Origin of the sequence: Streptomyces sp. NPDC058872 (assembly GCF_042743065.1) — a bacterium.
In the GTDB taxonomy this organism is placed as follows: domain Bacteria; phylum Actinomycetota; class Actinomycetes; order Streptomycetales; family Streptomycetaceae; genus Streptomyces.
Genome location: NZ_JBHYMK010000025.1, coordinates 56033 through 96883 on the forward strand (window position 1 = coordinate 56033; position 40851 = coordinate 96883).

At 73.1% G+C, this 40851-nt stretch carries 37 protein-coding genes; 14 read left to right on the forward strand and 23 right to left on the reverse strand.

Annotation, left to right across the window (positions count from 1 at the left end; genetic code table 11):
* Window positions 1–74 precede the first annotated feature (74 nt).
* A complete protein-coding gene (locus ACFW22_RS18160; RefSeq protein WP_386405146.1) occupies window positions 75–626 on the forward strand; it encodes a GNAT family N-acetyltransferase in 552 nt (183 codons plus the stop codon).
* 92 nt (window positions 627–718) lie between these two features.
* Here the strand turns inward: ACFW22_RS18160 and ACFW22_RS18165 are convergent, their stop codons facing one another.
* The 3 genes from ACFW22_RS18165 to ACFW22_RS18175 all read right to left on the reverse strand — a co-directional run bounded on the left by ACFW22_RS18165 (window position 719) and on the right by ACFW22_RS18175 (window position 4203).
* Window positions 719–1942 carry an FG-GAP-like repeat-containing protein gene (locus ACFW22_RS18165; RefSeq protein WP_386405149.1) on the reverse strand — a complete coding sequence of 408 codons (1224 nt, stop codon included), beginning with the start codon at window positions 1940–1942 and terminating at the stop codon, window positions 719–721.
* A gap of 96 nt (window positions 1943–2038) precedes the next feature.
* Complete coding sequence (locus tag ACFW22_RS18170; protein ID WP_386405152.1) at window positions 2039–3001, reverse strand: alpha/beta fold hydrolase; 963 nt, start codon at window positions 2999–3001, stop codon at window positions 2039–2041.
* Between the two features lie 512 nt (window positions 3002–3513).
* Window positions 3514–4203 carry a metal-dependent transcriptional regulator gene (locus tag ACFW22_RS18175; protein WP_386405155.1) on the reverse strand — a complete coding sequence of 230 codons (690 nt, stop codon included), beginning with the start codon at window positions 4201–4203 and terminating at the stop codon, window positions 3514–3516.
* Between the two features lie 186 nt (window positions 4204–4389).
* On the opposite strand from ACFW22_RS18175, the gene ACFW22_RS18180 reads away from it, so the two are divergent.
* Window positions 4390–5145, forward strand: a complete 756-nt coding sequence (locus ACFW22_RS18180; protein WP_386405158.1) for an SIS domain-containing protein — start codon at window positions 4390–4392, stop codon at window positions 5143–5145.
* Window positions 5146–5177: 32 nt separating this feature from the next.
* Here the strand turns inward: ACFW22_RS18180 and ACFW22_RS18185 are convergent, their stop codons facing one another.
* Window positions 5178–6506, reverse strand: coding sequence for a PAS domain-containing protein (locus tag ACFW22_RS18185; RefSeq protein ID WP_386405161.1), 1329 nt, complete (start codon window positions 6504–6506; stop codon window positions 5178–5180).
* 459 nt (window positions 6507–6965) lie between these two features.
* Window positions 6966–7595, reverse strand: coding sequence for a pyridoxamine 5'-phosphate oxidase (gene pdxH / locus ACFW22_RS18190; RefSeq protein WP_386405266.1), 630 nt, complete (start codon window positions 7593–7595; stop codon window positions 6966–6968).
* A 222-nt stretch (window positions 7596–7817) separates the two neighbouring features.
* Here pdxH and ACFW22_RS18195 point away from each other — a divergent pair, with 222 nt between their 5' ends.
* Window positions 7818–8918 (forward strand): citrate synthase 2, encoded by a 1101-nt coding sequence (locus ACFW22_RS18195; RefSeq protein WP_386405164.1) that lies wholly within the window; start codon window positions 7818–7820, stop codon window positions 8916–8918.
* Between the two features lie 70 nt (window positions 8919–8988).
* Here the strand turns inward: ACFW22_RS18195 and ACFW22_RS18200 are convergent, their stop codons facing one another.
* Window positions 8989–10029: an isopenicillin N synthase family dioxygenase gene (locus tag ACFW22_RS18200; RefSeq protein WP_386405167.1), complete on the reverse strand. Its 1041-nt coding sequence runs from the start codon at window positions 10027–10029 to the stop codon at window positions 8989–8991.
* Between the two features lie 370 nt (window positions 10030–10399).
* On the opposite strand from ACFW22_RS18200, the gene ACFW22_RS18205 reads away from it, so the two are divergent.
* Window positions 10400–11440 (forward strand): M36 family metallopeptidase, encoded by a 1041-nt coding sequence (locus ACFW22_RS18205; protein WP_386405170.1) that lies wholly within the window; start codon window positions 10400–10402, stop codon window positions 11438–11440.
* A gap of 13 nt (window positions 11441–11453) precedes the next feature.
* Here the strand turns inward: ACFW22_RS18205 and ACFW22_RS18210 are convergent, their stop codons facing one another.
* The 4 genes from ACFW22_RS18210 to ACFW22_RS18225 all read right to left on the reverse strand — a co-directional run bounded on the left by ACFW22_RS18210 (window position 11454) and on the right by ACFW22_RS18225 (window position 14918).
* A complete protein-coding gene (locus tag ACFW22_RS18210) occupies window positions 11454–12086 on the reverse strand; it encodes a TetR/AcrR family transcriptional regulator (RefSeq protein WP_386405173.1) in 633 nt (210 codons plus the stop codon).
* Complete coding sequence (locus ACFW22_RS18215; protein WP_386405176.1) at window positions 12074–12802, reverse strand: enoyl-CoA hydratase family protein; 729 nt, start codon at window positions 12800–12802, stop codon at window positions 12074–12076. The genes ACFW22_RS18210 and ACFW22_RS18215 overlap by 13 nt, the downstream gene beginning before the upstream one ends.
* Window positions 12799–14373 carry an AMP-binding protein gene (locus ACFW22_RS18220; RefSeq protein WP_386405179.1) on the reverse strand — a complete coding sequence of 525 codons (1575 nt, stop codon included), beginning with the start codon at window positions 14371–14373 and terminating at the stop codon, window positions 12799–12801. The genes ACFW22_RS18215 and ACFW22_RS18220 overlap by 4 nt, the downstream gene beginning before the upstream one ends.
* 305 nt (window positions 14374–14678) lie before the next feature.
* Window positions 14679–14918 carry a hypothetical protein gene (locus ACFW22_RS18225; RefSeq protein ID WP_386405182.1) on the reverse strand — a complete coding sequence of 80 codons (240 nt, stop codon included), beginning with the start codon at window positions 14916–14918 and terminating at the stop codon, window positions 14679–14681.
* A 438-nt stretch (window positions 14919–15356) separates the two neighbouring features.
* On the opposite strand from ACFW22_RS18225, the gene ACFW22_RS18230 reads away from it, so the two are divergent.
* Window positions 15357–15938, forward strand: a complete 582-nt coding sequence (locus tag ACFW22_RS18230) for an XRE family transcriptional regulator (RefSeq protein WP_386405185.1) — start codon at window positions 15357–15359, stop codon at window positions 15936–15938.
* A 154-nt stretch (window positions 15939–16092) separates the two neighbouring features.
* On the opposite strand, the gene ACFW22_RS18235 is transcribed toward ACFW22_RS18230, so the two are convergent.
* Entirely contained in the window at window positions 16093–16692 is a 600-nt protein-coding gene (locus tag ACFW22_RS18235) for an SMI1/KNR4 family protein (protein WP_386405188.1), read from the reverse strand.
* Window positions 16693–17139: 447 nt separating this feature from the next.
* Between ACFW22_RS18235 and ACFW22_RS18240 the strand changes: the two genes are divergently transcribed.
* Window positions 17140–18327, forward strand: a complete 1188-nt coding sequence (locus tag ACFW22_RS18240; RefSeq protein WP_386405191.1) for a glycosyltransferase family 2 protein — start codon at window positions 17140–17142, stop codon at window positions 18325–18327.
* The gene (locus tag ACFW22_RS18245) at window positions 18318–18482 is read left to right on the forward strand and encodes a hypothetical protein (protein ID WP_386405194.1); all 165 of its coding nucleotides are present in this window, start codon (window positions 18318–18320) and stop codon (window positions 18480–18482) included. The genes ACFW22_RS18240 and ACFW22_RS18245 overlap by 10 nt, the downstream gene beginning before the upstream one ends.
* Before the next feature lie 236 nt (window positions 18483–18718).
* Here ACFW22_RS18245 and ACFW22_RS18250 read toward each other — a convergent pair whose 3' ends face one another.
* The 9 genes from ACFW22_RS18250 to ACFW22_RS18290 all read right to left on the reverse strand — a co-directional run bounded on the left by ACFW22_RS18250 (window position 18719) and on the right by ACFW22_RS18290 (window position 29831).
* On the reverse strand, window positions 18719–19852 hold the full coding sequence (locus tag ACFW22_RS18250) for an acyl-CoA dehydrogenase family protein (RefSeq protein ID WP_386405197.1): 1134 nt from the start codon (window positions 19850–19852) through the stop codon (window positions 18719–18721).
* Window positions 19849–21741, reverse strand: coding sequence for an acetyl/propionyl/methylcrotonyl-CoA carboxylase subunit alpha (locus ACFW22_RS18255; protein ID WP_386405200.1), 1893 nt, complete (start codon window positions 21739–21741; stop codon window positions 19849–19851). Before ACFW22_RS18255 ends, ACFW22_RS18250 begins: the two co-directional genes overlap by 4 nt.
* Window positions 21742–21749: 8 nt before the next feature.
* Entirely contained in the window at window positions 21750–23348 is a 1599-nt protein-coding gene (locus tag ACFW22_RS18260) for an acyl-CoA carboxylase subunit beta (protein WP_386405203.1), read from the reverse strand.
* Complete coding sequence (locus ACFW22_RS18265) at window positions 23345–25036, reverse strand: acyclic terpene utilization AtuA family protein (RefSeq protein ID WP_386405206.1); 1692 nt, start codon at window positions 25034–25036, stop codon at window positions 23345–23347. Before ACFW22_RS18265 ends, ACFW22_RS18260 begins: the two co-directional genes overlap by 4 nt.
* A complete protein-coding gene (locus ACFW22_RS18270; RefSeq protein WP_386405209.1) occupies window positions 25033–25827 on the reverse strand; it encodes a TIGR03084 family metal-binding protein in 795 nt (264 codons plus the stop codon). The genes ACFW22_RS18265 and ACFW22_RS18270 overlap by 4 nt, the downstream gene beginning before the upstream one ends.
* 177 nt (window positions 25828–26004) lie before the next feature.
* Complete coding sequence (locus tag ACFW22_RS18275) at window positions 26005–26427, reverse strand: hypothetical protein (RefSeq protein ID WP_386405212.1); 423 nt, start codon at window positions 26425–26427, stop codon at window positions 26005–26007.
* A 201-nt stretch (window positions 26428–26628) separates the two neighbouring features.
* Window positions 26629–28323, reverse strand: a complete 1695-nt coding sequence (locus tag ACFW22_RS18280) for an acetolactate synthase large subunit (protein ID WP_386405215.1) — start codon at window positions 28321–28323, stop codon at window positions 26629–26631.
* A gap of 200 nt (window positions 28324–28523) precedes the next feature.
* A complete protein-coding gene (locus tag ACFW22_RS18285; protein ID WP_386405218.1) occupies window positions 28524–28895 on the reverse strand; it encodes a VOC family protein in 372 nt (123 codons plus the stop codon).
* A 9-nt stretch (window positions 28896–28904) separates the two neighbouring features.
* Window positions 28905–29831 (reverse strand): DMT family transporter, encoded by a 927-nt coding sequence (locus ACFW22_RS18290; RefSeq protein WP_386405269.1) that lies wholly within the window; start codon window positions 29829–29831, stop codon window positions 28905–28907.
* A gap of 205 nt (window positions 29832–30036) precedes the next feature.
* Between ACFW22_RS18290 and ACFW22_RS18295 the strand changes: the two genes are divergently transcribed.
* Complete coding sequence (locus tag ACFW22_RS18295; protein ID WP_386405221.1) at window positions 30037–30897, forward strand: LysR family transcriptional regulator; 861 nt, start codon at window positions 30037–30039, stop codon at window positions 30895–30897.
* 154 nt (window positions 30898–31051) lie between these two features.
* On the opposite strand, the gene ACFW22_RS18300 is transcribed toward ACFW22_RS18295, so the two are convergent.
* On the reverse strand, window positions 31052–33889 hold the full coding sequence (locus tag ACFW22_RS18300; RefSeq protein WP_386405224.1) for an FAD-binding and (Fe-S)-binding domain-containing protein: 2838 nt from the start codon (window positions 33887–33889) through the stop codon (window positions 31052–31054).
* Window positions 33890–33940: 51 nt separating this feature from the next.
* On the opposite strand from ACFW22_RS18300, the gene serC reads away from it, so the two are divergent.
* The gene (serC, locus tag ACFW22_RS18305; RefSeq protein ID WP_386405227.1) at window positions 33941–35059 is read left to right on the forward strand and encodes a phosphoserine transaminase; all 1119 of its coding nucleotides are present in this window, start codon (window positions 33941–33943) and stop codon (window positions 35057–35059) included.
* Window positions 35060–35161: 102 nt separating this feature from the next.
* Here the strand turns inward: serC and ACFW22_RS18310 are convergent, their stop codons facing one another.
* Complete coding sequence (locus ACFW22_RS18310) at window positions 35162–36160, reverse strand: WD40 repeat domain-containing protein (RefSeq protein WP_386405230.1); 999 nt, start codon at window positions 36158–36160, stop codon at window positions 35162–35164.
* Window positions 36161–36219: 59 nt separating this feature from the next.
* Between ACFW22_RS18310 and ACFW22_RS18315 the strand changes: the two genes are divergently transcribed.
* From ACFW22_RS18315 to ACFW22_RS18330, 4 genes are all read left to right on the forward strand, one after another.
* A complete protein-coding gene (locus ACFW22_RS18315; protein ID WP_386405233.1) occupies window positions 36220–37071 on the forward strand; it encodes an alpha/beta fold hydrolase in 852 nt (283 codons plus the stop codon).
* Window positions 37072–37132: 61 nt separating this feature from the next.
* Window positions 37133–37828 (forward strand): GDSL-type esterase/lipase family protein, encoded by a 696-nt coding sequence (locus tag ACFW22_RS18320; protein WP_386405236.1) that lies wholly within the window; start codon window positions 37133–37135, stop codon window positions 37826–37828.
* A gap of 123 nt (window positions 37829–37951) precedes the next feature.
* Window positions 37952–38380, forward strand: a complete 429-nt coding sequence (locus ACFW22_RS18325) for an ester cyclase (RefSeq protein WP_386405239.1) — start codon at window positions 37952–37954, stop codon at window positions 38378–38380.
* Between the two features lie 67 nt (window positions 38381–38447).
* The gene (locus ACFW22_RS18330) at window positions 38448–39437 is read left to right on the forward strand and encodes an aldo/keto reductase (RefSeq protein ID WP_386405242.1); all 990 of its coding nucleotides are present in this window, start codon (window positions 38448–38450) and stop codon (window positions 39435–39437) included.
* Window positions 39438–39707: 270 nt separating this feature from the next.
* On the opposite strand, the gene thpR is transcribed toward ACFW22_RS18330, so the two are convergent.
* The gene (gene thpR, locus ACFW22_RS18335; RefSeq protein ID WP_386405245.1) at window positions 39708–40295 is read right to left on the reverse strand and encodes an RNA 2',3'-cyclic phosphodiesterase; all 588 of its coding nucleotides are present in this window, start codon (window positions 40293–40295) and stop codon (window positions 39708–39710) included.
* Window positions 40296–40328: 33 nt separating this feature from the next.
* Between thpR and ACFW22_RS18340 the strand changes: the two genes are divergently transcribed.
* The gene (locus tag ACFW22_RS18340; RefSeq protein ID WP_386405248.1) at window positions 40329–40829 is read left to right on the forward strand and encodes a GNAT family N-acetyltransferase; all 501 of its coding nucleotides are present in this window, start codon (window positions 40329–40331) and stop codon (window positions 40827–40829) included.
* Window positions 40830–40851 lie beyond the last annotated feature (22 nt).

The window sequence follows — 40851 nt, forward strand, 5'->3', positions numbered from 1 at the left end:
TCCGGTGTGCGACCCGCCCCCCCGGCCGCCGAAATCGCTTGCCCAGGAGGGTCGGAGCGTACGATCCTCGCCCCATGAACGCTCCCCGGCCACAGGAACTCATCGACCTCGGCGACGGCCTCGTCCTGCGCGCCTTCCGCGGCGAGGCCGACCTGCCGGAGCTCTTCCGGGTCATCGAGGAGTCGGCGGAGCACCTGCGCCCCTGGCTGGCGTGGATCACCGAGCACAGCCGGGAGAGGACCGCCGGTTTCCTGACCTCCCGGGCGGAGCTGTGGGCGAGCGGCGAGGAGTACAGCTACGCGATCCTGCTCGACGGGGCCATCGTCGGCTCCTGCGGTCTGCACCGGCACGACCGGGCCACCCCGGACGACGTGCTGGAGATCGGGTACTGGCTGCACCCGGGGGCGATCGGCCGCGGCCTCGCCACGCGTGCCGCCCGGGCCCTGGTCGAGCAGGCCTTCCGGCTGCCCGGGGTCACCGGCGTCGAGATCGTGCACGACGTCGCGCACCTGGCCAGCGCGGCCGTTCCCGCCCGGCTCGGCTTCACGGACCACCTCCGGCGCCCCCACGAGCCCACCGCCCCGGCCGAGACGGGCGAGGACCGGGTCTGGCGACTGACGCGCTGACCCCCTCCCCTGCCCGCGGGCGCCCCGTCACGGCGGGTGCACCCGTCGGGGCCTCCCCCGGTCGGAGGAAGGCCCCGGCGGGTTCCGGCGGGTCAGAAGGCCCCGTTCAGGCCCATCCAGTTGGCGTCCTCCGGCAGGCCCGCCTTGAGCCCGCCGGTTCCCTTGCCCGAGTACAGGACCAGACAGCCCACGCCGCGACAGCCCTCGCCGACGTAGCTGCTCTTGGTGAGCGTCGCGAGGTCGTTGAGGCCGTCGCCGTTGTAGTCGCCGACCGCGAGGAACGTCTCCATGACGTTCCAGCCGCCGGAGCCGATGAGCACGCGCGGGCCGAGGGTGCCGGTCGAGGTGCCGGGGTAGAGCCACAGCTTGCCGGTGGACGCCTCGCGGGCGATGAGGTCGGACCGGCCGTCGCCGTTCATGTCACCGGCGCCGACCAGGGCGTTCATGCTGTTCCAGCCGCCGGTGCCGATCAGCTTGCGGCCGCCGAGGGTGCCGGTGGTGGTGCCCGGGTAGAGCCACAGCTTGCCGGTGGAGGTCTCGACGGCGATGAGGTCGGACCGGCCGTCGCCGGTCAGGTCACCGAATGCGGTGATCTTGTTCATGGCGTTCCAGCCGCCGGTGCCGATCAGCGTGCGGCTGCCGAGGGTGCCTGTGCCGGTGCCGGGGTAGAGCCACAGCTTGCCGGTGGACTTCTCGCGGGCGATGACGTCCTCGCGCCCGTCCCGGCTGAAGTCGCCGTGCCGGGTGAGGGCGTTCATGGTGTTCCAGCCGCCGGTGCCGATCAGCCGGCCCGAGTCGTCACCGGGCAGGAACCACAGCCGGCCGGCCTTGTCCCGGACGATGACGTCCGCCTTCTTGTCGGCGTTCATGTCACCGAAGCCGGCCGAGGTGGGGCTGGGGTACGAGCCCCACTCGGGGTACGCGGGCAGGACGCACTCGCGCTCGGTCGGGACGAACTTCAGCGAGCTGGTCCTGTTTCCGGCGTAGCCCCACTCGGTGCCCGCCGGATCCGGGGCCCAGACGTAGGCGCCTCCGTTGACGTCGTGGTCAGGGGCGTCATAGAGGCAGGCGAACGTGTTCGTGTGGTTGACGACCGAGTTGAATGCGTTGTCCCACGTCCCGAGCGTCGCCCGGTCGACGTTGGTCTTGTACATCGTGCCGGTGCCGTTGTCCGTCTTCCAGGCGCAGAAGTAACCGGACGGGCAGTCGCTGATGGCGGCCTGCGCCGGCGCCGCACCCGCGCCGAAGAGGCCGAGCGAGGTGAGCCCCAGCGTCGTGGCCACCGTGGCCACGCGCCGCAGCATGGAATTGCGCATTGACATCCCCTCCCGCCGACGCGGAGACCTGAACACTCGACGCGTCGTGTTTCAGGGACCGTACACGCACCGGAGGGACGCACTGCCCCCGGGGCGTCACAGGGTGAGGACACCGTTCAGGAAGGGCTCCACCACTTCGGCCCAGGCCTCGGGGTGGGTGTAGTGGAGCAGGTGGCCGGCATCGGGGACCTCCGCGTACGCCCCGTGGGGCAGCACCCGGACCATCTCCTGGGCCTCGGCGCGGCCCAACTCCCCGTCGAGGCCGCGCACGACGAGCGTGGGACAGCGGACTTGGGCGAGGGAGTCCCAGTGGGCGTCGTGGACCCAGGTCGCCCGGGAGGCCAACATCTGCGCCGGGTCGAAGACCGGCCGCCAGCCGTCGGGGCGCTCGGTCATCACCTCGGCGAAGAACGCGCCCCTCGCCGGATGGGGGACCTCGACCCAGGGGTCTTCGTCGCCGAACCAGCGGTGCACGGCCTCCAGGGACGGGAAGGGCACCGGCCAGTTGCGGAACCAGTCCTGCCAGGCGCGCTGCGAGGCCGCCCCGAGGGCCGAGGCCCGCATGTCGCAGATGACGAGGGCGCGCACCAGGTCCGGTCGCTCCGCGGCCAACTGCCAGGCCGTCAGGGCTCCCATGGAGTGGCCGACGAGGGTCACCGGGCCGAGACCGAGCTGCTCCACGACGGCGACGGCGTCCGCCACGTACGCCTCGCGGGTGAAGGGGCCGGCGGCGGGCTTCTCACTGGCACCGTGGCCCCGCTGGTCGAGGGCGACGATCCGGTGGCCGCCGGTGAGGCGGCGGACGGCGGCGGCCCAGTGACCCGCGTGTCCCATCAGGCCGTGGAGGAGTAACACCCCGGGAGCGGGCCGCGGGGCCGGCGCCCGCGGAGGGCCGGCCGGCCGGGGAACGGACCGGTCGTCGGGGCGTGCGGGGACGCCCGGTCCGGGCTGGGGGACGATCCCGCGGCCGGCGCTCCCGGCCGTGCGGTCCCGGACCGTGTGGTCCCAGGCAGCCAGCCGGACGCCGTCGGCCCCGGTGACGTCGAGTCGTCGCGCCATGGATCCGGCACCCCCTCTTCTTCGTCGAACCCCGCCAGAGTATCGAACTCGTATTCGAAAGTGCGCTCCTGCCACGCAACACCCCTCGTTCGAGTGACAGGACTCAAGGATTGACCCGTGCTGCCGAGGGGAGATCTTGAACGGGAGGCGGACCGCTCGGGGAAAAACGGTCCGAGGGGGACGACCTTGAGAGCTCGGGGCTCCAGGTCAGCACAGGGGAGGACAGGCCCCGACGCCGGAAGGCGTCGGGGCCCTCTGTCGTCCGTAGCCCTCATGGCCCCACCCCCTCCACGCCCGGCTCGTACCAGCGTGGCACGGCAGAGGCGCGGGCGTGGCCATTCCGATGTAAAACGGGTCGCCCGACGGACGCTCCGGACGCGGGGCGCTCCGCTCGGCTCCCCACCGACGGCGCCGGGCGGAACGGGGCGGAAGCAGCAGGGGAACGGGACGACGGCGAAACGAACGAGCGAGGGGCGCCCGAACGGACGCCCCTCAGCCCGCGTGGAACGGGGTCAGCGCTTCGCGACGAACACGTGCGCCGCGACCTCCGCGTCCAGCTCGGCGGCCTCGCCGCCGCTGCCCACCAGGACCCCGCCCGGCGACTCCGACACCGACACCACCGAACCGGGCTGCACGCCGGCCCTCCGCAGCGTGTACATCAACTGGGCGTCCGTCTGGATCGGCTCGCCGATCCGACGCACGATCACCGTCTTCCCGGCGCTGGCGTCCAGGTCGGCCAGGGAGACCATGGAGTCGTCGAGGAACGCCTCCGCCTCGGCCTCCTCGCCCAGCTCCTCCAGACCCGGGATCGGGTTCCCGTACGGCGACTCCGTGGGGTGGCGCAGCAGCTCCAGGACCCGCCGCTCCACCGCCTCGCTCATCACGTGCTCCCAGCGGCACGCCTCGGCGTGCACCTGCTCCCACTCCAGGCCGATCACGTCGACGAGCAGGCACTCGGCCAGTCGGTGCTTGCGCATGACGCGGGTGGCGAGGCGGCGGCCCTCGTCCGTGAGCTCCAGGTGCCGGTCACTGGCCACGGCCACCAGACCGTCGCGCTCCATCCGCGCGACCGTCTGGCTCACCGTCGGGCCGCTCTGGTCGAGCCGCTCGGCGATCCGGGCACGCATCGGCACCACGCCCTCCTCCTCAAGCTCAAGGATGGTGCGGAGGTACATCTCCGTCGTGTCGATCAGTCCGGACATATGTGCCTCTCGATGAGTCGTGCGCTAGCCCTGCCCCAATTCTTGCGCATCCGACCGACAACCGGACCGCATAAGGGCGAGGCGGTATTGACAGAGCAATGGTCCAGACCGCACCGTGATCGGCGACCTCGGCACGCGCAACGACCAGAGCACACCACGAGAGCACCACGAGAAGGAGCCGCCGCGATGGGCGAGAGCAAGCTGGCCGGACAGTTCTTCGACGCCGCCATCGGACTGCTCCAGCAGGTGCGGGACGGGGACTCCGCCGAGATCGCCGCCGCCGGAGCCGCGATCGCCCAAGCCGTCGCGAACGGCAACCGGCTCTTCGCCTTCGGCGCGGGCCATTCCTCGCTCGCCGCCCAGGACGTCGTCTACCGGGCCGGCGGCCTCGCCCTGATGAACCTGCTCGCCGTCCCCGGCGCCGTCGGCGTCGACGTCATGCCCGCCACCCTCGGCTCGGCCCTGGAGCGGGTCGACGGGCTCGCCGGAGCGGTCCTCGACTCCTCCCCCGCCAAGGCCGGCGACGTCCTGGTCATCATCTCCCTCTCCGGGCGCAACGCCCTTCCGGTGGAGATGGCCATGAACGCCCGTGCGCTCGGCCTCACCGTCATCGGCGTCACGTCGGTGGCGTACGCGACGGAGACGAAGTCGCGGCACGTCTCCGGGACGTACCTGAAGGACCACTGCGACATCGTCCTCGACTCGAAGATCGCCGTCGGGGACGCCGAGCTCACCCACGAGGGCATCGAGGCCCCCTTCGCCCCCGCCTCCACCGTCGTCACCAGCGCCCTCATGCAGGCGATGATGGCCGCCGCCGCCGAGGAACTCGTGCGCCTGGGCATCGAGCCGCCGCTGCTGCGCTCCGGCAACGTCGACGGCGGACACGAGTGGAACGGGCGCGTGATGAGCGAGTACGGCGACCGGATCTTCTTCCGGCACTGAGGACCGTCCCGCGGTCCCGGGGTGCGGGGCGGTCAGGACGCCCCGGCGAGGTCCAGCACCAGCGCCACCCGCGAGGCCACCGACTCCGCGTACACCACGTCCTCCCGCTCGAAGGGGGAGCGGCCCGCGGCGCGCAGGAAGGTGAGGACGCCCAGGGTCTCCCCCCGGGAGCGCAGCACCACGCACAGGGCGTGCGCCGCGTCCCCGGGCCACTGGTGGGCCTCCGCCCACACCTCGGCGGTCCGGCCGGCGGTCGCCCGGACCGTCCCCTCCCGGTCCCAGGCCTGGAGCGCCGGGTGCCGCGGCCCGTACCGCAGCGGTATGCCACCGCCGACGACCGGCGAGGCCGGGCCCGGGGCGGTGGCCGCCGGCGTGGCCAGGGCCCGGGTGAGCCGCCGCTCCCCGGCCGGCCGGTCGATCAGGGCGTGGTCGGCGAACCCGGCCAGGGCGAAGTCGAGCAGGACCGCGGTCGCCTCCGCCGGGTCCTCGCACTCCGCCGCCGCCGCCCCCGCCCGGTGCAGCTGGCTCCAGCGGAACCGCAGCCGGTCGGCTTCCCTCGCCGCGAGCCGCTCCTCCGTCACGTCCTGGAACAGCCAGGCCACTCCCAGCGGCACCGGCACCTCGGCCATCGGGGACGACAAGCGCAGGAAGCCGCTCCGCCAGCAGCGGCGGCGCTCCTCCGCGTTGATCCGGAGCGTCACCCACACCTCGGCGGGACCGGGCGGCGTGCCCTCGGCCAGGACGTGCTGGAGGGCCCCTTCCAGTTCTTCGAGGCCGTGCACGACGACGTCGCCGAGCGGCCGTCCGAGCAGGGTGGTGCGCCCGGTCCCGAAGGCGCGGGCCGCATGACCGTTGACGACGGCCGGCCGCAGATCGGCGTCGACGAGGACGACGCCCCAGGAGGCGTCGTCGAAGAGGGCCTCGCTGAGCGCCACCGAACGCTCCAGGTCGAGCTGGACGTGGACCTCGCTGAAGGCGCAGTACACCCCGGCGGGACTGCCGTCCGTGCCGCGCACCCCGGCCGACTGGCTGCGCACGAGGACCCGTCCGCCGTCCTTGTGCAGCAGCACGAACTCGTGGATCTGCCGACCCGGGCCCTTCATGGTGCCCATCAGCCGCTTCAGGGTCTCCTCGGCGTCGGCGCTCCGGGCCGCCCACCCCTCGAAGCCGTGTCTTCCGACCGCCTCTCCGGCGGACCAGCCGAGGATCCGCTCGGCCTCCCGGTTCCAGTGCGTGACCGTTCCGTCGGCGTCGAACGCGCAGAGCGCGGCGTCCATGCCGTCGAGCAGCGCGGCCAGGAGATCGGCACCCGCTCCCGGGACGGAGACGGCGTCGCTCGTGGCCCCCGTGAAAGCACTCATCCAGACACCCCCCATGCTGCGACCATTCAACTAGAACGTGACGCAGGGCACACCCCTGTTCCGCGAAGTCGCCGCCCCGGGTCCCCGAGCGGCCCGGGGGCGTCGTCCGGGACGGCTCGCATAAAAGGGTTGAGGTGCGTGCGGACGCTCCTTAGGGTGTGGGTACACGCGAAAGGAGGTGATCCGAAAAAATGGTTTCTTTTCGGACTCGTGAGGTGACTGCGGGCTAAGGCCTGCCAGTCGCACTCTGTGCACCTCGGCAGGCCTTCTGCCGAACACCAACGCAGTCACCCGACCCGTGAGTCGCCGGCAGTCCGGCCGGCAGGCTCCGTCCGAACCTAGGCGGACGGTGCCAAGACTCACGGGTCGTCCGCGTTCCGGGCCGGGCGCTCCCGCCCCCGGGACCCGGGGGCGGGAGCGCGCGAAGACCACGGCCGCGACGGGTCGCGGCGGGGCCGCTCAGGGGGCCAGGCGCTCCACCCGCCAGCCCCCGCCTTCCTCCCGGACGTAGCGGAGGCGGTCGTGGAGGCGGTTCTCGTGGCCCTGCCAGAACTCGACCGCCTCGGGGACGACCCGGATGCCGCCCCACGCCGGGGGGACCGGGACCTGCTCGGACTCGGGATAGCGGGCGGCCAGTTCCTCGTAGCGGCGCAGGAGCTCCGCGCGGGAGGCGATGACCGAGGACTGCGGGCTCGCCCAGGCGCCGAGTTGGGAGCCGTGCGGGCGGGTCCGGAAGTAGGCGACCGTCTCGTCGCGGCCGACGTGCTCGGCACGGCCGGTGACGATGACCTGCCGGGCCAGCGGATGCCAGGGGAAGAGCAGCGCGGCGTGCGGGTTGGCCGCCAGTTCCCTGCCCTTGCGGGACTCGTAGTTGGTGAAGAAGACGAAGCCGGCCTCGTCGTAGTGCTTCAGGAGGACCGTGCGGGAGGAGGGGCGGCCCTCGGGGGTCGCCGTCGAGACGATCATCGCGTTCGGTTCGTGGATCGCCGGATTCGCGGCGGTCTCCTTGAACCAGCGGGCGAACTGTCCGATCGGTTCGGGCGAGAGGTCGGCCGCGGACAGCTCCGTGGTGCGGTACTGCTCGCGCATGGCGGCGGGATCCAGGGCGTCGGTCACAGGGCCATCCTGCCGCAGCGGCCCAGTGTGCCCGCCACCGCAGGGCGCTAATCCTCCCTCGCCGGATCGGCGCAGTGTGCCGGATGTCACGCTTCCCCGCATCATCGGAACCGTACAGACTCGTGGGCTGGATGACTGTTGATTCCCCACCATCGATCAAGCAATTTGATCGATCATCGATAGAGGAGCCGCCTGATGTCCGACTTCGTACCCGGGCTTGAGGGAGTCGTCGCGTTCGAGACGGAGATCGCCGAACCCGACAAGGAGGGCGGCGCCCTCCGCTACCGCGGCGTCGACATCGAGGACCTCGTCGGCCACGTCTCGTTCGGCAACGTCTGGGGTCTGCTCGTCGACGGTGCCTTCAACCCCGGTCTGCCGCCCGCCGAGCCCTTCCCGATCCCCGTGCACTCCGGTGACATCAGGGTCGACGTGCAGTCCGCCCTCGCGATGCTCGCTCCCGTGTGGGGCCTCAAACCGCTCCTGGACATCTCGGCCGAGCAGGCCCGTGACGACCTCGCCCGCGCGGCCGTCATGGCCCTCTCGTACGTCGCCCAGTCCGCACGCGGCCAGGGCCTGCCGATGGTGCCGCAGAGCGAGATCGACAAGGCCCAGTCGGTCGTCGAGCGGTTCATGATCCGGTGGCGCGGCGAGCCCGACCCGAAGCACGTCAAGGCCGTCGACGCGTACTGGACCTCCGCCGCCGAGCACGGCATGAACGCGTCCACGTTCACCGCACGGGTCATCGCCTCGACCGGTGCGGACGTGGCGGCGGCGCTGAGCGGCGCCGTGGGCGCGATGTCCGGACCGCTGCACGGCGGAGCGCCCTCCCGCGTCCTCGGCATGATCGAGGAGATCGAGCGGACCGGCGACGCCACCGCGTACGTGAAGCAGGCCCTCGACAAGGGCGAGCGCCTGATGGGCTTCGGACACCGCGTCTACCGCGCCGAGGACCCCCGCGCCCGGGTGCTCCGCCGCACCGCCAAGGAGCTGGCCGCCCCGCGCTTCGAGGTGGCCGAGGCCCTGGAGAAGGCCGCCCTGGAGGAGCTGCACAACCGCCGCCCGGACCGCGTCCTGGCGACGAACGTGGAGTTCTGGGCGGCGATCGTGCTGGACTTCGCCGAGGTCCCGGCGCACATGTTCACGTCGATGTTCAGCTGTGCCCGCACGGCCGGCTGGTCGGCGCACATCCTGGAGCAGAAGCGCACCGGCCGCCTGGTCCGCCCCTCGGCCCGCTACACGGGCCCCGGCCAGCGGGACCCGCGGGAGATCGAGGGCTACTCCGACATCGTCGGCTGACCACCGGCCGGAGGCGCCGGCCCGGACCGCGGCGCCCGCCGGGCGGACGGAGCCGCTTTCGGGGCCCGTCCTAGACCAGTTGCGCCGGCCGCTCCTGCCGCAGGAGCAGGTCGGCGTGGTGGCGGGCCGTGGTCAGCGGGTGGGCACGGAGCTTGCCCTTCAGTTCGTTGCGGCCGTACTCGGCGAACAGCGGGTTCGCCGGGTCCGCCGTGACGCCGGGGGCACGGTCCGCGAAGGGGAAGGCCAGCGGCGCGATCCGGGCGTCGAGCCGCGGGTTGTAGAAGAACGGCACGGAGAAGCGCTCGGTGGCCCCGGGCGGGGACACCACCCGGTGGTTCGTGGCGACCAGGTAACCGTCGGTGGCGACTTCCAAGAGCTCGCCGAGGTTGACCACGAAGGCGCCCGGCAGCGGCGGCACGTCGTGGAAGTCACCGTCCTCGCGCTGCACCTGGAGGCCGCCGACCTGGTCCTGCAGCAGCAGGGTGAGGAAGCCGTAGTCCTTGTGCGCGCCGACGCCCTGGTCGTCGCCCTCGCCGCTGCTGCCCGGGTAGCGCACCAGCTTGAGGTGCGGATGGGCGCGCGGGCCGAAGATGTCGTCGTAGAAGTCGGCGGGCGCGCCGATGGAAGCGAGCAGCTCGTGCAGGAGGCGCTCGGCGACGCCGCTGAGGCGGTCGATCCAGTGCAGCGCGGCGGTGCGGAGTTCGGGGAGGGCGGCGGGCCACTGGTTGGGGCCTTCGAGCCACCAGTACGGGGCTTCCCAGGGGGCGGGGTGGTGCGCGGGCCGCTCGGCGCCGATGTCGAGCTGGTCGCGCCAGTCGCGGGCGCCGCCGGTGCGCTCGTCGCCGATGCGCGTGTAGCCGCGGAAGTGCGGTGAGTTGATGTTGTCGAGGGCGAGCCGGTCCGCCTCGGGCAGGGCGAAGAAGGCGTGCATGGCGGAGGTGAGCGCCTGCGTCTCGGCGGCGCTGACGCCGTGCCCGATGAGCTGGAAGAAGCCGACGTCGTGGGCGGCCGAGTGGAGCTGGGCGTGGAGGAGCTTCCGGGCCTGGGGGCCGCGGTCGGCTGCCGAGAGGTCGACGATGGGGAGCTGGGACGGGTACGAACGGTTCGTCATGGGTGCATCCGCGGGGTGTTACGGGTGCCCGGGGCGGGCCGCCAGGGGTGGGGCGGGGGCCACGGGTGCCGGTCGGCTGGGGCTCGGACGAGGGACCCGCAGGGGCGTGGAGTGGTGCCCGGGGGTCAAGCGGAGCGGCGACAGCCCATGCTCGTGACGCGGACGTAGTCCACGTGGCGACGGCGTACGAGCAGGGGCATGGAGTCAGCGTACTGCGACCGGGGCGAAGGGACTGTGGCAAGCGTCACGTCCCGGCCCCCGATGACTCAAACCCTGTTCAAAACGGTGGGCTTGCGCAAAGATCGCCGCCACTGCGTGTTCGGTACACGCCAAGCTTCCCGTCGCAGCACCCCATCGCAGGAGGATGTCCATGACCCGCCGCACCTCTCGCGGACTGGCCGCCGCAGCCGCCGTCACGGTGGCCGCCGCCACCGCGGCGCTGCTCCCGTCCGCGGGGGCCTCCGCCGCCACCGCCGCGCCGCAGGCCCGCATCTTCATGGTGAACCCGGTCCAGTCCTCGGGCGACCAGTCCCTCACCGACCACAAGGACGCCGCGAGCGACGTGCCCGCCTCCGCGTACGCCCTCGCGACGCTCCGGAACCTCGACGCCAGCGGCGGCCTGTCCGGCAGGTGGGTCGCCATCCGCTCCGAGACCGGCAAGCCCGCGAAGGTCGCCGACGCGGCCACGTACGACCGCTCCGACGACCAGTTCGAGCAGGTCATGGCGTACTTCTGGGTCAACGAGGCGCAGGAGTACCTCCAGGGCCTCGGCTTCGGCACCGAGCTGCCCGGGGCGAACGACCGGGTGCAGCCGGTCCGTCTCAACCAGTGGGGTGCCGACAACTCCTTCTTCACCGACAAGAAGGACGAGATCCGCTTCGGCAAGGGCGGCGTGGACGACGCCGAGGACGCCGAGGTGATCCTCCACGAGTACGGCCACGCGGTGCACAACGCGCAGGTGACCGGCTTCGGCAGCTCGCTGGAGGCCGGTTCGATCGGCGAGGCCTTCGGCGACTACCTGGCCGTGTCCGTCGGCACGAACGCGGTCACGAAGTACGGCTGGCCGATGAAGGCCGACCAGGCCTGCGTCGCCGACTGGGACGCCACCGGTTACAGCGCGGCCCCGCACTGCCTGCGCCGGATCGACGGCACCAAGACCTACGCGGACCTGGAGGGCGAGGTCCACGCCGACGGCGAGATCTGGTCCCGCGCCCTCTTCGACATCCGGAACGCGCTCGGCGCCCGCACGGCCGACCGGATCATCGTGAACGCCCAGTTCGACTTCGCCGCCGACACCAGCTTCGAGGACGCGGCCCTGACGACCGTCGCCACCGCGCAGGAGATGTACGGCACGGCCGCCGCGGACGCGGTCCGGGACGCCTTCCGGGCGCGGGAGATCCCGGGGGTCTGATCCGGTCCGGCCGTCAGACCAGCGCCCCGTTCACGAGCCGCGCCCACTGGGACACCACCCGTTCCCGGCGGGCGCGGTCGTCCGTGAGGAGGGTGGCGAGGCCCAGGCCCCGGGCCATGTCCAGGAGCCCCTGGACGGTCTCGCGGACGCCGGGGCGGGACTCGTCGGCGCCCAGGACCTCGACGGCGATGCGGTGGGACTCGCGCCCGACGCGGGCCTCCAGCTCCGTGACCCGCTCGCGGAGCTGCTCCTCGCCCGAGGCGGCGACCCAGAGGTGGAGCGCGGCCCGGAAGAGGGGGCCGGTATAGAGGTCGACGAGGGCGACGACGGCTTGTTCGCGATCCTCCGTGCGGACCGCCCGCAGGGCCTGCGAGCGCTCTTCCGCGACGTACTCGACGGCGGCGGTGAAGAGGTCCTCGCGGGTCGGGAAGTGGTGCTGGGCCGCGCCGCGGGAGACGCCGGCGCGTTCGGCGACGACGGCCACCGTGGAGCCCGCCCAGCCGCGCTCGGCCAGGCAGGACACGGCGGCCTCCAGGAGCCGCTGCCGGGTGGCGCGGCTCCGGTCCTGTTTGGGGTTCCGGTCCGGTTTGGGGTTCCCGTCCTGCGGGGGGTTCCGGTCCGGCTGGGGTGCGGTCAGAGCCGCCATGCGGGGTCCCGTCGTTCGAGGAAGGCCGTCATCCCCTCGCGCGCCTCGGCGGAGGCGAAGAGCGTGGCCGATCTCTGCACCAGGTCCTCCGCGTCGCGTTCGAAGGTCTCCAGGACTCTAGCGGTGAGCAGCCGTTTCGCCTCCCGCAGGCCCTGCGGGGACGCGGCGCGCAGCGCGTCGAGCACGGCGTCGAGCTCCCCGTCGGGGGCGGTCACCAGCCCCATGGCGACGGCCTCCGGAACGCCGAACCGCTCGCCCGTCAGGTAGTACCGGGCAACCGCACGCGGTTCCAGCCGGGGGAGCAGGGTGAGGGAGACGACGGCGGGCGCGACCCCGATCCGCACCTCGGTGAGGGCGAAGTCCGCCCCCTCGCCGGCGAGGACGACGTCGGCGGCGCCGAGCAGGCCGAGGCCACCGGCCCGGGTGTGGCTGCCGGCGGTGACGTGGGCGACGACCGGTTTCGGCAGCTCGACGACCTGGCGGAGCAGGTCGACGAAGGCGTAGGGGCTGGGGGGCGCCTTCAGGTCGGCGCCCGCGCTGAACGTGGAGCCGGTGTGGGTGAGCACGACCGCCCGGACCGCCGGGTCCTTGCCGCAGGCGGTGAGCGCGTCGGCGAGCTCGCCGACGAGCGGGGCGGAGAGGGCGTTGCGGGTGGCCGGGGAGTTCAGGGCGAGCGTGGTGATGCCCCGCTCCTCGGTGACGTCGACCAGGGTCATGCGCGGTCCCTCAGTTCCCTTCGGAGGATCTTTCCGGATGCCGCCCGGGGGACGGCGTCGATGAACTCCACGCTGCGGACCTTCTTGTACGGGGAGACCCGCGCGGCGACGTGCGCGATGACCTCCTCGGCGGTGAGGTCGGGCGCGGCGGGCTGGCGGACGACGAAGGCCTTGGGGATCTCGGTGCCGTCCTCGGTGGTGACGCCGATGACGGCGGCGTCGGCGACGCCCGGGTGGGCGAGGAGGTGTGCTTCGAGTTCGGCGGGGGCGACCTGGAAGCCCTTGTACTTGATGAGTTCCTTCACCCGGTCGACGACGTGGAGCCAGCCGTCCTGGTCGACGCGGCCGACGTCGCCGGTGTGCACCCAGCCCTCGGCGTCGATCATGGCCGCGGTGGCGTCGGGGCGGCCGAGGTAGCCCTTCATGACCTGGGGGCCCCGGATGGCGACCTCCCCCTCCTCGCCGGGGGCGGCGTCCTTGGCCGGGTCGTCGAGGGAGAGGATCCGCAGCTCGGTGGAGGGCAGCAGCCTGCCGACCGTTCCGGGTGGGGGGTTCGCGGCGTCGAGCGGGGTGACGTGGGTGGCCGGGGAGAGCTCGGTCATGCCGTACGCCTGGCGGACGGGCGGCAGGCCGAGCCGGGCCGAGCAGGCTTCGGCGAGGTCGGCGTCGAGGGGGGCGGCGGCGCTGACGAGGTACTCCAGGGAGGAGAGGTCGTAGTCGGCGACGGCGGGGTGCTTGGCGAGGGCGAGGACGATCGGCGGCGCCACGTACAGGCCGTTGATGCGGTGCTCCTGGATGGCGCCGAGGAAGGCGTCGAGCTCGAAGCGGGGCAGGACGACCACGGTGGCGCCCTGCCGGAGGGGCGCGTTCATCAGGGCGGTGAGGCCGTAGATGTGGAAGAAGGGAAGCACTGCCAGGATCCGGTCGCCCGGTCGCATGGGCATGACCGGGTCGAGTTGGGCGAGGTTGGTGGCGATCGAGGTGTGGGTGAGCATGACGCCCTTGGGGACGCCGGTGGTGCCGGAGGAGTACGGCAGGGCGGCCACGTCCCGGTCGGGGTCGATGTCGACCTCGGGGACGGGACCGGTGTCGGCGAGGAGGTCCTGCAGCGAGCGGACGCCCTCCTCCTCCGTCCGGTCGCAGACGAAGACCTCCTCGATCCCGCCCGCGAGTTCGGCGGCGGCGCGGGCGGCGGCGAGCAACGGCGAGACGGTGACGATCCAGCGCGCGGAGGAGTCCCGGAGCTGTTTCGCGAACTCCTCCGGCGTCGCCAGCGGGTGCACGGTCGTGACGGAGGCGCCCGCCCGCGTGGCGGCGTAGAAGGCCACGGGGAACAGGACGGTGTTGGGGCTGTGCAGGGCCAGCACGTCGCCCTTGCGCACGCCGGCCCCGGCGAGCCCGGCGGCGATCGACCGGTGGAACGCGTCGACCTGCCCGTAGCTGAGGGCGAGCCCTCCGACCCCGTCGATCAGGGCGGGTGCGTCACCGCGTTCGGCGGCGCGGCCGAGGACGGCGTCGTGGATGGGGAGGGAGACGGCGGGAACGGGCTCGTACGGGCTGTGGAACACCATGCGTGACCTCCGGGAGAGGTGGAAGGTGATCGCCGGAACCGCTGCTGCGGGCGGAACTTGGGGAGACCCTGTCAGTACCCCGAAGAACAATCAAGCACGCATGCATGATTTGGATCGGACGCCGAACGGGGTGACCGACGCCCCCTCCTCCCGGGGCGGGCCGGCCTCGTCACCTCCGGGCCCGACCGAGTGACAGGAGGGGCGGAACGCCGCCCCGCCGACCACGGGGATCCGCATCGGCGGGACGGCCTCCTACGGGGCGCGGAGCCACAGGGCAGCGCCGTACGCGCCCACGGCGACCGCGATCAAGAAGACGGCGACATGGGGAAGGAACCGAACGGCGCGGCACTGATGACCAGCACGGCTCCGCGAGGGGTGATGCTCTGCCGCTCCGCCGCGCTCGCCGTCCAGCAGTCTGCCGCGTTCGCCGTCCACTCGACTCCTGTCGGTCGCGCGAGAGTGAGGAGGGGCCCGCCGACCGCCCGCACCCGACCCACTAGGGCTCGGGTGCCGTCGACGACGATGTCGCCCTCCCGGTACCTCATGTCGACTTCCGGTCGACGGGCTCCGGAAGCGCGTCCGGGGCGTTTTCGTCGACGAGGGTGCGGGATTGCTCCTCCCTTTCGTCCTGAGACCTGAGCGGCATCACGGGGGGCAGCGGAAACATGCTGGCACCTCTTCCTCGCGGGATCGGAACTCCCCCACCTTGACATCCCCGTCAGGACGTATCTGCCCCCGAAACAAGGACGGTTGAGACGTCTCTCGCTAGCCTCCAAAAGGCCCAAAAGTCCACACGATGGGGGTTGACGGTGAACACTGCATTACGGGATGCGCTGCGCGGCACGGGGTTGTCCCCACGCGAGTTGGCGTACCGGGTGGGGGTATCTCCGAAGCAGGTGGAACGATGGCTCTCGGACGCGACGCTCACGCCGCACCGCCAGAACCGAGCGGAGTGTGCGCGGGCACTGGGAGTGGATGAGGACATGATCTGGCCGAAGGCCGTGCAAGACCGCGTGAAGCTCGGCGGAGACCGCGAGATCCTCCGCACCTACCCGTATCGGTCGGCGTGCCCCTCGACCGTGTGGGCCGACCTTGCAGACGGCGCCGAGCGCGAGCTGCTCCTCGCCGGGTACACGAACTACTTCCTCTGGACGCACGTTCCCGCGTTCGCCGGTCTCGTCCGACGCAAGGCGGAGTCCGGCTGCCGCGTGCGGTTCCTACTCGGCGACCCCGCGGGCGAGGTGACCCGGCAGCGCGAGACGATCGAAGGCGTCCCCCTGTTGGTGTCCACACGCATCCGGATCACGCTCGACGAGCTGGAACGACTCGGACCGGTCAAGGGCGTCGAGGCCCGGTTCAGCGCTGCCGAAGACGCCGTGAACCACGTCGGCTTGAGCGTGTTCCGGTTCGACGAGGAGGCCCTCGTGACACCGCACCTCGCCCGGCTGGTCGGCCACGATTCACCGCTGCTGCACCTCCGACGCCACACGGAAGGAGGAATGTTCGACCGCTTCGCCGAACACGCCGAAGAGCTGTGGGAGCGGGCCACCCCGGTACGGCCGTAGGCGATCGACCACCCGACCCCATCGAACGGGAGACGAGGCCACAACCCTTCCCGAGGCCGCGGCGGCCATCACACGTCGCCGCGCTATAAAGCGCGCCCCGTTTGGTTCTCCGGGCAACTCCGTGGGGAGCTGCGGCTGTCCGTGGCGGGCAGGGTCACATGCCGCGGTCCGGTCCGTTCCACGGCTCCGGTCGTTCGTCGGCGGTCATCGGAAGTCGGCACAGTCCTACCGGACCGGGATAGAAGGTGGAGGTGTTGGGGCCGGCCATGTCTTCCCCAGCGAGGTAGCGACAGAGCCATTCGGCGAAGCTCATGTCGTACCGTGCCCAGCCGCCTTCGCCGTCTTCGGTCAGGAGCCAAGGGGTCGTGCTCTCCGCAGCAACGAGGAAGACCGTCTCGCCCCGGTCGGTGATGGCGATCGGCCATGGTCCGCAGCGGGTGCCGAAGCGCAGTTCCGTGAGCCCGAACAGCAGGCGGGGGTCCTCGTCCGGGTCGAGATCCTCCCAGGACACCTCGGACCAGGCGCGGACCGTGTCCCGCATGTCCTTGCCCAGGTTCCAGCGTTCGGTCGCGGGGTGGAGCAGGTACAGGTGGTGGTTGAGCTGGACGGGAGCGTACGCGTCCACGAGCGCCCGGTAGTCGGGCGGCAGGCGGATCCCGAGTTCGGCGTGGAGCCGGTCCCAGGCGGCGGGGTCCGCATAGCGGTTCTGGGCCGGGCCGAGCATCGCCATGGCGGCGGCCAGGTGGTCGGTCATGGCGTTCCTCGCTGGTGCGTGTCGTCTTCGCGGCAGGATCATCCCAGCCGGGAGGCCTCGCCGGTCAGGCTACCGGCCTGCGGTGACGAATCAGGGCGGCGGCGATGCTGGCGAACGCCGGAGGCGTTCGGCTTTGCGCTCGTGGCGGCGGTGCAGACGGCGGCGTCCGGACGCGCCGAAGCCCGGAGGAGTTGCCCCCGGACACAGTCGCCCGTGGCCACGAACACGATGACGGCCAGCACCTGACGGTCTCCCCGTGAATCGGACGCCGAACGGAGTGACCGGAACCCCCCGCTCCCCGCCCTTCAACTTAACCGCACATCAAGGAAGTTGACGGCAAAAGAATTCTCCCTTACACAGTCGCCCGCATACCGGGGCAGGTCCGTACCAAGCAACCCCGGTGTGTGATCATGAGAACTGCCCGGAGAACCAGGTGCACAGCGTCGTGTGCTGGACCTTTCGATCCACGACCAACTGGACAACCTCATGGCGAGATCAGCCTTACTGACCAGCCCCACCCACGCCCCCGAACCCGACCCCGCCCCCCGCGAGCCCCTCCACGACACCGTCGTGGTGATCCCGGCCCGCAACGAAGAGGCCGAGATCCTCAGCTCCCTGGAGTCCTTGGCGGCCCAGACCCGCGCCCCCGACCTCATCGTCGTCGTCGTCAACAACTCGACCGACGGCACCGAGCGGACGGCCCTGGACTTCGCCGCACGCCCCGACTCCCCACCGACCCGCGTGCTGAACCTGCCCCACAACCCGCACAAGAAGGCCGGCGCCCTCAACCACGCGCTCGACCAGCTCTCCCGGGAGTCCGGCAGGCTCAGCGACACCGCACGGCACGTCCTCGTCATGGACGCCGACACCAGCCTCCACCCCGACTTCATCGCCCGCGCCCGCCACGTCCTGGGCTCCGACCCGACCCTCGGCGGGGTGAGCGCCACCTGCTACGGCAGGAGCGGGCTGTGGCGCACCACCTGGCAGCGCTATCTGACCGGCATGCAGATCATCGAGTACGGCCGGTACGCCCACACCCGTGCCCGCAGGGGCGTCCACACCATGGCCGGCGCCGGCTCCTTCTACCGGACCGCCGCCCTCCAGGACCTCATCGACGCACGGGACGAAGTCTTCTGGCAGCACAGCGGCAACCTCGTCGAGGACTACGAGACGACGCTCGCCCTGAAGGAGGCGGGCTGGCGGGTCACCGCCAACGAGTACTGCGTGGCCTACACCGACCTGATGCCCCGCCTCGGCGACCTGGTGAAGCAGCGCGAGCGCTGGGTGCGCGGCACGCTCGACATCATGCGGCAGCGCGGATGGACCCGGCACACCCGGCTCTCCATCGTGCAGTACGTGCTGGGGCTGCTCGGCTTCACCTACAGCCTCGGCTGGATCGGGGTCTGGGTGGTCCAGTCCGTGGAGAACGGCGGGGCCGCCGGGGATCCGCTCTGGCTGCTCATCCTCCTCACCTGGTCGCTGTTCTCGGCGCTCCGCGTCCGACCACTGGGCTGGAAGGCCATGGTGACCTGCGCGCTGCTCCTGCCCGAGCTGGTCTTCCAGCTGATCCGCACCTACTGGATGGGCACCTCCCTGTGGCGCTCCTACACCTCGGGGACGGCGACATGGGCGTGATGCGGACCCTCTCGGACCTGGGCCCGCTGGCCCTGGTGGGGCTGGGCATCAGCCTGTCCATCCTGCTGTTCAGCATCGGCTGCTACCTGGCGGCGTTCCCGCGCCGACGCCGTGACGCCCGCGCGGTGCGCGAGTTGCCCGCTGCTCCCCGCTGACCCGGCGGGGAGCCGCTGACCGGGTGGGGAGCACCGGCACGTGCCCGTGGAGCCGCACGGACCGGCGGGCCGCACGGGCCGTGTCGGTCCGGGACCCCTGCGTGCCGGTCCCGGCCCTTCCGTCCCGGCCCTCCGCCCCGGCCGGCGGTCAGGACCGGGCCGTCCGCCGCGGGTACCCCTCCGTGCGTACCCGCGGCCGGTCCCGATCGGGCCGCCGGCCCGGGAAGCGGGCCGGGTCAGTACGACTTGGGCAGGCCGAGGGTCTGGTGCGACACGTAGTTCAGGATCATCTCCCGGCTGACCGGGGCGATCCGGGACACCCGGGCCGCCGTGATCAGCCGGGCGAGGCCGAACTCGCGGGTGAGGCCGTTGCCGCCGAGGGTGTGGACGGCCTGGTCCACGGCCTTCACACAGGCTTCGGCAGCCGCGTACTTGGCCATGTTGGCGGCCTCGCCGGCTGCCGCGTCATCGCCCGCGTCATAGAGGTGGGCGGCCTTCGCCATCATCAGCCGGGCCAGTTCGAGTTCGATGTGCGCCTGGGCGAGCGGGTGCGCGATGGCCTGGTGGGCACCGATCGGCGCCTTCCAGACCTGGCGCTCCTTCGCGTAGGCGACCGCCCGCGCGAGGGCGTGGCGGCCCATGCCGATCGCGAAGGCAGCCGTCATGATCCGCTCGGGGTTGAGGCCCGCGAAGAGCTGGAGCAGGCCCGCGTCCTCGTCGCCGACGAGGGCGTCGGCCGGCAGCTGCACGTCGTCGAGGACCAGCTCGAACTGCTTCTCGTCGGCGTCGAGTTCCATCTCGATGTGGCGGCGTCCGAAGCCGGGTGCGTCACGCGGCACGATGAAGAGGCAGGGCTTGAGCGTGCCCGTGCGGGCGTCGGAGGTGCGGCCCACGATGAGGGTGGCGTCCGCGATGTCGACGCCCGAGACGAAGACCTTCCGGCCGTTGAGGACCCAGCCGTCCTCGGTGCGGGTGGCCGTGGTGGTGATGCGGTGCGAGTTGGAGCCCGCATCGGGCTCCGTGATCCCGAAGGCCATCGTGCGCGACCCGTCGGCGAGGCCCGGCAGCCATGCGCGCTTCTGCTCCTCGGTGCCGAAGCGGGCGATGACCGTGCCGCAGATCGCGGGCGAGACGACCATCATCAGCAGCGGCGCGCCGGCCGCGCCCGCCTCCTCCAGGACGATCGACAGTTCGGCCATGCCGCCGCCCCCGCCGCCGTACTCCTCGGGCAGGTTGACGCCCAGGTAGCCGAGCTTTCCGGCCTCGGCCCAGAGCGCGGCCCGGTCGAAGCCGGGGCCGTGGCGGTGGCCGAGCGCGGAGACGGCGGCGCGGAGCGCGGTGTGTTCGGGGGAATCGATGAGGCTGCTCATGCGGGGTCTTCCTCCTGTGCTTCGGACGGGGCGTGTTCCTGTACGACGGCGAGCAGGGCTCCGACCTCGACCTGACGGCCGGGGGCGGCGTGGAGCGCGGTGAGCGTGCCGGAGGCGGGGGCGATGACGCGGTGCTCCATCTTCATGGCCTCCAGCCAGAGGAGCGGTTGTCCGGCGGTGACCGGGTCTCCGACGGCGAGGCCGTCCGCGACCCTGACGACGGTGCCGGGCATGGGGGCGAGCAGGGAGCCGGGTTCCTGGAGGTCGGTGGGGTCGGTGAAGCGGGGGCGCGGGGTGAGGCGGTGGGCGCCCGCGTGGACGGTGCCCCCGTCCTCGTAGGCGGCGACGTCGAAGTGCCTGACGACCCCGGCGACTTCGAGGCTCACCCGGGTGGGGGCGGCCGACACGACCCGCACGCCCTCCGGGGAGGTGACCTCGTGGCCGCCGTCCCGGGTCGGCCGGTAGCGGACCTCGTGCCCGTCGTACGTCCTCGTCTCCTCCTGGGAGCGGACGTTGCGCCATCCCCCGCCGAAGCGGCCGGCGCGGGACGTGGCCCCGGCGAGGGCGGCGGCGACGGCCGCGTACCGGGCGCCCTCCGGCGGGACGGTCAGTGCGGGGAGGTTCCGTTCGTAGAAGCCGGTGTCGAGCCCTTCCGTGCGGGCGTACTCGGGGTGCCGGAGCGAGGCGACGAGCAGGTCCCGGTTGGTGACGGGACCGTGCAGCACGGCCCGTTCCAGGGCGTGGGCGAGCTTGCGAAGGGCCTCCTCCCGGGTCGGGGCGTGGACGATCAGCTTGGCGAGCATCGGGTCGTAGTGGACGCCGATGGCGTCCCCGGAGGCGTACCCGGTGTCGACGCGCACGCCCCCGGGGACCTCGAAGCGGTGCAGCACTCCGGTCTGCGGGGCCCAGGAGCGGGCCGGGTCCTCGGCGTAGAGGCGGGCCTCGACCGCGTGTCCGCGCGGGGCCGGGGGTTCGGGCGGCAGCGCCCGGCCCTCGGCGACGGCCAGTTGGAGGGCGACGAGGTCGACCCCGTAGACCTCCTCGGTGACCGGGTGCTCGACCTGGAGGCGGGTGTTCATCTCCAGGAAGTGCGCCCGGCCGTCCGCGACCAGGAACTCGACGGTGCCCGCACCGACGTAGCCGACGGCCTTGGCGGCGCGGACGGCGGTGTCCAGGAGGGACGCCTCCAGCGCGGCGGGCAGTCCGGGCGCGGGGGCCTCCTCGACGACCTTCTGGTGGCGCCGTTGGAGGGAGCAGTCGCGGGTGCCGAGCGCCCAGACGGTGCCGTGGGCGTCGCAGAGGAGCTGGACCTCGACGTGGCGCCCGTTCTCCAGGTACGGCTCGACGAACACCTCGCCGTCCCCGAAGGCGCTCGCCGCCTCGGCCGAGGCCGCCCTCAGCTCCTCCGGGAGCGCGGCCGTCTCCCGGACGATCCGCATGCCCCGGCCGCCGCCGCCCGCCGCCGCCTTGACGAGGACGGGCAGGTCGGCCTCGGTGACCTCATCGAGCGGGGCGATCCCGAGGAGTTCCTTCGCGCGGGTCTTCGACGCCATCGCCTCGATCGCCGCCGGCGGCGGGCCGATCCAGGTCAGTCCGGCGTCGGTCACGGCCCGTGCGAAGTCGGCGTTCTCGGAGAGGAAGCCGTATCCGGGGTGGACGGCGTCGGCACCCGCCGCGAGCGCCGCCCGCACCACCAGGTCGCCGCGCAGGTACGTCTCCGAGGGCGCGGCCCCCGGTAGCCGTACCGCCGCGTCGGCCTCCCGGACGTGCAGGGCGCCGGCGTCCGCGTCCGCGTACACGGCGACGGTGGAGACGCCCAGTTCGCGGCAGGTGCGGAAGATCCGGCAGGCGATCTCGCCCCGGTTCGCCACGAGAACGGTCCTGATCACGTGATGCCTCACATTCGGAAGACGCCGAAGCCGCCGCGCGCGCCCTCGACCGGTGCCGTGTGGATCGCGGACAGGCACAGTCCGAGGACCGTGCGGGTGTCGCGGGGGTCGATGACCCCGTCGTCGTAGAGCCGGCCGGACAGGAACGTCGGCAGCGACTCGGACTCGATCTGCGCCTCGACGAGCGCCCGCAGCCCGGCGTCCGCCTCGTCGTCGTACGGCTGTCCCTTCGCGGCCGCGGAGGCCCGCGCGACGAGGGAGAGCACGCCGGCGAGCTGCTGGGGGCCCATCACCGCGGACTTGGCGCTCGGCCAGGCGAAGAGGAAGCGGGGGTCGTAGGCCCTGCCGCACATGCCGTAGTGGCCGGCACCGTACGAGGCGCCCATGAGGACGCTCAGGTGGGGCACGCGGGAGTTCGACACCGCGTTGATCATCATGGCGCCGTGCTTGATGATGCCGCCCTGCTCGTACTCCCTGCCGACCATGTAGCCGGTGGTGTTGTGGAGGAAGAGCAGCGGGACGTCCCGCTGGTTGGCGAGCTGGATGAACTGGGCGGCCTTCTGCGACTCGGCGGAGAAGAGCACGCCCTGCGCATTGGCGATCACGCCGACCGGGTAGCCGTGCAGGCGTGCCCAGCCGGTCGCCAGGCTGGTCCCGTACAGCGGTTTGAACTCGTCGAAGTCCGAGCCGTCGACGAGCCGTGCGATCACCTCGCGCGGGTCGAAGGGGGTCTTGAGGTCACCGGGGACGATTCCGAGCAGCTCCTCCGGGTCGTACTTCGGGGGCTCGGCGGGCGCCGGGTCGGGGTGCGCCTTGCGGTGGTTGAGGCGGGCGACGATCCGGCGGGCCTGACGGATCGCGTCCGCCTCGTCGACGGCGTAGTGGTCGGCGAGGCCGGAGGTGCGGGCGTGCATCTCGGCGCCGCCCAGGGACTCGTCGTCGCTCTCCTCCCCCGTCGCCATCTTCACCAGCGGCGGGCCGCCGAGGAAGACCTTCGACCGCTCCTTGATCATCACCGCGTGGTCGGACATGCCGGGGACGTACGCGCCGCCGGCCGTCGAGTTCCCGAAGACCACGGCGACGGTCGGGATGCCCGCGGCGGAGAGTCGGGTGAGGTCGCGGAAGAGGGCCCCGCCCGGGATGAAGATCTCCTTCTGGGAGGGCAGGTCGGCGCCGCCGGACTCGACGAGCGAGACGACGGGCAGCCGGTTGGCGAAGGCGATCTCATTGGCCCGCAGCGCCTTCTTCAGGGTCCACGGGTTGGAGGCGCCACCGCGGACGGTGGGGTCGTTGGCGGTGATGAGGCACTCCACGCCCTCGACGACGCCGATGCCGGTGACCAGTGAGGCGCCCACGGTGTAGTCGCTGCCCCAGGCGGCGAGCGGCGACAGCTCCAGGAACGGGCTGTCGGGGTCGACGAGCAGTTCGATCCGCTCGCGGGCCAGGAGTTTGCCGCGCCCCCGGTGACGGGTCGTGTACTTCTCGCCGCCGCCGGCGAGGGCCTTGGCGTGCTCGGCGTCGAGGGCGGTGAGCTTGTCGAGCATGGCGGCCCGATGGGCCCGGTAGTCGGGTCCGCCGGTGTCGAGGGCGGAGGCGAGGACGGTCACAGCTGTTCCTCCAGGAGGGAGACCGGTACGTCTGCGTGGCGGGAGCGGAGCCACTCGCCCAGCGCCTTGGCCTGGGGGTCGAAGCGGGCCCGGGAGGCGACGCCCTCGCCGAGGATCCCGACGACGGTGAAGTTGAGCGCCCTCAGGTGGGTGAGGACGTGTCGGGTGACGGCGAGTCCGGCCGTCTCGGGCAGCAGGGCGCGGAAGCGCTCCACGGTGAGGGCGTGGGCGAGCCAGCGCCACTCCTCGTCGGTGCGGGCCCAGACGCCGACGTTGGCGTCGCCGCCCTTGTCGCCGCTGCGGGCCCCCGCGACCAGGCCCAACGGCACCCTCCGGGTGGGGCCTTCGGGGAGCGGCGGAGGAAGGTCCGGCTCGGGCACGGGCTCCAGCTCGCGGGTCCTCGGGGGGACCGGGACCTTCCGACGGGTCCCGTCGGGGAGCACGGCGGTGTGCGGGACGTCCTCGGCGGGAACGTACGCCGTCTCGAAGACCCCGTAGGGAGCGCCCTTCCCGGGCGGGGCGGTGACGTGGAAACCGGGGTAGCTCGCGAGGGCCAGTTCGACGGCGGCGCCGGTGAGGGCACGGCCGACCTTCTCGGGGTCGGGATCGCGGACGACCAGCCGCAGCAGGGCGCTCGCGGCCTCCTCGGTGGCGGCGTCGGGGTGGTCGGTGCGGGCCAGCTCCCAACGGATCCCGGCGGGCGGGTTCTTGTCCAGGGCCTCGTGGACCTGCTGCCGGACGAGGGCGGCCTTGGCCTCGACGTCGAGGCCGGTGAGGACGAAGACGACCTCGTTGCGGAAGCCGCCGAGCCTGCTGAGCCCCGCCTTGAGCGTCGGGGGCGGTGCCTCCCCCCGCACCCCCGTGATCCTGACCCGGTCGGGGCCCTCCTGGTCGAGCCGCACGGTGTCGAGCCGGGCGGTCACGTCGGGGCCGGGATAGCGGGCGCCGGCCGTCTCGTAGAGCAGTTGGGCGGTGACCGTGCCGGTGTCGACGAAGCCGCCGGTGCCGGGGTGCTTGGTGATGACCGCGCTGCCGTCCGCGTGGAGTTCGGCGATCGGGAAACCGGGGCGGCGCACGTCACGGCCGCGGAAGAAGGCGTAGTTGCCGCCGGTGGCCTGGGTGCCGCACTCCAGGACGTGCCCGGCGACGACCGCGCCGGCCAGTTCGTCGTACGCCTCGGGGCCCCAGCCGAAGTGCCACTGGGCGGGTCCGGTGACGAGGGCGGCATCGGTGACCCGGCCGGTGACGACGACGTCGGCGCCGGCGGCGAGACAGGCGGCGATGCCGGCGCCGCCGAGGTAGGCGTTGGCGGTGAGGGCGCCGTCCCGGGCGGGCAGCCGGTCCCCCTCCACGTGGGCGATCCGGGTCGGCAGGCCGAGCTCGGCGGCGAGGGCGCGCAGGGCGTCGGCGAGCCCGGCGGGGTTGAGGCCGCCCGCGTTGGTGACGATCCGCACTCCCCGTTCGTGGGCGAGGCCGAGGCACTCCTCCATCTGGCGCAGGAAGGTCTTCGCGTACCCGGCCGCGGGGTCCTTGAGCTGGTCCCGTCCGAGGATGAGCATGGTCAGTTCGGCGAGGTAGTCACCGGTGAGGACGTCGAGCGCGCCCTCGGGCCCGCCGTCGGTGAGCATCTCGCGGACGGCGTCGAAGCGGTCGCCGTAGAAGCCCGAGGCGTTGCCGATGCGGATCACTCCCGGGCCCCCTCGGGCGCGCGGCCGGAACCCGCCGGGCCGGCGAAGGCCTGGGCGATGGCCAGCCACTGCTCGGCGTCCTCGCCCGCGGCGACGAGGGCGGTGTCATCCCGGTGGACCCGCTGGGTGACGAGGAGGCAGAAGTCGAGGGCGGGGCCGGTGACCCGCTGGGCGGCGTCCTCGGGGCCGTACGTCCACGAGGAGCCGTCGGGGGCGGCGAGTTCGACGCGGAAGGGCTCGGTGGGCGCCGGCAGGCCCCGCACCAGGAAGGCGTAGTCGCGGGCCCGGTGGCCGATCCAGGCGACGTGCCGGAGGCGGGCGGTGGGCGGGCGCACGACCCCCAGCGCGTCGGCGACGTCCCGGCCGTGCGCCCAGGTCTCCATCAGTCGGGCGGTGGCCATGGCGGGGGCGCTCATCGGCGGCCCGTACCAGGGGAACCTGCCTCCGGGCGGGACCGCGCGCAGGGCCTCCTGGAGGCGCTCGCGACCGGTGCGCCAGCGGGCGAGGAGCTCGGCGGGCGGTAGCTCCGCGCCTTCTTCCGCGCCCTCGTCGACGAAGCGGTCGGGCGCGGCGAGGGCCTTCTCGGTCTCCGCGGCGAAGCCGGCGGCGTCGGTGGCGGCGAGCAGGGCGGCCCGGTCGGTCCAGGCGAGGTGGGCGATCTGGTGGGCGATCGTCCAGCGGGGCGCGGGGGTCGGCGTCCCCCATTGCTCCTCGGTCAACGCTGCGACGAGGACGTCGAGTTCTTCGCTCTCGTCGCGCAGGTCGTCGAGGACGACGACGGGGTCGGACACGGTGCGCTCCCCTCGGGGGACGGGCGGTCACGGGCCTTCGCGGAGGAGCATGCCAGCGGGACAAGAAACAATCAAGCGTGCTTGCTTTAGTTTTGGAAGGGGCCCGCCCGCCCCCGGGGAGGCTCCGGACCGCCGGACGGGGCACCCCGCACGCCCCTCGCCCGGATGCGGGCGTCCTCAGGAAGCGCCCCGCCTCCGCACGGGGGAGAACAGGGCGGTCACCCCGACGACGAGGGCGAGGGAGTGCAGCGGGAGCAGGGCGCCGGGAACGTCGTCGATCAGGTCGATGCCGTTCCCCACGGCGGCGATCCATGCGACCGACCCCGCCAGCACCATGGGCCCCACCCGGCGCTCCCCCGCGATGAGCATCCCGATCCAGAGGACGGCCGGCATGACCAGGAAGGCGTTGACGAGCGCCGTGGTGAAGACCTGGTCGGTCGAGTAGCCGGGCCCCTCGCCGAGCGCGGCGGCGGCCTGCCCGCTGAGCGAAAGGAAGAGGGTGTCGGAGAGGACCAGGTGGGACGCGGCGACCCCCAGCGCGGAGACGACCAGCGCCTTCAGGAAGCGGGGGGCGAGCGGCGTGGGTGCGTTCGGTGCCATGCCGCCGAACTATACGCAGAGTGTATAGCTGGGGCGGGGACCGGGTCGCCGCTCCCCCGCCACCGCCCGGGCGGCCCCGGTCCGACCGTCCGTGCCACGATCGCCCCGCCCCGCCCCGCCCCGGGTCAGCAGTTCCCGTGCCGCCTTGGCCGTCGCACGGACCGGGCCGTCCGGGCCGTCGTCCGCTCCCTTGACGGCGGGTCAGAACGGGCCGCTGAGGGTGCCGAGCCGGTCGGTCAGGCGCAGGTTCTCGGAGTAGTCGACGGGGCAGGCGATCACGGACACGCCGTCGTCGTCGACGGCGCGGCGCAGGAGCGGCAGGAGGTCATCGGCGGACTCGACCCGGTAGCCGCGTGCGCCGAAGCTCTCGGCGTAGGCGACCAGGTCCGGGTTGGTGAACCGGGTGTGGCTGTGGCGGCCGAGTTCGAGTTCCATCTTCCAGGTGATCAGGCCGTATTCCTCGTCCACGAGGACGAGGACGACCAGGGGGACGCGTTCGCGGACGGCGGTCTCCAGTTCCTGGGAGTTCATCAGGAAGGAGCCGTCGCCCATCACGGCCAGGACGCGCCGGTCCGGCCGGGCCAGTTTGGCGGCGATGGCGCCCGGCAAGGCGAATCCCATGGTGGACAGTCCGTTGGAGACCAGGCAGGTGTTCGGCTCGTAGGTCGGGTAGAGGCGGGACATCCACATCTTCCCGGCGCCGGTGTCGGCGAGCACGATGTCCTGGCGGTCCAGCGCCGCGCGGACGTCCGCCACCACGCGCTGCGGCACCAGGGGGAAAGCCTCGTTGTCACGTCCGTAGCGGAGCTCTTCGTCGAGCAGCGCACGGATCTTCGTGGTGCTCGACGACGCGTCGTGGGCGAGGCCGTCGGGGAGTGCTGCCGCGAGTGCGTCCAGGGCCTGCGCGGGGTCGCCTTCGACGCCGACCGCGACCGGGTAGTGGGCGTCCACCTCGGCGGGGAAGCGGTGCACGTGCACGATGCGCTTGTCGCCGTTCGGGTTGATCTTGACGGGGTCGAACTCCTGGACCTCGTAGCCGACGCAGAGCAGCACGTCGGCCGCGTCGAAGCCGAAGTTGCCGTAGTCGTGGCGCATGAAGCCGACCGCACCGAGGGCGTTGGGATGGTCGTCGGGGAAGACGCCCTTGCCGTGGAAGGTGGTCGCGACCGGGATGTCCAGCCGCTCGGCGAACCGCAGCAGAGCGGCTGAGGCCCCGGCCCTCGCGGCGCCATGGCCGGCCAGCACGAGGGGGTTCCGGGCCGCGGCGAGCACCTCGGCCGCCCGGGCGATCTGCGAGGGGGAGGGCGCATCGGCGTGCACCGCGTCGATCTGCAAGGGGCCCAGGGGCTCGGCGGGGGCCTCCGCTTCGATGTCCTCCGGCACCGCCAGGAACACGGCCCCGGGACGCTCGCTCTGAGCGGTCTTGAACGCCTTGCGCGTCATCTCCGGCACCGCGTCCGGACACTCGATGCGGGCCGACCACCGGGTGACGGGAGCGAACATCGACACCAGGTCGATGACCTGGTGCGACTCCTTGTGGACGCGGCGCAGGGAACCCTGGGCGGCCAGGGCCACCAACGGCGCGCTGTTGGTCATGGCGTCCGCGGCGCCGAGGAGAAGGTTGATCGCGCCGGGCCCCAGCGTCGCCGAACACACTCCGGCGCGGCCGGTCAGCCGTCCGTAGATCTCCGCCATGAACGAGGCGGCCTGTTCGTGGCGCACCAGGACGTACCGGATGCCGGAGTCGTTCAGCGCGTCGACGAAGCGGATGTTCTCCTCACCCGGGATCCCGAAGACGTACTCCACGCCCTCGGCCCGCAGACAGCGCACCAGGAGGTGCGCGACGTCCTCCACCGCCGCCGTCCTCCGCGACCCGGTCGCGCCCTCGGTACCCATGCGACGAACGTAGGCACGCCCTCCTCCCCCGGCCACTCTTCGGCCGCCGACCGGGGTGCGGGGCAACGGAACCCTGGGGGGTGCGGTGGTGGGAGCCGGCGCGCAGACCGTCGCCCATCGACACCCGGGTGGCGAGGACCCGCACGGCAGCGGAGGGGCCGTGCGGTTCCTCGTCGCCCGGCCGCTCAGGACCGGTGGGGTCAGTGCCCGACGAGGCAGAACGGGTGGCCGGCCGGGTCCGCGTAGACCCGCCAGTGTCCTGCCGCGTCGTCGAGCAGCGTCGCGCCGTGTGCGAGGACCTGCTCGTGGGCGGCGTCCAGGTCGGCGACGCCGAAGTCGAGGTGGAACTGCTGGGGACGCTCGGGGTCCGGCCAGGTCGGCGGACGGTGGTCGGCGACGCGCTGGAAGCAGAGGACGAGCCCCCCGGGGGTGTGCAGGGTGGACCAGTCCGCGTGGAGGGACCAGCGGGGATCGGGGCGGTCCACGTCCCCGCCGAGCACCGAGCGGTAGAAGCCGGCGAGTTCGCGGGGGGCGGCACAGTCCAGGACGACGCACTGCAGTTCGGCGATCATGCGCGGAGTCTAGGGGCCGTCGGCGCCCCGCGACCGGGTGCGGACCGCGCCCATGCTCGCACCGATGACGAGGGCGATGGCGAGGGCGTCCGTGCCGGACAGGAACTGGCCGAGGACGAGGAAACCGGCCACCGCGGCGATGGCGGGTTCCAGGCTCATCAGGACCGCGAAGGTGGGCGCGGGCAGACGGCGGAGGGCGAGGAGCTCCAGGGTGTAGGGAAGGACGGAGGACATCAGCGCGACCGCCAGGCCCAGGCCGACCGTCGACGGCACCAGGAGCTTGTCGCCCGCTTCCGCGATGCCCAGCGGGAGGCTGAGGACGGCACCGAACGCCATGGCCAGGGCCAGCCCGTCGGCCTGGGGGAAGCGACGGCCGGTGCGGGCGCTGAAGACGATGTACGCGGCCCACATGGCGCCCGCGGCGAGGGCGAACGCCGCACCGAGCGGGTCGAGGCGGTCGAAGCCGCCGCCGCCGAGGAGGACGACGCCGCCGAGGGCGAGGCCGGCCCAGAGGAGGTTGACCAGTCGGCGGGAGGCGACGACCGAGAGGATGAGCGGGCCGAGGACCTCCAGGGTCACGGCGGCGCCCAGCGGGATCCGGTCGGCGGCCTGGTAGAAGAGGATGTTCATGGCGGCCATGGCGGTGCCGAAGGCGAGGACCGTCCCCCAGTCGGCGCGACCGTAGCCCCGGACCTTGGGCCGGCAGACGATCAGCAGGACGGCCGCGGCGAGCACCAGCCGCAGGGTGACGACCCCGAGTGCGCCGGCGCGCGGCATGAGCAGGACGGCGACCGCGGAGCCGAACTGCACGGAGAGTCCGCCGGTGACGACGAGCGCGACCGGCCCGAGCCGGGTCCCTGCGGCGGACCGCGCCCGCCCTGGGGCCTCCGGACCATCCGGACCGCCCGGGTGCACCGCGGGCGTCGCCGCGGGCACGACGACGGGTGCCGCGACCGGGGGCACCTCCTTGACCGGACCGTCCACCGATCGCTCCTTCACACCCAGAAAAGTTCACCACACTGGACCTTCAGTCCAGAGTAATGCACCTAGGGGTGGACTGCAGCCAGGTTTCCCCTCTCACGCTACGAGCCCCTGCGCGGCACCGGAAATGCCGATTGCGCTGCGGTTATGCTCCGGACGCATGAGCATCGAGCTGCGTCACCTCCGCTGCTTCCTCGCCATCGCCGAGGAATCCAGCCTGACCAGGGCAGCCGCCCGGCTCCACCTCACCCAGCCCGCCGTCTCCCGCACCCTCGCCGCCCTGGAGCAGCACCTCGGCGCCCGCCTCGTCGACCGCTCCACCCACCACCTCGTGCTCACCGCCGAAGGCCGCGCGTTCCAGGACCGGGCGGCAGCCGCCCTCGCCGCCTTCGAGACCGCCGTCGACCCGGCACGACTGCGACACCGTCCGCTGCGCCTCGGACACGCCTGGTCGGCCTTCGGTGCGTACACCACCCCGCTGCTGCGGCGCTGGCAGCGCGCGCACCCGGAGACGCCCCTCGAACTCCTCCGCATCGACGACCGCACCGCCGGTCTGGCCCGGGGCGAGGTGGATGCGGCGCTGCTGCGCGGGAACGTGGAGGCCCCGGGCCTGGTCACGGCGGAGCTGGCGACCGAGGAGCGGGTGGCCGCACTGCCCGCCGACAGCCCGCTCGCCGACCGCCCCCGGCTCGCCCTCGACGACCTCTCCGGCGAGACGGTCGTGCTCAACACGGTCTCCGGCGCGACCACCCTCGCGCTCTGGGCGGCCGGTGCCCGCCCGGCCGCCACCCTGACGGTCGCCAACACCGACGACTGGCTCACGGCGATCGCCGCCGGTCGGGGGGTCGGGGTCTCCTCCGCCTCCACGGCGGCGCTCCACTCCCATCCGGGCGTCGCCTACCGCCCGCTCCCCGACGCACCGCCCCTGCCGGTGGTGCTCGCTTGGCGGGACGCCTTCCCCCACCCGGCGACGGAGGCGCTGATCGCGATGGCCCGGGCGATCGTCCGGGAAGCGGCCTAGCGGACCGCCCGGGAAGCGGTGTGACGGACCGCCCGGGCGGCACTGCGCCACGGCCGGGGCGCGCGTTCCCCGCCTTCCTCGCCTTCCTCGCCACGGCTCCCGGCCCCACCCCCCGCCCCCGCCCGCCACCCGGCCGTGGTGCGGTCGGCCCGTCTCAGGGGGCGCCGGCCCCCCGCCCCGGTTCCCCGCCCGGGGCCGGGCCCCCGCCCGGTCCCTCCCCGAACGCCTCCCCCAGTCCCTCCTCCAACCCCTCCGCCAGCAGTTCCGCCGTGTGCCGGCCCCGGAGCCCCGTCAGGTCCGCGACCTGGGTGCGGCAGGAGAAGCCGTCGGCCAGGACCTCCGCGTGCGGGGCGGCGCTCCTCAGCGACGGCAGCAACTGGTCCTCGGCGCAGGCGACCGAGACCTCGTAGTGGCCCGGTTCGAAGCCGAAGTTCCCCGCGAGGCCGCAGCAGCCGCCCGCCAGCTCACCGGTGAGGCCGGCACGTTCCCGGAGCCTGCGGTCGGCCGCGTCGCCCAGGACGGCGTGCTGGTGGCAGTGCGTCTGGCCGACGACCGGACGGTCCAGTCGGGGCGGGGTCCAGTCGGGCGCCAGGGACTCCAGGACTTCGGCGAAGGTGTGCACGGAAGCGGCGAGCCGGGCGGCACGGGGGTCGTCCGGCAGCAGTTCGGGCAGGTCGGTGCGGAGGGTCGCGGCGCAGGAGGGTTCGAGGACGGCGAGGGGCAGGCCCGTCCCCTCGCCGATCACGTCGAGGGTCCGCCGCATGACCTTCCGGGCCGCCCCGAGCTGGCCGGTCGAGACGTAGGTGAGCCCGCAGCAGACCCGGCCGGGCGGCAGTTCCACCCCCAGGCCGGCGTCCTCCAGGACGCGGACGGCGGCCTGGCCGACCTCGGGGGCCAGGTGGTTGGTGAAGGTGTCCGGCCAGAGGGTGAGGGCCGGTGGGCGGTTCGAGGCGAGGTCGGCGAACCAGTCCGCGAAGGGGCGTTCCGCCACCCTCGGCAGCGTCCGCTCCGGCGTCACCCCTGCGAGCCGCGCGGCGAACGGCAGCCCCAGCACCGCGTTCAGTCCCCGCCCGAAGTGGGCGAGCCAGCTCGGGAGGCGCCCCATCGTCCAGTGCGAGCGGGGCCGGCGCAGCAGGCCGAGCGGGCCCGCGTGGTGCCGGTCCAGGAACTCCGCCTTGTACGCCGCCATGTCGACGCCGACCGGGCAGTCGCTGCGGCAGCCCTTGCAGGACAGGCACAGGTCCAGCGCCTCCCGCACCTCCTCCGAGCGCCAGCCGTCGGTGATGAGCTCCCCGAGCGCCATCTCGTGGAGGAGCCGCGCCCGGCCCCGCGTCGAGTGCTTCTCCTCCCCCGTCGCCCGGTACGAAGGACACATCACGCCCGGTCCCGAAGAAGGCCCGTCCACCCGGCACTTGGCGACCCCCACGCACCGCGCCGCCGCCCGCCCGATCCCCACCAGGGGCAGGCCCTCGAACCGCAGGCCCTCGTCGAGCCGTCGCGGTCGCACGAGCATGCCCGGGTTCAGGCCTCCGTCCGGGTCCCACACGTCCTTGGCCGCGCCGAAGAGGGCGACCAGTTCCTCCCCGTACATCTTGGGCAGCAGTTCGGCCCGCGCCTGTCCGTCGCCGTGCTCGCCGGAGAGCGAGCCGCCGTGGGCGACCACGAGGTCGGCGACGGCCTCCGAGAAGCCGCGGAAGTCCCGCACGCCCTTGCCGCTGTACAGGTCGAAGTCGATCCGGACGTGCACGCAGCCGTCCCCGAAGTGCCCGTACGGGACTCCGCGGAGACCGAACTCGGCCAGGAGGGCGCGGAATTCCCGGAGGTACCCGCCGAGCCGGGCCGGCGGCACCGCGCAGTCCTCCCAGCCCGGCCAGGCCTCCGCTCCGTCGGGCGAGCGGGTCGCCGTCCCGGCCGCGTCCTCCCGGATCCGCCACAGCGCCCGTTGTCCGGCCGGCTCCCGGACCACCGCCGCGTCCAGCGCGTCCGCGGCCCGGACCAGTTCCCGGGCCGCCCGCTCGCCGTCGACCTCGCAGAACAGCCAGGCCGCGCCCCGCGGCAGCCCGTCGGCGCCCCGGACGAGGTCCGCGGCCATGCCCTCCACGGTGAGCGGCCGGTGCACGAGCAGTCCGGCCGCCGCATCGGCCGCCGCGCCCTCGTCGGGGTATCCGAGGACGACCAGGACGGGTGCGGACGGCAGCGGGACGAGTGCCACCGTCGCCTCCGTCACGATGCCCAGCGTGCCTTCGCTGCCGCAGAAGGAGCGGGCCACGTCGACGCCCCGCTCGGGGAGCAGCGCGTCGAGCGCATAGCCGGAGATGCGGCGCGGGAGGCCGGTCGGATAGCCGGTGCGCAGCAGGGCCAGATGGCGGTCGACGAGGTCCAGGAGTCCGGTCGGGGCGCCCTGCCCGCCCCGGCCCAACGTCAACTTGTCGCCCCGGTAGCTCACCACTTCGAGGGAGCGCACGTTGTCCGCGGTGGTGCCCCAGGCGACCGAGTGTGCCCCGCAGGCGTTGTTGCCGATCATGCCGCCGAGGGTGCAGCGGCTGTGCGTGGACGGATCGGGGCCGAAGGTCAGCCCGTACGGCCGGGCCGCGGCCCGCAGCCGGTCGAGGACGAGCCCGGGCCGGACCACGGCCGTGCGCGCGTCGGGGTCCAGGGAGACGATCCCGCCCAAGTGCCGTGTGAGGTCGAGCACCACGCCGGCGCCGGTCGCCTGGCCTCCGATCGAGGTCCCGGCGCCGCGGGCGACGACCGGGGTGGTGCCGTGCGCCCGGCACACCTCCAGGACGGCGGCGACGTCGTCGGCGTCGCGCGGTGCGACCGTACCGGCGGGAACACGGCGGTAGTTGGAGGCGTCCATCGTCGCCAGGGCGCGGGCCGTGGTGGAGAAGTCGACCTCTCCGGCGACGGCGGTGCGCAGGGCGGCGGCGAGTCCGGACGGGTCTTCCTCGTGTGTTCGCACGAGTCCAGGATGTCCCACGCCCCGTCTCATCGGGCGGACATCCGGCGACCGGGCCCTTCCCGAACCGATACCCTCCGCCTCGTGGCTGAGATCCAGATTCCCGCTGACATCAAGCCCGCCGACGGCCGTTTCGGCGCGGGCCCCTCCAAGGTGCGTACGGAGGCGCTGGACGCCCTGGCCGCCACCGGCACCTCCCTCCTCGGCACCTCCCACCGCCAGGCTCCGGTCAAGAACCTGGTCGGCGAGGTTCGTTCCGGCGTCTCCGACCTCTTCTCGCTGCCCGAGGGCTACGAGGTGATCCTGGGCAACGGCGGCTCCACCGCCTTCTGGGACATCGCGACCCACGGCCTCATCGAGAACAAGTCGCAGCACCTCACCTTCGGCGAGTTCTCCTCCAAGTTCGCGAAGGCCGCCAAGCTGGCTCCCTGGCTTGCCGAACCGACCGTGATCTCCTCCGACCCGGGCACCCACCCGGAGCCGGTGGCCGAGGCGGGCGTCGACGTCTACGCGTACACCCACAACGAGACCTCCACCGGTGTCGCGGCTCCCCTCAAGCGGGTCGCGGGCGCCGACGAGGGCGCGCTCGTCCTCGTCGACGCGACCTCCGGCGCGGGCGGCCTCCCGGTCGACATCACCGAGACGGACGTCTACTACTTCGCCCCGCAGAAGTCCTTCGCCGCCGAGGGCGGCCTGTGGCTCGCGGCCTTCTCCCCGGCCGCCCTGGAGCGGGCGCAGCGGATCCACGCGTCCGGCCGGCACGTCCCGGAGTTCTTCTCGCTGCCGACGGCGATCGACAACTCGCTGAAGAACCAGACGTACAACACCCCGGCGCTCTCCACCCTCTTCCTGCTCAACGAGCAGCTGAAGTGGATCAACGGCCAGGGCGGTCTGGAGTGGGCCGTGGCCCGCACCAAGGAGTCCTCGGACGCGCTGTACTCCTGGGCCGAGGAGTCCAAGTACGCGACCCCGTTCGTCACGGACGCGGCGAAGCGCTCCCAGGTCATCGGCACGATCGACTTCGCGGACGAGATCGACGCGGCGGCCGTCGCGAAGGTGCTGCGCGCGAACGGCATCGTGGACACCGAGCCGTACCGCAAGCTGGGCCGCAACCAGCTGCGGATCGCGATGTTCCCGGCGATCGACCCGGCGGACGTGCGGGCGCTGACGGCCTGCATCGACCACGTCATCGAGAAGCTCTGACCCGGGGTTTCCCCGGTCCGGAGGGCCCGGCAGCGGACGGCGGTTCCCCGCGGTCCGGCGCCGGGCCCTCCGTCGTCCCCGGGCCCTCCGTCGTCCCCCGGCTCAGTCCTTCCGGAGCAGGCGCTTGACGCCGAGGACGAGGACGGTGGCGCCGGCGAGGACGAAGAAACCGGTGGTCGCGCTGCCCCGGTCGGTCTGCTCCCCGGCCGTCGGGGCCTGGGGGGCTCCCGGCGCCCGGGAGGGCTGCGGCGCGGAGGGGCCGTCGGACGGGCCGGTCCCCCCGGCCCGGTCCACGCGCACCACCCGGCTGTTCCTGCCCTCCGAGCCGAACATGAAGGCCGAGCCGTCGCCCGTGTACGTCACCGACTCGGCCTGCCCCTGGAAGGGGGCGCCGACCGAGGTGCCGTCGTCCCCGAGGCGCCCGTCCTTCCAGACGTACTCCCGGGCGCTGAAGTAGCCCCGAAGGACGAGCCGGTCGCCGTCCGGCGAGAAGGCGCCGTCGGTCACCCACGGCACTTCGTCGACGCGCCGGAAGACGTTGGTGCCGGACGCGGAGAGCCGCTCGGGGCCCGCGTAGAGTCCGCCGCCGCCCTGGTTCTTGCTCGCGATGTACACCCGGCCGGTCTTCGGATGGACCATCAGGGCCTCCGCGTTGCGGGCCCCGTCGGCGTACTTCACCACGTACTGCTGCGCCTTGACGGTCTGGTCCTTCAGGGTCTTCGGCTCGGGGAAGCGGTAGATCCAGACGTGGTCCCAGGTGCCGTCGAGGTTGTCCCCGATGTCACCGACGTAGATGTCGCCGTCGGGGCCGACCGCGATGCCCTCCATGTCCCGCGGGGTGCCGACGCCGGCCATGGTCAGGGTCGCGACGGTCCTTCCGGTGCGGGAGTCGACGCCGTAGATCAGCGGGGCGTCCTGGTCGTTGTGCGTCCAGTAGATCCCGGGGTGGGCCCGGCTGGCGGCGAGCCCGCTGGACTCGGTGATCCGGGAGTCCTGGATCGTGAAGTCCCGGTCGGGTTCCTGCCCTTCGGCACGGGCGTGGCCGGCCGGGAGCAGCGCCAGGGCCGCGGCAGCGCCGAGGGCGCACAGAGCAGATCGCATGGGATCAAGCCTGCCACGGGGGTGCGGAAACCCGCTTGACCAGCGGAGGAGGCGGTGTCATGGTCACGCCCATGCTCTCCTTCCCCGCTCCCGACGGCACCCTGCTCGCGTACCACGCCTCCGGTTCCGGCGCCCCCCTGCTCTGTCTCCCGGGCGGCCCCGTGCAGGACTCCGTCTACCTCGGCGACCTGGGCGGGCTCGACGCCCACCGCACGCTGATCCGGCTCGACCTGCGGGGCAGCGGCGGCTCGGCGGAGCCGGCGGACCCGTCCTCGTACCGCTGCGACCGGCTCGTCGCGGACGTCGAGGCGCTGCGCGTGCACCTGGGGCTCGACGCGATCGACCTGCTCGGGCACTCGGCGGGCGCGAACCTGGCCGCGCTGTACCTGACCCGGCACCCGGAGCGGGTGGCCCGGCTCGTGCTGGTCACCCCGGGCCCGGCGGCCCCCGGGATCGAAACGACCGGGGAGGAACGCCTCGCGGCGGCGCGGCTGCGGGCCGGCGAACCGTGGTTCGCGGAGGCGTACGCGGCACTGGAGGACCTGACGGCGGGGCGGGGGACGGCGGAGACCTTCGCGGCGGTCGCGCCGTTCTTCCACGGCACCTGGGACGAGGCCGCGCAGGAGCGGAACGCGGCCGTGGCGCACCAGCGGAACGGGGAGGCCGCCGCGGTCTACGGGAGCGAGGGCGCCTACGAACCGGCCGTGACGCGTGCGGTGTTCGCGACGTTCGAACGACCGGTGCTGGTCGTCGCCGGGGAGGGCGATGCCAACACCCCGGTGCCGACCGCCGCCGCGTACGCGGGGCTGTTCCCGAAGGCGGAACTGGCGGTCCTGGCGGGGGCCGGGCACTTCCCGTGGCACGACGACGCGGAGCGGTTCGTGGACCGGCTGGCGTCCTTCCTGGCCTGACCGCCGCCCCCGTGTCCCGGATCACGTCGAGCTCCGGGACGCCGTCCGCGATGATGTGACCATGCGTTTTCTGTTCGTCGGCGACAGCATGACCATCGGACGCGCCGGCGACTGGACCTGGCGCTACCGCATGTGGGAGCACCTGGAGGCGACGCTCCCCGGCGGGTACGAGATCGTCGGCCCGCGCTCCGGCACCTACGACCCCGCCACCGACGCCCCGACCTCCGACGCGCACCCCGACCCGGCGTTCCCCGCCGCGGCCCGGCGCCACCTGGCCGGCTGGGGCGAGGGATGGCTGCACATGGCGCCGCTGATCGGCGGGGCCGTCACGGCGACCGGGGCGGACGTGCTGTTGGTCTCGCTGGGCCTGATCGACCTGGGCTTCTACACCAACAGCGATCAGACGGAGGAGAACGTCCGGGCGTTCGTGGCCGCGGCCCGGGCCTCGAACCCGCACGTCCGGGCCGTCCTGCTGCCGGTCATCCCGAACGTCCGCGCCGGCTGTGACGCGGCCTTCGCCGCCGAGTGCGCCCGCTTCAACGAACTCCTCGCGAAGGCGGTCGCCGACCTGGACACCGCCGCCTCGCCGCTGCTGCTCGCGGAGGTCCCGGAGTCGTACGACCTCCGGGTCGACACCTACGACGGCACCCACCCGGGCCCCGACGGCGAGCACAAGCTGGCGGCGGCCTTCGCGGACGCGATGCACCGGGCGTGGGGCCTGGGCGGCCGGTACCCGCTCCCGGTGGCCGCCCGCTGAAGGGCGCCGCCGGGGCGGACCGGGGTCACGGCAGGTGCACCGTGGTCGGGTGCTCCCTCCCCGCCTGCTGTGGCGCGACCACCGGCCCGTCCCGCCGCCCCGGCGGAATGCCACACTTCGGCCATGAGCAACGCCAAGGAAACCGTCCACCAGTTCCTCCTCCAGGTGCGCTCGGGACTGCACCCCGAGCGGGCCGACCGCTTCATGACCGACCGGGTCCGGGCCCATCAGGTCGTGTCGGAGGCGCCGACCGTCGTGGAGCGGACGCCGCAGCAGTACACCGAGCACGTGCAGGAGATGCTCGACGCGTACGGCGCCTTCGCCCTGACCGTGGACGAGCTCATCGCCGAGGGGGACCGGGTCTACGCCCGTTGGACGCAGCAGGGGCGGCACGTCGGGGCGGTGGACGGCCACCCGCCGACCGGTGCGCCGGTCACGGCGGTGACCAGCGCGGTCTACCGGGTCGAGGACGGCCTCATCGTCGAGTACTGGATCCAGATCGACCGGCAGGGGGTCACCGCCCAGCTGCGGCGACCGGACGCCACGGGCTGATCCCCGGCACCCGCCTGCGGCAGGGCCCCTTGCTTCGAGCGGACTCCAAGCAGTTGGCTGGTGTCCCATGAAGTACACGCAGCTCGGACGCACCGGACTCAAGGTCAGCCGACTCGTCCTCGGCACGATGAACTTCGGTCCGCAGACGGACGAACCGACCAGCCACCGCATCCTGGACGCCGCACTCGACGCCGGCCTGAACTTCGTGGACACGGCCAACGTGTACGGCTGGGGCGAGAACAAGGGCCGCACCGAGGAGATCCTCGGCAGCTGGTTCGCCCGGGGCGGCGGCCGACGGGAGAAGACGGTCCTCGCCACCAAGGTCTACGGCTCCATGTCGCCCGGGGGCGAGCCCTGGCCCAACGAGGACCGGTTGTCGGCACTGAACATCCGACGGGCCGTCGACGCCAGCCTCAAGCGGCTGCGCACGGACCACATCGACCTGTACCAGTTCCACCACGTCGACCGCCTGACCCCCTTCGAGGAGATCTGGCAGGCCGTGGACGTCCTGGTCCAGCAGGGGAAGGTGCTGTACGCGGGCTCCTCCAACTTCCCCGGCTACAAGATCGCCCAGGCCAACGAGGCAGCCGCCCGGCGCGGGACGATGGGGCTGGTCAGCGAGCAGTGCCTCTACAACCTCTACGAGCGGCGCGCCGAGATGGAGGTCGTCCCGGCCGCCCGGGACTACGGCCTCGGGGTCATCCCCTGGTCGCCGCTGCACGGCGGACTGCTCGGCGGCGTGCTGAAGAAGGAGACCGCGGGCAAGCGGCGCACCGAGGGGCGGGCGGCGGAGACCCTCGCCGACCCGGCCGTGCGGGCGAAGTTCCAGGCGTACGAGGACCTGCTCGACAAGCACGGTCTGGAGCCCGGGGAGACGGCGCTGGCCTGGCTGCTGACCCGGCCCGGCGTGACCGGACCGATCGTCGGACCGCGGACGCCGGAGCAGTTGGACAGCGCCCTGCGCGCCCTGGAGGTCGAGCTGGGCGAGGAACTCCTGTCGTCCCTGGACGAGATCTTCCCCGGCCCCGGTCCCTCTCCGGAGGCCTTCGCCTGGTGATCGGGCGGGCGCCGTCGCCCGGCCGTCGCCCCCGGCGGGGTGGCGGCCACCCGCCGCCGGGGGGGGCGACCGGGGTCGTCGCGGGGGCCGGGCAACGTCGCGGGGGCGCGCCCCCGCCCTCCGCGCCCGGCGCCGCCCGGTTGCGGCGGGCGGACCGCGCGGGTGCGGGAACTACTGACCGACCACCGCCGCCACCGCGATGATCGCGAACATCAGTACGAGCACGCCGGCCATGATCCGGTTACGGGTCTTCGGGTCCACCCTTCGAGGTTAACCCGAACCCTCCTCGCCGCCCTCAAGGGGCCAGGTGCCGACCGTCTCGTACCGGGGCTGCTCCCCCGGCACGCCGCTGACCGGCAGGTACGAGCGGAGGAGGGCCAGCTCGGCCACCCGCCAGCGCTCCCCCTCCAGGCCGGCGAGCTCCGCCACGAAGGGCCGTAGGTCCACCGCCCCCTCCTTGCGGGGCCGTGCGACGGTCAGGTGCGCCCGGTAGCGGCGGGGCTCCTCCATCGGGACCCCGGCCCGGCGCGCGGCGGCGTCGGACCGCTCGGCCAGGAGCCGCAGGGCGTCCAGGTCGCCGGCGATCCCGGTCCACAGGGCGCTGCGTCCGAAGCGACCGCCGCCGTGCAGACGCAGCGGGAAGGGCGGCGTCCGGTGCGCGGCCCTGGCCAGTCGGGCCCGGAGTTCGGGCAGGAGCGCTTCCTCGACCTCTCCCATGAAGGCGAGGGTGAGGTGCCAGCCGGGCCTCGCGGTCCAGCGGAGCCGGTCCGCCCCGGGCAGTCGGTGCAGCCGGTCGACGACGCCTCCCAGCTCGTCCAGGCACTCCGGAGGCGGCACCACGGCGGCGAAGAGCCTCATGCCAGAAGTCTGGCACCGACTAGCCTGAGCTGCATGAAGATCCGCAAGGCCGGGGCGGAGGACCTCCCCGCGATGCTTTCCGTACTCGACAGCGCGGTCGTCTGGCTCAACGGCAAGGGGATCACCGCCCAGTGGGGCACCGAGCCCTTCTCCGAGCGCTCCGAGGCGGTGGAGCAGGTCCGACGGACGGCGGCCGAGGGCGATCCGTGGATCGTCGAGGTCGACGGCGAGCCGGCGGGCGTGATGACCCTGACGCCGCACCCCGGCCGGCACGTTCCGCCGGCCGCCGAGCCCGAGGTGTTCGTACGGCTGCTGGCGACCGACGCGCGGTTCCACGGCCGCGGGGTGGGGGCGGCGCTCCTGGAGCACGCGGCGGCGGAGACCCGGCGCCAGGGGGTGTCGCTGCTCCGCGTGGACTGCTTCGCGGGCAGCGGGGGCCGGCTCGTGGCGTACTACGAGGGGCAGGGCTTCACCCGTACGGAAGCCTTCGTGGTCGACGACTGGCCGGGCCAGGTGCTGGAGCGCCGCTTCTGAGGTCCGGGACGCGGCAGGTCCC

Bases quoted from the DNA above. Each gene is read 5' to 3' on its own strand.
- ACFW22_RS18160 (WP_386405146.1), top strand. From the start codon at position 75: ATGAACGCTCCCCGGCCACAGGAACTCATCGACCTCGGCGACGGCCTC.
- ACFW22_RS18165 (WP_386405149.1), bottom strand. From the start codon at position 1,942: ATGCGCAATTCCATGCTGCGGCGCGTGGCCACGGTGGCCACGACGCTG.
- ACFW22_RS18170 (WP_386405152.1), bottom strand. From the start codon at position 3,001: ATGGCGCGACGACTCGACGTCACCGGGGCCGACGGCGTCCGGCTGGCT.
- ACFW22_RS18175 (WP_386405155.1), bottom strand. From the start codon at position 4,203: ATGTCCGGACTGATCGACACGACGGAGATGTACCTCCGCACCATCCTT.
- ACFW22_RS18180 (WP_386405158.1), top strand. From the start codon at position 4,390: ATGGGCGAGAGCAAGCTGGCCGGACAGTTCTTCGACGCCGCCATCGGA.
- ACFW22_RS18185 (WP_386405161.1), bottom strand. From the start codon at position 6,506: ATGAGTGCTTTCACGGGGGCCACGAGCGACGCCGTCTCCGTCCCGGGA.
- pdxH (WP_386405266.1), bottom strand. From the start codon at position 7,595: ATGCGCGAGCAGTACCGCACCACGGAGCTGTCCGCGGCCGACCTCTCG.
- ACFW22_RS18195 (WP_386405164.1), top strand. From the start codon at position 7,818: ATGTCCGACTTCGTACCCGGGCTTGAGGGAGTCGTCGCGTTCGAGACG.
- ACFW22_RS18200 (WP_386405167.1), bottom strand. From the start codon at position 10,029: ATGACGAACCGTTCGTACCCGTCCCAGCTCCCCATCGTCGACCTCTCG.
- ACFW22_RS18205 (WP_386405170.1), top strand. From the start codon at position 10,400: ATGACCCGCCGCACCTCTCGCGGACTGGCCGCCGCAGCCGCCGTCACG.
- ACFW22_RS18210 (WP_386405173.1), bottom strand. From the start codon at position 12,086: ATGGCGGCTCTGACCGCACCCCAGCCGGACCGGAACCCCCCGCAGGAC.
- ACFW22_RS18215 (WP_386405176.1), bottom strand. From the start codon at position 12,802: ATGACCCTGGTCGACGTCACCGAGGAGCGGGGCATCACCACGCTCGCC.
- ACFW22_RS18220 (WP_386405179.1), bottom strand. From the start codon at position 14,373: ATGGTGTTCCACAGCCCGTACGAGCCCGTTCCCGCCGTCTCCCTCCCC.
- ACFW22_RS18225 (WP_386405182.1), bottom strand. From the start codon at position 14,918: ATGAGGTACCGGGAGGGCGACATCGTCGTCGACGGCACCCGAGCCCTA.
- ACFW22_RS18230 (WP_386405185.1), top strand. From the start codon at position 15,357: ATGATCTGGCCGAAGGCCGTGCAAGACCGCGTGAAGCTCGGCGGAGAC.
- ACFW22_RS18235 (WP_386405188.1), bottom strand. From the start codon at position 16,692: ATGACCGACCACCTGGCCGCCGCCATGGCGATGCTCGGCCCGGCCCAG.
- ACFW22_RS18245 (WP_386405194.1), top strand. From the start codon at position 18,318: ATGGGCGTGATGCGGACCCTCTCGGACCTGGGCCCGCTGGCCCTGGTG.
- ACFW22_RS18250 (WP_386405197.1), bottom strand. From the start codon at position 19,852: ATGAGCAGCCTCATCGATTCCCCCGAACACACCGCGCTCCGCGCCGCC.
- ACFW22_RS18275 (WP_386405212.1), bottom strand. From the start codon at position 26,427: ATGGCACCGAACGCACCCACGCCGCTCGCCCCCCGCTTCCTGAAGGCG.
- ACFW22_RS18280 (WP_386405215.1), bottom strand. From the start codon at position 28,323: ATGGGTACCGAGGGCGCGACCGGGTCGCGGAGGACGGCGGCGGTGGAG.
- ACFW22_RS18285 (WP_386405218.1), bottom strand. From the start codon at position 28,895: ATGATCGCCGAACTGCAGTGCGTCGTCCTGGACTGTGCCGCCCCCCGC.
- ACFW22_RS18295 (WP_386405221.1), top strand. From the start codon at position 30,037: ATGAGCATCGAGCTGCGTCACCTCCGCTGCTTCCTCGCCATCGCCGAG.
- ACFW22_RS18300 (WP_386405224.1), bottom strand. From the start codon at position 33,889: ATGAGACGGGGCGTGGGACATCCTGGACTCGTGCGAACACACGAGGAA.
- ACFW22_RS18310 (WP_386405230.1), bottom strand. From the start codon at position 36,160: ATGCGATCTGCTCTGTGCGCCCTCGGCGCTGCCGCGGCCCTGGCGCTG.
- ACFW22_RS18315 (WP_386405233.1), top strand. From the start codon at position 36,220: ATGGTCACGCCCATGCTCTCCTTCCCCGCTCCCGACGGCACCCTGCTC.
- ACFW22_RS18320 (WP_386405236.1), top strand. From the start codon at position 37,133: ATGCGTTTTCTGTTCGTCGGCGACAGCATGACCATCGGACGCGCCGGC.
- ACFW22_RS18325 (WP_386405239.1), top strand. From the start codon at position 37,952: ATGAGCAACGCCAAGGAAACCGTCCACCAGTTCCTCCTCCAGGTGCGC.
- ACFW22_RS18330 (WP_386405242.1), top strand. From the start codon at position 38,448: ATGAAGTACACGCAGCTCGGACGCACCGGACTCAAGGTCAGCCGACTC.
- thpR (WP_386405245.1), bottom strand. From the start codon at position 40,295: ATGAGGCTCTTCGCCGCCGTGGTGCCGCCTCCGGAGTGCCTGGACGAG.
- ACFW22_RS18340 (WP_386405248.1), top strand. From the start codon at position 40,329: ATGAAGATCCGCAAGGCCGGGGCGGAGGACCTCCCCGCGATGCTTTCC.